At 71.7% G+C, this 56,475-nt stretch carries 50 protein-coding genes and 1 tRNA gene (1 of these 51 running past the window's edge); 29 read left to right on the top strand and 22 right to left on the bottom strand.

The features are described from left to right. Both DEJ25_RS05745 and DEJ25_RS05740 read left to right on the top strand, forming a co-directional pair. Window positions 1–711, top strand: the 3' portion of a protein-coding gene (locus DEJ25_RS05745; RefSeq protein WP_110904337.1) for a carbohydrate ABC transporter permease. The gene continues 255 nt to the left of window position 1, outside the view; 711 of the gene's 966 nt are visible here — the last part of the coding sequence; the start codon falls outside the window, past its left edge; the stop codon is at window positions 709–711. A 1-nt stretch (window position 712) separates the two neighbouring features. Further along, entirely contained in the window at window positions 713–1,627 is a 915-nt protein-coding gene (locus tag DEJ25_RS05740; protein ID WP_110904336.1) for a carbohydrate ABC transporter permease, read from the top strand. Between the two features lie 115 nt (window positions 1,628–1,742). On the opposite strand, the gene DEJ25_RS05735 is transcribed toward DEJ25_RS05740, so the two are convergent. Beyond that, complete coding sequence (locus tag DEJ25_RS05735) at window positions 1,743–2,126, bottom strand: VOC family protein (protein WP_110904335.1); 384 nt, start codon at window positions 2,124–2,126, stop codon at window positions 1,743–1,745. Window positions 2,127–2,158: 32 nt separating this feature from the next. Next, window positions 2,159–2,983 carry a siderophore-interacting protein gene (locus DEJ25_RS05730; RefSeq protein WP_111044047.1) on the bottom strand — a complete coding sequence of 275 codons (825 nt, stop codon included), beginning with the start codon at window positions 2,981–2,983 and terminating at the stop codon, window positions 2,159–2,161. A gap of 28 nt (window positions 2,984–3,011) precedes the next feature. Between DEJ25_RS05730 and DEJ25_RS05725 the strand changes: the two genes are divergently transcribed. From DEJ25_RS05725 to DEJ25_RS05710, 4 genes are all read left to right on the top strand, one after another. Continuing rightward, window positions 3,012–4,091 carry an iron ABC transporter permease gene (locus tag DEJ25_RS05725; protein ID WP_258366280.1) on the top strand — a complete coding sequence of 360 codons (1,080 nt, stop codon included), beginning with the start codon at window positions 3,012–3,014 and terminating at the stop codon, window positions 4,089–4,091. Continuing rightward, the gene (locus DEJ25_RS05720; protein WP_110904332.1) at window positions 4,088–5,221 is read left to right on the top strand and encodes an iron chelate uptake ABC transporter family permease subunit; all 1,134 of its coding nucleotides are present in this window, start codon (window positions 4,088–4,090) and stop codon (window positions 5,219–5,221) included. Before DEJ25_RS05725 ends, DEJ25_RS05720 begins: the two co-directional genes overlap by 4 nt. Next, window positions 5,218–6,069 carry an ABC transporter ATP-binding protein gene (locus DEJ25_RS05715; protein ID WP_110904331.1) on the top strand — a complete coding sequence of 284 codons (852 nt, stop codon included), beginning with the start codon at window positions 5,218–5,220 and terminating at the stop codon, window positions 6,067–6,069. The genes DEJ25_RS05720 and DEJ25_RS05715 overlap by 4 nt, the downstream gene beginning before the upstream one ends. 68 nt (window positions 6,070–6,137) lie before the next feature. Further along, entirely contained in the window at window positions 6,138–7,154 is a 1,017-nt protein-coding gene (locus tag DEJ25_RS05710; protein ID WP_111044046.1) for an ABC transporter substrate-binding protein, read from the top strand. Window positions 7,155–7,239: 85 nt separating this feature from the next. On the opposite strand, the gene bla is transcribed toward DEJ25_RS05710, so the two are convergent. The 4 genes from bla to DEJ25_RS05685 all read right to left on the bottom strand — a co-directional run bounded on the left by bla (window position 7,240) and on the right by DEJ25_RS05685 (window position 13,972). Then, on the bottom strand, window positions 7,240–8,181 hold the full coding sequence (gene bla / locus DEJ25_RS05705; protein ID WP_110904329.1) for a class A beta-lactamase: 942 nt from the start codon (window positions 8,179–8,181) through the stop codon (window positions 7,240–7,242). After that, a complete protein-coding gene (locus DEJ25_RS05700) occupies window positions 8,178–9,242 on the bottom strand; it encodes a LacI family DNA-binding transcriptional regulator (protein ID WP_220033172.1) in 1,065 nt (354 codons plus the stop codon). Before DEJ25_RS05700 ends, bla begins: the two co-directional genes overlap by 4 nt. Before the next feature lie 131 nt (window positions 9,243–9,373). Continuing rightward, window positions 9,374–13,387 carry a sugar-binding protein gene (locus tag DEJ25_RS05690; protein WP_181427355.1) on the bottom strand — a complete coding sequence of 1,338 codons (4,014 nt, stop codon included), beginning with the start codon at window positions 13,385–13,387 and terminating at the stop codon, window positions 9,374–9,376. Between the two features lie 276 nt (window positions 13,388–13,663). Next, window positions 13,664–13,972, bottom strand: a complete 309-nt coding sequence (locus DEJ25_RS05685; RefSeq protein ID WP_110904327.1) for a hypothetical protein — start codon at window positions 13,970–13,972, stop codon at window positions 13,664–13,666. A 143-nt stretch (window positions 13,973–14,115) separates the two neighbouring features. Between DEJ25_RS05685 and DEJ25_RS05680 the strand changes: the two genes are divergently transcribed. Then, a complete protein-coding gene (locus tag DEJ25_RS05680; RefSeq protein WP_110904326.1) occupies window positions 14,116–14,643 on the top strand; it encodes a MarR family winged helix-turn-helix transcriptional regulator in 528 nt (175 codons plus the stop codon). 14 nt (window positions 14,644–14,657) lie between these two features. Here DEJ25_RS05680 and DEJ25_RS16595 read toward each other — a convergent pair whose 3' ends face one another. Next, a complete protein-coding gene (locus tag DEJ25_RS16595) occupies window positions 14,658–14,825 on the bottom strand; it encodes a hypothetical protein (RefSeq protein ID WP_181421628.1) in 168 nt (55 codons plus the stop codon). Between the two features lie 439 nt (window positions 14,826–15,264). On the opposite strand from DEJ25_RS16595, the gene DEJ25_RS05670 reads away from it, so the two are divergent. The 5 genes from DEJ25_RS05670 (at window position 15,265) to DEJ25_RS05650 (ending at window position 20,722) form a co-directional block, all read left to right on the top strand. Then, window positions 15,265–15,897 (top strand): TetR/AcrR family transcriptional regulator, encoded by a 633-nt coding sequence (locus DEJ25_RS05670; protein WP_111044044.1) that lies wholly within the window; start codon window positions 15,265–15,267, stop codon window positions 15,895–15,897. A gap of 79 nt (window positions 15,898–15,976) precedes the next feature. Next, entirely contained in the window at window positions 15,977–18,676 is a 2,700-nt protein-coding gene (locus tag DEJ25_RS05665; protein WP_111044043.1) for an MMPL family transporter, read from the top strand. 189 nt (window positions 18,677–18,865) lie between these two features. Beyond that, window positions 18,866–19,309, top strand: coding sequence for a MarR family winged helix-turn-helix transcriptional regulator (locus DEJ25_RS05660; protein ID WP_111044042.1), 444 nt, complete (start codon window positions 18,866–18,868; stop codon window positions 19,307–19,309). A 50-nt stretch (window positions 19,310–19,359) separates the two neighbouring features. Beyond that, on the top strand, window positions 19,360–19,572 hold the full coding sequence (locus DEJ25_RS05655; protein WP_110904323.1) for a hypothetical protein: 213 nt from the start codon (window positions 19,360–19,362) through the stop codon (window positions 19,570–19,572). A gap of 55 nt (window positions 19,573–19,627) precedes the next feature. Further along, on the top strand, window positions 19,628–20,722 hold the full coding sequence (locus tag DEJ25_RS05650; protein WP_181427354.1) for an alkene reductase: 1,095 nt from the start codon (window positions 19,628–19,630) through the stop codon (window positions 20,720–20,722). Window positions 20,723–20,780: 58 nt separating this feature from the next. Here the strand turns inward: DEJ25_RS05650 and DEJ25_RS05645 are convergent, their stop codons facing one another. The 4 genes from DEJ25_RS05645 to uraD are packed head-to-tail and all read right to left on the bottom strand — an operon-like array spanning window position 20,781 to window position 23,278. Beyond that, the gene (locus DEJ25_RS05645) at window positions 20,781–21,407 is read right to left on the bottom strand and encodes an NTP transferase domain-containing protein (protein WP_258366428.1); all 627 of its coding nucleotides are present in this window, start codon (window positions 21,405–21,407) and stop codon (window positions 20,781–20,783) included. Between the two features lie 9 nt (window positions 21,408–21,416). Next, window positions 21,417–22,370, bottom strand: a complete 954-nt coding sequence (gene pucL / locus DEJ25_RS05640; RefSeq protein WP_111044040.1) for a factor-independent urate hydroxylase — start codon at window positions 22,368–22,370, stop codon at window positions 21,417–21,419. 6 nt (window positions 22,371–22,376) lie between these two features. Then, entirely contained in the window at window positions 22,377–22,730 is a 354-nt protein-coding gene (gene uraH, locus DEJ25_RS05635) for a hydroxyisourate hydrolase (protein ID WP_110904319.1), read from the bottom strand. Then, entirely contained in the window at window positions 22,727–23,278 is a 552-nt protein-coding gene (uraD, locus tag DEJ25_RS05630; RefSeq protein ID WP_111044106.1) for a 2-oxo-4-hydroxy-4-carboxy-5-ureidoimidazoline decarboxylase, read from the bottom strand. The genes uraH and uraD overlap by 4 nt, the downstream gene beginning before the upstream one ends. A gap of 215 nt (window positions 23,279–23,493) precedes the next feature. Between uraD and DEJ25_RS05625 the strand changes: the two genes are divergently transcribed. The 3 genes from DEJ25_RS05625 to DEJ25_RS05615 are packed head-to-tail and all read left to right on the top strand — an operon-like array spanning window position 23,494 to window position 28,141. Then, on the top strand, window positions 23,494–24,327 hold the full coding sequence (locus DEJ25_RS05625) for a xanthine dehydrogenase family protein subunit M (RefSeq protein WP_111044039.1): 834 nt from the start codon (window positions 23,494–23,496) through the stop codon (window positions 24,325–24,327). Then, complete coding sequence (locus DEJ25_RS05620) at window positions 24,324–27,152, top strand: molybdopterin cofactor-binding domain-containing protein (protein ID WP_111044038.1); 2,829 nt, start codon at window positions 24,324–24,326, stop codon at window positions 27,150–27,152. Before DEJ25_RS05625 ends, DEJ25_RS05620 begins: the two co-directional genes overlap by 4 nt. Beyond that, complete coding sequence (locus tag DEJ25_RS05615) at window positions 27,152–28,141, top strand: XdhC family protein (protein WP_111044105.1); 990 nt, start codon at window positions 27,152–27,154, stop codon at window positions 28,139–28,141. Before DEJ25_RS05620 ends, DEJ25_RS05615 begins: the two co-directional genes overlap by 1 nt. Window positions 28,142–28,147: 6 nt before the next feature. On the opposite strand, the gene DEJ25_RS05610 is transcribed toward DEJ25_RS05615, so the two are convergent. Together DEJ25_RS05610 and DEJ25_RS05605 are read right to left on the bottom strand one after the other, a co-directional pair. Beyond that, window positions 28,148–28,624: an NUDIX hydrolase gene (locus tag DEJ25_RS05610; protein WP_111044037.1), complete on the bottom strand. Its 477-nt coding sequence runs from the start codon at window positions 28,622–28,624 to the stop codon at window positions 28,148–28,150. Window positions 28,625–28,754: 130 nt separating this feature from the next. After that, window positions 28,755–29,324, bottom strand: a complete 570-nt coding sequence (locus DEJ25_RS05605) for a manganese efflux pump MntP family protein (protein WP_111044036.1) — start codon at window positions 29,322–29,324, stop codon at window positions 28,755–28,757. A 347-nt stretch (window positions 29,325–29,671) separates the two neighbouring features. Between DEJ25_RS05605 and DEJ25_RS05600 the strand changes: the two genes are divergently transcribed. Both DEJ25_RS05600 and DEJ25_RS05595 read left to right on the top strand, forming a co-directional pair. After that, on the top strand, window positions 29,672–30,355 hold the full coding sequence (locus DEJ25_RS05600) for a hypothetical protein (RefSeq protein WP_111044035.1): 684 nt from the start codon (window positions 29,672–29,674) through the stop codon (window positions 30,353–30,355). A gap of 302 nt (window positions 30,356–30,657) precedes the next feature. Next, window positions 30,658–30,882 carry a hypothetical protein gene (locus DEJ25_RS05595; protein WP_111044034.1) on the top strand — a complete coding sequence of 75 codons (225 nt, stop codon included), beginning with the start codon at window positions 30,658–30,660 and terminating at the stop codon, window positions 30,880–30,882. A 101-nt stretch (window positions 30,883–30,983) separates the two neighbouring features. On the opposite strand, the gene DEJ25_RS05590 is transcribed toward DEJ25_RS05595, so the two are convergent. Beyond that, the gene (locus tag DEJ25_RS05590) at window positions 30,984–32,270 is read right to left on the bottom strand and encodes an amidohydrolase family protein (RefSeq protein ID WP_111044033.1); all 1,287 of its coding nucleotides are present in this window, start codon (window positions 32,268–32,270) and stop codon (window positions 30,984–30,986) included. A gap of 124 nt (window positions 32,271–32,394) precedes the next feature. Between DEJ25_RS05590 and DEJ25_RS05585 the strand changes: the two genes are divergently transcribed. Further along, window positions 32,395–33,792, top strand: a complete 1,398-nt coding sequence (locus DEJ25_RS05585) for an amidohydrolase family protein (protein WP_111044032.1) — start codon at window positions 32,395–32,397, stop codon at window positions 33,790–33,792. A 65-nt stretch (window positions 33,793–33,857) separates the two neighbouring features. Here the strand turns inward: DEJ25_RS05585 and DEJ25_RS05580 are convergent, their stop codons facing one another. Continuing rightward, window positions 33,858–34,826, bottom strand: a complete 969-nt coding sequence (locus tag DEJ25_RS05580) for a PDR/VanB family oxidoreductase (protein WP_111044031.1) — start codon at window positions 34,824–34,826, stop codon at window positions 33,858–33,860. Beyond that, window positions 34,823–35,467 carry a helix-turn-helix domain-containing protein gene (locus DEJ25_RS05575; protein WP_111044030.1) on the bottom strand — a complete coding sequence of 215 codons (645 nt, stop codon included), beginning with the start codon at window positions 35,465–35,467 and terminating at the stop codon, window positions 34,823–34,825. Before DEJ25_RS05575 ends, DEJ25_RS05580 begins: the two co-directional genes overlap by 4 nt. Before the next feature lie 153 nt (window positions 35,468–35,620). On the opposite strand from DEJ25_RS05575, the gene DEJ25_RS05570 reads away from it, so the two are divergent. The 7 genes from DEJ25_RS05570 (at window position 35,621) to DEJ25_RS05540 (ending at window position 42,777) form a co-directional block, all read left to right on the top strand. After that, window positions 35,621–36,907, top strand: coding sequence for an amidohydrolase family protein (locus DEJ25_RS05570; RefSeq protein ID WP_111044029.1), 1,287 nt, complete (start codon window positions 35,621–35,623; stop codon window positions 36,905–36,907). Between the two features lie 55 nt (window positions 36,908–36,962). After that, window positions 36,963–37,730, top strand: a complete 768-nt coding sequence (locus tag DEJ25_RS05565) for an ABC transporter ATP-binding protein (protein ID WP_258366348.1) — start codon at window positions 36,963–36,965, stop codon at window positions 37,728–37,730. Beyond that, the gene (locus tag DEJ25_RS05560) at window positions 37,730–38,599 is read left to right on the top strand and encodes an ABC transporter permease (RefSeq protein WP_111044028.1); all 870 of its coding nucleotides are present in this window, start codon (window positions 37,730–37,732) and stop codon (window positions 38,597–38,599) included. The genes DEJ25_RS05565 and DEJ25_RS05560 overlap by 1 nt, the downstream gene beginning before the upstream one ends. Before the next feature lie 88 nt (window positions 38,600–38,687). Beyond that, window positions 38,688–39,878, top strand: coding sequence for an ABC transporter substrate-binding protein (locus tag DEJ25_RS05555; RefSeq protein ID WP_110904529.1), 1,191 nt, complete (start codon window positions 38,688–38,690; stop codon window positions 39,876–39,878). A gap of 111 nt (window positions 39,879–39,989) precedes the next feature. Then, entirely contained in the window at window positions 39,990–41,378 is a 1,389-nt protein-coding gene (locus tag DEJ25_RS05550; RefSeq protein ID WP_111044027.1) for an FAD-binding oxidoreductase, read from the top strand. Continuing rightward, window positions 41,375–42,163 carry a creatininase family protein gene (locus DEJ25_RS05545; RefSeq protein WP_111044026.1) on the top strand — a complete coding sequence of 263 codons (789 nt, stop codon included), beginning with the start codon at window positions 41,375–41,377 and terminating at the stop codon, window positions 42,161–42,163. Before DEJ25_RS05550 ends, DEJ25_RS05545 begins: the two co-directional genes overlap by 4 nt. Further along, the gene (locus tag DEJ25_RS05540; protein ID WP_111044025.1) at window positions 42,160–42,777 is read left to right on the top strand and encodes a pyridoxal 5'-phosphate synthase; all 618 of its coding nucleotides are present in this window, start codon (window positions 42,160–42,162) and stop codon (window positions 42,775–42,777) included. The genes DEJ25_RS05545 and DEJ25_RS05540 overlap by 4 nt, the downstream gene beginning before the upstream one ends. Window positions 42,778–42,825: 48 nt before the next feature. Here the strand turns inward: DEJ25_RS05540 and DEJ25_RS05535 are convergent, their stop codons facing one another. From DEJ25_RS05535 to DEJ25_RS05520, 4 genes are all read right to left on the bottom strand, one after another. Then, complete coding sequence (locus DEJ25_RS05535; RefSeq protein ID WP_258366349.1) at window positions 42,826–44,304, bottom strand: aminotransferase class I/II-fold pyridoxal phosphate-dependent enzyme; 1,479 nt, start codon at window positions 44,302–44,304, stop codon at window positions 42,826–42,828. Window positions 44,305–44,432: 128 nt separating this feature from the next. Further along, window positions 44,433–44,505 (bottom strand) — tRNA-Arg (locus tag DEJ25_RS05530). 94 nt (window positions 44,506–44,599) lie between these two features. Continuing rightward, window positions 44,600–45,385 carry a dienelactone hydrolase family protein gene (locus tag DEJ25_RS05525; protein WP_110904473.1) on the bottom strand — a complete coding sequence of 262 codons (786 nt, stop codon included), beginning with the start codon at window positions 45,383–45,385 and terminating at the stop codon, window positions 44,600–44,602. Between the two features lie 42 nt (window positions 45,386–45,427). After that, window positions 45,428–46,849, bottom strand: coding sequence for a glucose-6-phosphate dehydrogenase (locus tag DEJ25_RS05520; protein WP_110904472.1), 1,422 nt, complete (start codon window positions 46,847–46,849; stop codon window positions 45,428–45,430). Window positions 46,850–46,951: 102 nt separating this feature from the next. Between DEJ25_RS05520 and DEJ25_RS05515 the strand changes: the two genes are divergently transcribed. The 4 genes from DEJ25_RS05515 (at window position 46,952) to DEJ25_RS05500 (ending at window position 53,571) form a co-directional block, all read left to right on the top strand. After that, the gene (locus DEJ25_RS05515; protein WP_110904471.1) at window positions 46,952–48,169 is read left to right on the top strand and encodes a Gfo/Idh/MocA family protein; all 1,218 of its coding nucleotides are present in this window, start codon (window positions 46,952–46,954) and stop codon (window positions 48,167–48,169) included. Continuing rightward, window positions 48,166–49,089: a sugar phosphate isomerase/epimerase gene (locus tag DEJ25_RS05510; RefSeq protein WP_111044024.1), complete on the top strand. Its 924-nt coding sequence runs from the start codon at window positions 48,166–48,168 to the stop codon at window positions 49,087–49,089. The genes DEJ25_RS05515 and DEJ25_RS05510 overlap by 4 nt, the downstream gene beginning before the upstream one ends. Window positions 49,090–49,202: 113 nt before the next feature. Beyond that, a complete protein-coding gene (locus DEJ25_RS05505; RefSeq protein WP_111044023.1) occupies window positions 49,203–51,017 on the top strand; it encodes a thiamine pyrophosphate-requiring protein in 1,815 nt (604 codons plus the stop codon). Window positions 51,018–51,168: 151 nt separating this feature from the next. Continuing rightward, entirely contained in the window at window positions 51,169–53,571 is a 2,403-nt protein-coding gene (locus DEJ25_RS05500) for a bifunctional UDP-sugar hydrolase/5'-nucleotidase (RefSeq protein WP_111044022.1), read from the top strand. A 309-nt stretch (window positions 53,572–53,880) separates the two neighbouring features. Here the strand turns inward: DEJ25_RS05500 and DEJ25_RS05495 are convergent, their stop codons facing one another. Both DEJ25_RS05495 and efeO read right to left on the bottom strand, forming a co-directional pair. Beyond that, window positions 53,881–55,179 (bottom strand): Dyp-type peroxidase, encoded by a 1,299-nt coding sequence (locus DEJ25_RS05495; RefSeq protein ID WP_111044021.1) that lies wholly within the window; start codon window positions 55,177–55,179, stop codon window positions 53,881–53,883. After that, entirely contained in the window at window positions 55,176–56,423 is a 1,248-nt protein-coding gene (efeO, locus tag DEJ25_RS05490) for an iron uptake system protein EfeO (RefSeq protein ID WP_111044020.1), read from the bottom strand. Before efeO ends, DEJ25_RS05495 begins: the two co-directional genes overlap by 4 nt. Between the last annotated feature and the right edge of the window lie 52 nt (window positions 56,424–56,475).

Here is a 56,475-nt window from a genome sequence, read left to right as displayed (position 1 = left end):
GGACGCTCCGACTTCTGGTCCTCGCTCTGGCACACGCTGCAGTTCACGCTGTACACGACACCGCCGCTGGTGATCCTGGCGTTCGTCTTCGCGGTGCTGACGAACCGGATGAACAAGGGCCAGTGGTTCTTCCGCCTGGCGTTCTTCCTGCCGTTCATCCTGCCGTCCGCGACGATCTCGCTGATCTGGGTGTTCATCTTCACGCCGGCCACCGGCCTGTTCGCGACGATCCAGTCCGCGATCGGTCTGACCCCGGGTTCCGGCATGCTGTCCAGCCCGAACACGGCGATGATCGGCGTCGCCATCGCCACGGTCTGGTGGACGCTCGGCTTCAACTTCGTGCTGTACCTGGCCGGCCTGCAGGAGATCCCCCGCGAGCTGTACGAGGCCGCCGCCGTCGACGGTGCCTCGAACTGGCAGCAGATCAAGTCGATCACCCTGCCGCTGCTCGGTCGCACGACGACGCTCGTCATCCTGCTGCAGATCATCGCGAGCCTGAAGATCTTCGACCAGGTGTACCTGATGACGAACGGCGGCCCGGGCATCTCGACCCAGGTCTCGCTGCAGCTCATCACCGGTGTCGGGTTCACCGACAACCGGCTCGGCGCCGCTTCGGCTGCGTCGGTCCTGCTGTTCATCGTGATCGTCGCCATCGCGGTCATCCGGCAGCTCGTCGAGCGCGCTGCCGCCAAGCGTGAGATCGGAGCCTGACATGACCGCCACCGAGAGCATCACCACCGGACGCGCCAAGCTCCGCACCGGCGTCTCCTCGGCCGCTCCCACGAGCGCCGCGAAGATCGGTGTCAGCGGCCGCGGCTTCACGATCGCGTCGGCCGTCGTCCTGACGGTGTTCGCGATCATCTGGCTCATCCCGAGCCTGTTCGCGCTGAAGACCTCGCTGTCCGACAACGGCGTGGCAGCGCTCGGCGCGAAGTCGATCCTGTCGAACTGGAACCCGACGCTGCACTCCTACGCGTCACTGTTCCAGTCCGGCGACATCTGGAACTGGTACCTGGCCAGCGGCATCACGAGCGTCGTCACCGCGGTGCTCACGGTGATCTTCGCGTCGATGGCGGCGTTCGCTCTGTCCCGGCTCGTGTTCCGCGGTCGGAACATCGCGTTCCTGCTCATCATCCTGGGCATCATGATCCCGACGCAGGTCCTGATCATCCCGATCTTCCAGGAGCTCAACGCGGTCAACCTGCTCAACACCTACTGGTCGGTGATCTTCCCGCAGGTGCCCGCCGTGATCGCGGTGTTCATCTTCAAGCAGTTCTTCGACGGCATCCCGAAGGAGCTGGAAGAGGCAGCCCGCATCGACGGCGCCGGCATCTGGAAGATCTACTGGTCGGTCATCCTGCCGCTGTCGCGTCCGGTGATCGCCGCGGTGACGATCCTGACCTTCGTCGGGGTCTGGAACAACCTGCTGCTGCCGCTGTTCGTGCTGTCGAACCCGGACCTCATGACGATCCCGGTCGGGCTCGCCACGGTCCAGGGCAGCTTCGGTCAGCGCTACGCGGACATCCAGGCGGGTGCGATCCTGGCGGCGCTGCCGCTGATCATCCTGTACCTGATCTTCCAGCGGCAGATCGTCGAGGGTGTCACCGGCTCGGGTCTGAAGGGCTGAGGTCCGGCCCGGACGACGCGTCCGGACCACGTGACGGACGGGAGGCTCCCCACCAGCTGGTGGGGAGCCTCCCGTCCGTCGTGGGTGCGGTCCACGCCTGGTGGAACCGGTTCCGTCAGCCGGCGAGCGGCGCGAGCCGTGACCGCAGGAGGCAGAACTCGTTGCCCTCCGGGTCCTGCAGCACGTGCCACGACTCCTCGCCGGTCTGCCCGACGTCCGCCGGGCGGGCACCGAGCGCGAGCAGCCGTTCCAGCTCGGCGTCCTGGTCGCGGTCGACCGGGTTGACGTCGATGTGCAGGCGCAGGGGCTGTGTCTTCGCGTGCGGCACGCGGGACAGGATGATCGTCGGCGTCGCGCCGCCGAAGCCGGAGGCGGGGCCGATCTCGATGCCGTCCTCGTCCTTGCCGAGTTCGACGTAGTCGAGGACGGCGCACCAGAAGCGGGACAGGGCCTCGGGGTCGTCGCAGTTCAGGACCAGTTCGCTCAGGCGGCAGCTCATGGCGAGAGGATACGCGGGGCGGGGTCGGTCCGTCAGGCGAGGACGGGCTGGCGCGCCTCGTGCTTCCAGAACCCCGAGAAGGTGATGCGCGACTTCGGCAGCCCCGCTCGGTGCAGGTGGCGGCGGCCCTCGGTGGCGAGCCGGGACTCCCCCACGACGAACGCGTAGCCGAGGTCGTCGCAGGGCACGTGCCGCTGCAGTTCGGCGAGCGCCGCACGTCCGGGCACCGCGTGGGCGTCGCCGCGGACGAGCCAGGTGACGGTGACCCCGACGGGCGCGTCCAGGTCGCGGATGTCGAGCGCCGAGGGGACCTCCTGGATGATGCGGCCGATGGTGTCGCGCGGCAGGGACCGGGCGATGCCGACGACGGCGGGGAGGCCGGTCTCCTCGGCGGCGATGACGACCTCGCTGGCGTCGTCCGGGCAGTCGAAGATGCAGCCCTGGTCCAGGAGTGCGAGTTCGTCGCCGGGGCGGGCGGCGCAGGCCCAGATCGCGGCGCGGCCCTCGAGCTGGCCGTCTGCGGTGGTGTGCACCACGAAGTCGATGTCCATCTCGCCGAGTTCGGGCCGGTGCCCGGCGACGGTGTAGTTCGCGCAGTGCGGGCGCGAGGCCTCGGGGATGCGCAGGTACTGCGGCCACCACTTGGCGCCGTCGATCTCGGGCATCACGAAGGTGTCCTGCTCGGGGCGCTGCAGGAACAGGCGGAACCAGTGGTCGAAGCCCAGGAACGGGAAGGCGCGGATCTCGTCGCTCGCGATGGTGACGCGGTGGATCGACGGGGTGTGCCGTTCGGTGCGGACGACACTCGCCCGGAACAGCCGCGGGTTCTCGGGCATCAGCCGCGGGATCTTCGCCATGAGGGAAGGCTAACCTAATATGGCTTCCGTGCCACCCCCTCCCCTCGCTGTCCCGACCGCGCCGGCCGCCCTGCCCGGAGCGGTGATCGGCGCCTCCGGGGTGCACCGACGGACGGCCCGACGTCGTGTGGCGGTGCTGCTCGGGCTGGCCGTGCTGGTCCTCGCCGCGGCGGTCGCGAGCATGCTCCTCGGCAGCAACCACATCGGTGCCGACCGGGTGTTCGCCGGCCTGACCCGGACCGGATCGGGGACCGACGAGGCCATCGTCTGGGGCTCCCGTGTCCCGCGCACCCTGATCGGCGCGAGCGTCGGTGCCGCGCTCGGGATCGCGGGCCTGCTCATGCAGGGGCACACCCGGAACCCCCTCGCCGACCCCGGCCTGTTCGGCGTCTCCGCGGGCGCCGGCCTGGCGGTCGTCCTCGGCGCGTTCGTGTTCGGCGTGACGAGCACCAGCGCCTCGGTCTGGTTCGCCCTCGTCGGCGCGGTCGTCGCGAGCGTCGTGGTCTTCTCGGTGACCGTCGCCGGCAGCGGGACCGCCAGCCCGGTGCCGCTCGCCCTGGCGGGGGCCGCCGTGTCCGCCCTGCTCGGCGCGCTGACGTCCTTCATCGTGCTCACCGACCAGGATTCCCTCGACGCCTACCGCCTGTGGGTCGTCGGGTCCCTGTCCGGTCGGCAGCTCGACGTGCTCGCTGCGGCATGGCCGTTCATGGCCGTCGGCCTGGTGCTCGCGATCTGGAACACCCGCGCCCTCGACGCACTCGGCCTCGGGTCGGAGCTGGCGAAGGGCCTCGGCGAGGACCTGCTCACCGCGCGGCTCGTCGGCCTCGGCGGCATCACCCTGCTGGCCGCCGGCGCCACCGCCGCGGCCGGTCCGATCGCCTTCGTCGGCCTGACCGTGCCGCACGTCGCCCGCGCCGTGGTCGGGACCGGTCACCGGTGGACCCTGCCGGCGTCGGCACTGCTCGGGGCCGTGCTCGTCCTGGCCGCGGACGTCGTCGGGCGGCTGATCGGCGGGTTCGCCGAGGTCGAGGTCGGCATCGTCCTGGCCGTCATCGGCGGTCCGGTGTTCGTCGCCGTCGCCCGCCGCCGATCGCTGGTCTCACTGTGAGCGCCACCACGCGGGTCGACACCGGCACGCCCACGAACGCGCCCGCGCCGACGCCGGGTCCCACGCCGACCGCCACCGCCCCCCGTCGCGGCATACGGATCGGCCCGGTCGGCCTCGCCTGGCGCCCCCGCGTCCTCACCACCTCCGTCATCGCGGTCGTCGCGGCACTGCTGCTCGTCGTCCTCGGTGTCGCGATCGGCTCGACGTTCATCGCCCCGGGCACCGTCGTCCGCGCCCTGCTCGGCCTCGAGTCCGGGCCGGACCAGTTCATCGTGTCGACCCTGCGCCTCCCCCGCGTCCTGACCGGTGCACTCGTCGGCCTGACGCTCGCGGTCGCCGGAGCCCTGACGCAGACCTTCACCCGCAACCCGCTCGGGACGCCGGACATCATCGGCGTGACCTCCGGCGCGAGCGTCGGCGCAGTGGCGGCGGTCGTCCTCGGCGGCGGCAGTTCCTCGGTCAGCGCGCTGGTCCTCGGCGGCGGCATCCCCGTCGCCGCGACGATCGGTGCCCTGGTCGCGGCGACGATCGTCTACGGTCTCGGCTGGCGCGGCGGCGTGCAGAGCCACCGGCTGATCCTGGTCGGCATCGGGGTCAGTGCGACGCTCGACGCCGTGACGAGCTACCTGCTCGTCCGCGCGAAGATCACCCAGGCCACGGCCGCGTCACAGTGGTTGGTCGGCAGTCTGTCGAGCACCTCGTGGACGACGGTGTGGCCGCTGCTGGTGATCGCCGCGGTCGGGGTGCCGATCGCCCTGGCGACCTCGGCCGCACTCGGCATCGGGCAACTCGGCGACGAGGTCGCCACCGGCGTCGGCCTGGGCGTCCAGCGCCACCGGTTGCTCGTGATCGGGCTGGCGGTCGTGCTCACCGCCGCTGCGGTCGCGGCCGCCGGCCCGGTCGGCTTCGTCGCCTTCGTGGTCCCGCAGATCGCGCTGCGGATCGCGGGGACGAACCGGCCGCCACTGCTGCTGTCGGCAGCGCTCGGCGCGGTCCTGGTCCTCGGCGCGGACCTGCTCGCCCGCTCGGCCTTCCCCTGGCAGGTACCGGTGGGCATCGTCACGACCGTGATCGGCGCCCCCTACCTGATCTGGCTCCTCATCCGTCACCGCAAGGAGATGTCCCGATGACCACGACGACCCCCTCGGTCGCGCCCGCGACGCCAGCCGCTGCTCGCGAGCACGCCGCCCCCGTCCTGGAGGCCCGTGCTCTGTCCGTCGGCTACGACCGGACCGCGGTCATCCGGGACCTCGACCTGACGATCGAGCGTGGCACCGTGACCACGTTCCTCGGTGCGAACGGGTGCGGCAAGTCGACGCTCCTCAAGGCGCTCGGCCGCGTGCTCAAGCCGCAGGCCGGCGAGGTGCTCCTGGACGGCTCGCCGATCCGGAAGGAACCGAACCGGGCCGTCGCGCGGAAGCTCGCGATCCTGCCGCAGTCACCCCTCGCCCCGGCCGGGACGAGCGTGCTCGACCTGGTGATGCGCGGCCGGAACCCGCACCAGTCCTGGGCCCGCCCGTGGACCGCCGAGGACGCTGCCGTGGCCGAGGACGCCATCGCCGCCACCGGCCTGACCGACGTGGCGCACCGCGACGTCGCGAGCCTGTCCGGCGGACAGCGCCAGCGGGCCTGGATCGCCCTGGTGCTGGCGCAGCGGGCGGACACGCTCCTGCTCGACGAACCGACGACCTACCTGGACCTCGCGCACCAGCTCGACGTCCTCCGGCTCGTCCGACGGATCAACCGGGAGCAGGGCTCCACGGTCGTGATGGTCCTGCACGACCTGACGTTGGCCGCGCGCTACTCCGACCGGCTCGTCGTCCTCCACGACGGCGGTGTCGTGGCCGACGGCACACCCGCCGAGGTCCTCACCCCGGCCGTCCTCGAGCGGGCGTTCGGCCTGCACGCCCGCGTGGTCCCGGACCCGGTGACGGGGGCGCCCATGGTGGTCCCGGAGGCCGACGAACACGACGTGTGACGCGCCTCCCGGCCGGGAACCGTCCCGGAACTGGTGGATCCACTCAGGTTAGGTTAGGCTCACCTAACGTGAACACTCCCCGCCGCGGCACGGTCCGTGCCGCCCTCCTGACCGCCGTCACCGCGACGGCCCTCATCCTCACCGGCTGCTCGAGCACCGGTGGATCCGACGACGCCGGCGACCGCACGAGCGCGTCCTCCCGCGCCTGGTCGTACGAGGACGCCACCGGAGCGACCGTCAAGGTCGACCACACCCCGAAGCGCGTCGTGGTCCTCAACGACATCGCGATCTCGTTCATCGAGTACGGACTGCGCCCGGTCGGCACCTTCGGACAGCTGACCATGGCGAAGGACCAGCGCTTCGAGGGCCTGGCCACGAAGGGCATCACCCAGCTCGGCACCGGCTACGGCGACATCGACCTCGAGAAGCTCGCGGCCCTGAAGCCCGACCTCGTCGTCACCTCGGTCTACCCGACGGACGCGAAGGGCACGCTCGACACCACGCAGCCGGCCTACGGCTTCAAGGACAAGGAGCAGGAGGAGCAGGTCGCGTCCATCGCACCGATCGCCCAGGTGAAGTGGGGCGGCGAGGGCGAGGACGTCATCGAGCACATCGCCGACCTGGCCGAGTCGCTCGGGGCGAAGGAAGACACGGTCGAGGCCGCCGAGCAGGACTTCGACACCGCCAAGGGCGCCCTGCAGAAGGCAGTGCAGGAGAACGACCTCTCCATCGTCTCGATGTACGCGGACGGCGACGGCGCCTACGTCACCCGCCCGTCCGACGAGCCGACGCTGCAGATGTACACCGACTTCGGCGTCGACTTCGTCGTCCCGAAGCCGAAGGGCTGGTACTGGGGCATCTACAGCTGGGAGAACGCGGGCCAGATCTCGGGCGACATGATCCTGCTGTCGCAGCAGGGGTACCAGGTCTCGGACCTCGAGAAGCAGCCGACGTTCGCGGGCAACGCGGCCCTCGAGGCCGGCCAGGTTCACAGCTGGACCTTCCCCGCCCTCGACTACGCCTCGCAGGCCGACTACATGACGAAGCTCGCGGGCTGGATCGACGACAGCAAGCCGGTCTCCTGACGCAACCGGACGTCGGACGGGAGGCTCCCCACCAGCTGGTGGGGAGCCTCCCGTTGTGTCGTCCGCGCGCGCCCGCGCGTCGGCGTCAGCCGTGCAGCGCCGCGACGGCCGTCCGGGTGGCCGCGGCGACGAGCGCGTCGTCCGGCTCGGCGTCCGCCGTCGACCGGCTGGTCATCACGACGAGGACGATCGGGGCCCCGCCGGGTGGTGTGACGATCCCGACGTCGTTCCGCACCCCGTGGGAGCCGGTGCCGGTCTTGTCCGCGACGGTCCAGCCCGTCGGCACCCCGGCGCGGATCGTCGCGTCGCCGGTGGTGGTGCCCGCCATCGTGTCGACGAGCAGCTCCCGGTCGTCCGGCTGCAGGGCGTCGCCGAGCAGGACCGTCCGCAGGTCCGCGGCGAACTGGGCCGGCGTGGTCGTGTCACGGTCGTCGCCCGGGGTGGCCTCGTTGAGGTCCGGCTCGATCCGGACGACCTGTGTCACCTGGTCACCGATCCCGCGGAGCCACTGCTGCACGACCGACGGGCCGCCGACCCGCGCGACGAGCAGGTTCGCGGCCGTGTTGTCACTGGAGCGGAGCATCGCGTCGAGGAGCGCGCGGACGGTCATGCCCGAGCCGACGTGCTGCGAGGTCACCGGGGCGTACGAGAGCAGGTCGCGCTGCTCGATCGGCACGACGGCGTCGAGGTCGGCGGGTGACGCGTCGTCGAGCACGGTCGCGGCGATGAACACCTTCGCCGCCGATGCGAACGCGAAGCGCTCCCCGGCCCGGTGCGTGACCGTGGCCCCGCTGCCGGTGTCGATCGCGACGACACCGAGGCGGGCGTCGTGCGCGCCCTCGAGCCCGTCGAACGCCCGCCTGGTCGCGGCACTCATGGTGGCTGCCGGCGCCGGCGAGGCACTCGCGCTCGGCGTCCGGTCCGCGACACCCACCGGCGCCGTGGCTGTCGGCTGGCACCCGGCGACGCCGAACGGCAGACCGAGCGCGAGCCCCGTGACGACGGCGAGCGCGACGGAACGCCTCACGGTCGCTCCGGCCGGGTGGTGGTCCGCAGGGCCAGCGACCAGGGAGCAGTGGGCGCCTCGGTCACCTGTCCGAGCGCGAGCAGGGCGCACTGGGTGCCCTGCTCCTCGAGCGCCTGGTGCACGCTCGTCAGCCCGTGCTGCGCAGCCTCCGGGGAGTCGTCCCAGCCGCTCACCGCGACGTCCCCCGGTGTGCTCCGGCCGGTCTCGGTGAGGACGTCGAGCACCGCGAGGGCGAGTTGGTCGCTCATCGCGACGACGGCGTCCGGCGCGGACTCCTGGGCGTCGGCACCGCCGAGCAGTTCCTCGATGACGGGTCGGGCGTCCTGGCGGTGGTTCCGTCCGACGACCGCGACGGGGACGTCGGCCCAGCGGTGTCCCGCGGCCTCGACCGCGTCCCGGTAGCCGCGGAGCCGCTGACGGGCCCCGGGGAACCGGACGTCGTCGAGGGCGGGACCGTGGACCACCGTGGCCTCCTGCTCGTCCTCGAGGGCGAAGCTGACGACGGCCGGACGTGCGGCGCCGGCGAAGGTGGCGGTGGCGACCGCTGCCGCCGCTGACCGGTCGTCGATCGTGACGACGTGCACCCGACCCGCGACCTGGTCGACATCGGGCCGCGCTCGGAGCGAGTCCGGCTCGGCGCCCTGGATCGCGACCCGCCGCCCGGAGGCGACGACGGCGTCGAGCAGGGGTCCGTCGGACACGCCGGTCCAGAGGACGAAGGCGTCGGCGGCGGACTCACGGATCCGATCGGCGTCCCGGGCGTCACCGTTCACCGGCACCAGGGTCAGGCTCTGCTGGAACTCGACGCACACCGACGCGACGCCGGCCAGGAACCGGCTCGACTCCGGGTCGTCGAAGGCGTAGGTCAGCCCCTCGCCGACGACGACGGCGATGCTGTTGCTCCGACCCTGGCGCAGGGAGCGGGCGGCCGGGTTCGGTCCGGCGTACCCGAGGGCCGTCGCGGAGGTCTCGACGCGGGCCCGGGTCCCCGGGGAGACCCGGTGCGGGGCGCTGTAGGCGTAGGAGACCGTCATCACGGACACGCCCGCAGCACGTGCCACGTCGGCCATCGTCACCCTCGTCCGGTCCGGCACCTTCCCACGATAGTGCGGGCCGCCTGCCGGTCCCCCGTGGGCTGTACCGCGTGCCGGAGCGGCACCTGCCGCCGGACCGTCGGTCCGGCGGCCGGTCGTCACTCGTCCCCGCTGCCCGGGGTGGCGCCCTCACCGCTCATCCGGCGCCGTCGGACCACGGCCGCCGTCAGACCGGCGGCCAGCAGGACGGCTGCGAGCACCGACAGGGGCACCAGGAGGTCGCTCCCCGTGAAGGCCAGTGATCCGGGCCTCCCGTCGGGGACCGTGCCGCCACCCGTGCCGGCACCCGGGCCGGTCCCGTTGCCCGCGCCCGGGTCGGTACCGCCGCCGGCGCCGCCGCCGGCGCCACCACCACCGGCACCGGCGCCACCACCACCGGCACCGGCGCCGTCCGTCGCTCGGGTGATCGTGACCGACCGCGAGGTCGCGGTGCCGTCCTCGGAGCCGGGACGCGACGCGGTGACCCGGACCGCGATCCGGTGACCGGCGTCGGCCGCGGCGACCAGGTAGGTCGCCGGCGACGACGCCGCCCGCGCCCGCGCCGCGGCGACCGGCTCGCCGTCACGGAGCCACTGGTACCGGAACGTCAGCCCGTCGGTCGACCACGTACCGGGGTGCGCGGTGAGGGTGCTGCCCACGGTCGGCTGACCCGAGATGGTCGGCAGCTCGGTCGCCGTGGGGGCCGGTGTCACGGTGGCTTCTCCGAGACCGATCGTGACGGACTCCGTGCCCTTCGGCAGCGTGACCGTGCCGGCTGCCCGGTCGACCGTCGCGCCCGGGACGTCGACGCTGGCGATGTTCCCCTCGAGGGCGAGGAGTTGCACGCTGATGCTCGGGACACGGTCCAGGTCGCCCGAGAACGTCAGGTGCACGGAGTCGTCGTCGGCGGTCATGGCGTACCCGACACGACCGCCGTCCTGCACCGGGAAGCGGTCGAGCGCGACCTGCTTGCCCGTGGAGACCCAGTCGGCCGGGACTCCGCGGCCGACGATGAGCGAGCCGTCGGACTTCAGCGAGAGGAGCGAGTCGAACAGGACCTTCGTGCCCATCGCCTGGCCCCACATGTGCTGGTCGGACCCGCCGCCGCCGGACGCGTGGTCGATGTCCCACGGGGAGTCGGCCTTCGGTTGGTCCACGCCCTCCCACCAGCCGAACGGGCCGCTCTGGGAGTGCTCGATCATGAACTGGTAGGCCTTGATCCCGATGTCGCGGTGGTCCTCGCCGCGCAGTGCCGCCCCGCCGTACCCGGCGTTGTACGCGCTGGAGTAGTAGCCGTGCGGGTACCCGCCGAAGTTCGCCGGGGAGTCCGACACGTCCTTCCGTCGGTCGATGCCGTAGGCGTAGGTCTCGTCGATGCTGTCGAGCATCGTGCCGGACTGCGGCATGTCGTAGAGGTAGCTGTCCCACGCCCAACCGCCGAACAGGAACATCGACGCCCAGTTCGCGTCCCGCGGGTCGCTCCGGGGGCCGGTCTCGTTCGGCTCGTCCATCGCCATCGGCATGTAGTCGATGCCGAACTCGCTGCGGGTCGCGTCGAGTCGTGCGTTCGCCGCCGCCATCAGGCTGTCGTACTCGGACTGCGCCCAGCTCGCCTCGGCGTCGTCGCCCAGCCGCTCCGCGAGGTAGCGGTAGGTCGACAGGCCGTAGAGCGCCGACCAGTTGTCGACCGTCCAGTGGCCGTCGGAGTCGATGGCGTTGGTGATCTTGATGATCCCGGTGCCGTCGTCCTCACGGTCGCTGGCGATCGTGTGGGTGTTCTCCCGGATCGTGGCGAAGTGGTCGCGGACGAAGGTGTCGTCCCCGGTCCGCTCGAGGTACATCGCGTACGGCGCGCTGTACTTCCACTTGGCGTCCTGGTACTGCAGCTCGGCGGGCAGCGTCGCGAGGTAGTCCTTCGCGTACGCGAAGTCACCCATGTTGAGCAGGTTCGAGACGATGCCGATCGTGTCGTGGTCGAACATCTCGTCGTACCCGTTCTCGCCCACGTGCAGCTGCTTCTGCCCGTCGACGTCGTCCCGGATGATCAGCGTGTAGATGTAGCCGGCCTTGTAGGCGTCGATGAGGCCCGGGTCCGGCAGCGCCGTGATGTCGGCGACGGTGGCGAGCCGGTCGTTCCAGTAGGTCCGCATGTGGGCGTAGTGGTCGTCGTAGCTGCCGAGCCCGGCGATCTGCGCGTCGGTGGGCCAGGCGTACGTGCCGCCGAACCGGTCTGCTCCGACGGCGTAGTCGCGGACGACGGTGGCACCCGGGTCGACGGTCGTGGCGCGGCTGGAGCCGTCGAGCGGCACCAGCGCGGACGAGACCCGGGGCAGCGTGGCGGCGGTGTCCGTCGTGTTCGTCACGGTCATCCGCGAGTACGCGACCTCGTACCGGTTGCCGCCCACGGTGACCTCGTCCGCGAAGCTCTGCACCGAGATGTCGAGCCCGGCCTTGGCGTAGCGGCTGACGAACGCCGGCAGGTAGCCCTCCGCGTTCTCCCAGCTGATCTTGCCCGGGATGTCCGGCACGCCGAAGGTGATCATCGTGTCGCCGTGGTCACGGAGGCGGTAGCTGCCGTCGATGAACGCGATCGGAGCGTCCACGTCCCCCTCCCACCCGAACGAGCTCGTGAGCCCGGGGTGGCTCTGCCAGGTGTACCGGGCACCACTCGCACTCGCGGTGACGGCGGCCAACGCCGCGCGGAGCAGGTGCGTCGCACTCTGGACGTCGGCGTCGCTCGAGCCGGCGTCGTCGAGCAGCGCCGAGGCCGTCGCGGTCTCCGCCTCGAGCTGCGCGACGCTCGGCTCGTCGGCGGTGGCCAGGTCGACCGCGCGCGCCTGCTGCACCAGTCCGGTCAGTTCCGCCCGGTGGTCCTGCGGCGCGAGGGCGACCCCGGCCAGGGTGACGTTCCCGTTCCCGCCGGACTCCGTCGTCGCGGTGAGCTGCGCGCTGACGCGTGCCGCGGCCCCCGCCGGGATCGTCAGCGTGTACAGGTGGCTCACCGCGGAGCCGCCCGCCGTCAGTCCGGTGTCGGTGAGGACGGGCTCGGCCGTGTCATCGAGGGTGACGCTCAGCCTGGCGCTGGCCTGCCAGACACCGGCGACGAACTGCAGGGTCCGCGGTGCCCGGTCAGCCCGCACGGTGAGGTCCCAGCCGGACGGCTTCGTGGCGTCGTCGCCCGGAGCGAGGAAGACGCCACCGGTCCGGGTACCGTCCTGCGTCGCCGTCGGGACGCCGTTCGTCCAGCTGTACGTCGTCGGGTTGTCGCCCTGCTGCTTGATCGTGCCCGCCGGGTCACGGTTCACCACGCCCAGGGAGCCGTCGCCGTCCCGAGCCCGGTCCACGGTGGCACCGTCGAGGTGCAGCCAGTCGCTGGTGCCGGCAGCCGTGAGGTCGAGCCGCTGCGGTGTCGGTCCCGCCGTCAGCTGCGGCCCGTCGTCCAGCGAGCGCAAGGCCGCGCCCATGAACGAGACGTTGCCGTCCCGCCCGGTGATCGTCCGCAGGGTCGCGGTGACGACCGCGCCCTCCCCCGGCCGCATGGTCACGGTGGTGCGCTGGACCGCGGCGGACCCACCGGCCGACAACCGGCTGGTCTGGACGGTGGCGCCGTCGGTGGTCGCGACGGTCAGGTCGGCGTCGGCCTGCCAGATCCCGCCGACCAGGGTCAGCTGGCGGGTACCCTGGCCGCTCGGCACGGTGAGGCGGAAGCCCGCGTCGTGCTGCGTGGCGTCGCCGACCGTGGTCAGGTCGTAGCGGTACACGGCTCCGGTGGTCACCCCCGTCGCGGTCTCCTGCCGCGCTCCGTCGGACCACGCGAAGGCGACCGGGCTGTCGGAGAGCGCGACCGTCGGTGTCTCGGGACGGAGGCTCGCCAGCGTCATCGCGTCGATGCGGTCCCGCTTCGTCTCGGTCGCACCCCCGTCGGCGTGCACCCAGTCGAGCCCACCCTGCGCGGTCAGGTCCGTCGTGCCGGCGGCGCCGGCTCCGCCGGGAAGTCGTTCCGCGCCGACGACGAGGGGCTGTGGCGGCTGCGCTGCCGCCGTCGCGGTGAGGGCGGGCGACGCGATCGCCGCCACCACCGCTGCCGCCGTCGTGATGGCCGCGAACGCGCGTCCACGTCTGGTCGTTCTCATCGTCATCTGCTCCAACACCGTCGTCGGGGACTGGCGAGGCAGACGTCGTCGTCCACCCTCCCGGCCCCTCGACGGGGGTCGGCACCGTCACGCTAAGCGGGTCGGAGGCCGGAAGGCAAGCGATTTGTGTATCGATACATGGCGGGCATGAGAACGGGCCGTTCCGGATGGGATCGGAACGGCCCGTTGCCCGGAGCACCAGATCCGGGTTCACGAGCATCAGCTCGCCGGTGCGCCCCTCCCGGCCGAGGACCGGGAACGGCGGGCGACGTCAGGTCAGTTGGAGCGCCCGTTGCCGTCGCGACGGTCGTCGTCGTCCTCGGGCTTGCGCACGCCGGCCTTGGCGATGCCGCGGCTGAGGATGTAGGCCATCGTCACGAGCGCGACGTAGAACCAGGCCTGGTCGGCACCGAAACCGGTGTGGCCCTCGTCGGCGTTGTCGACGACCGCCGACGCGATGAGGATGGCGAGCGACACCACGATCCACGCGTAGAACTCCGTGGTCTTCAGTGCGGACTTCGTCTCGTTCCAAGTGCGACGGACGACGTTGTCGTGTCGTGCGGGGTTTCCTGCCGTGTTCGACATGGGTGTCTCCTTCACATTCTGTGCCACCGGACCCCGGCGGCATCGTTGCGGTCCACACTTGTCTCGCGTCGCTGATTACCAACCCAGTTCCACTTCCCAGGGACCGGTGGGAGCATCGACGGAACGACGAGGGCGGTGTGCCGATGGGTACCGACGACAGGACCAGCAGTTCGCAGCACCTCTACGCCGCGCAGCCGCGGACCGCTGCCGGTGCGGCAGCGCTCGCGAGTCTGCAGTCGCTGAGCGACAGCGTCCACGACGCCGACGAAGGCGCCCTCCGCGCGCTGCAGATGCGCCCGATCGACGCCTTGGCACTGATGCACCTCGTCGACGCAGGCCGGATCGAACGGTTCCTCAGCCCGACCGACCTCGCGCTCAGACTCCGCTTGTCCACGGCGGGAGTCACGAAACTCGTGGACCGCCTCTTCCGGGACGGCCGCGTCGAGCGCCGTCCCCATGTGCACGACCGCCGGCGCGTGGTGCTCGTCCCGACCGCCACGGCGAGTGCCGACCTCGCGAGGGCCTACGGTCACATCCACACGCCCGTCACGGCCGTGATCGACGAACTCAGCGACGACGAAGCCGCCGTCGTCGGGCGCTTCGCCGCACGTCTCGCCGATGCACTCCGTCGCGAGAACACGCCGTCCACGGCGACGCTCCCGCCCGTCTGAGCCGGAGCACGCGGTCAGTCCAGCCCGTTGGTCGTCTCGAACCCGATCCCCAGGACCTCGGCGAGTCGTCGACCCGACTCCTCGGCTTCCGCACGGGTGTCCACCCGGATCAACGGCGTCTTCCCGACCGACAGCAACCACTGCGTCCCGGTCGACCGCGCGCTGATCGAGTTCCGTCCCACGGCTACGCCACCCCTCGGAGTGCCGTCGGGTGGTACCCGCCCACTCCGCGGAAGCAGGACTCGCCCAGGTCCTGTGCCAACGGCGAGGAGCGGAGGCGCCGGACGCGGAGGCCCGCGGACCACTCCGGGAGACCGAGCGAGCGGTCGGAGACGGGAGCAGGGGCGAGATGGGAACTGTCGACTTGGAACACGGGTGCCTTCCTGAGGCTGTGTCGTGCGCATCGAACCGGAGTCAACAGTGCTCGATGTGGCTGACGGGGGCTGGGCCAGCTGTTCCAGGGTACGGATCCACACGCCCCCGACCAGGGGGTGGACGGATCCGCGATCATGTGTTTTCATCCACACCTCGGCGAGCCTCGTGCTCGGCCATCGAGGGTCGAACCTGTGGATCACCCCGGTCTGGATGCACCCAGTGCATCGTTGCACCTAGTGTCTTCTCGTGACCCTCTTACCCGACCGCCGTGCTGCCCTCAAGGCGCGACACCGGGAAGCGATCCTGCAGGCTGCCCGCGATCTGATCGAGGAGCGCGGGGAGTTCAGCGTCGACGAGCTCGCGGCCCGCGCCGACGTCGCCCGCCGCACGGTCTTCAACCACTTCGCCTCGCTCGACGAGATCCGCCTGTCCGTGTGCGAGGAAGCCCTGTCGGTGATCATCGACCGGTTCCTCGCGGAGATCGCGAACACCCCGATGGGGGACGGCTCACGCGCAGCGATGTTCGACGAACTCGAGTCCGCCGCCCGCGGTACCGACCTCGCCGGCGCCATCGTCCGGCTGCACCGGATCCTCGGCGAGCCGGAGGAGGACGACCCGAAGGCGGCTGCCCTCACACAGACCGCGTTCGCCCGGGTCACCGGGCGCCTCCGGAGCGAGGTGGCCCGACGGCACCCCGCAGCTGATGCCCTGGACACCGCACTCCTGGTGGACTCGCTGATGAGCGGCATCGTCGTCATCGCCGAGCACTGGTTGGTGACCACCGGCCCCCGCCTGGACGAACAGGCCCGGGACGACTGGGACGCCCTGCTCGGACGGCTCGTGCACAGCGTCCGCAGCGGGTACCTGCCCGACCACTGACCACATCGACGTCCTCCCTGGGGTCCACCGGCGCACCCCGTTCGACAGCACACCCACGACGAAAGGAACGGGGCCCAGCATGGCCGGTCTCCTCTACCGCCTCGGTCGCTTCGCGGCCCGCCGACACTGGACGGTGATCATCGCCTGGATCGTCCTCATGGCGATCGCCGGTGTCACCTTCAGCCTGTTCTCGGGCACCATCTCGTCCTCGATCACGATCCCCGGCACGAAGACCAGCCAGGTACAGGACGAGCTGGCCGACAAGTTCCCGAGCGCGAACGGCGGCAACGGCACGCTGGTCTTCCAGACGACCGACGGCAAGGCCTTCACCGACAGCCAGCAGGACGAGGTCAAGTCGTTCCTCACCGACCTCGAGGACCTGCCCGGCGTCAAGGGCACCACCGACGGGTTCGCCACCCAGCAGCGGCTCGACGACCAGCGGCAGAAGATCGTCGACGGTCGCAAGGAGATCGCGGACGGCCGTCAGGAGCTGGAGGACGGACAGAAGGAGCTCGACGCCCAGAAGGCCCAGCTCGCGTCCGGCCAGCAGCAGATCGCGGACGCCCAGGCCCAGCTCGACGCACAGAAGGCGCAGGCACAGGTCCAGGCACAGGCCGCGGGAGCCGCCGCGGCCGCCAGCGCCGCAGCACAGGCACAGGCGCAGGCCGGCCAGCAGCAGCTCACGCAGGCGCAGGCGCAGATCGACGCCCAGAAGCAGCAGCTGACCGCGGGTGAGCAGCAGATCGCCGACGCCCAGAAGACCATCGACCAGAACACGCAGAAGCTCGAGGACAGCGAACGCGACCTCGAACAGGGCTCCGACCTGCTCGACCTGTCGAAGGACATCCGGTTCGTCTCGTCGAACGACTCCGCGGCCATCGGCACGGTGCAGTTCACCAAGTCGACCTACGAGGTGCCGCAGACCACGAAGCAGGAGATCTCGGACCGTGCCGATGCCGCGAAGATCAGCGGCGTCGACGTCTTCGTGTCGAACGACATCGCGCAGGGCGTGCCCTCGATCCTCGGACCGGGCGAGATCATCGGCGTCATCATCGCCGCCCTCGTGCTGTTCCTCATGCTCCGAACGGTCATCGGCGCCGCGATCCCGCTGCTCAGCGCCGTGCTCGGTGTCGGCGTCGCGACCCTCGCCTCACTGTCCTTCTCCGACCTGGTCGAGTTCATCTCGGTCACGCCGGTGCTCGGGGTGATGCTCGGCTTGGCGGTCGGGATCGACTACTCGCTGTTCATCCTCAACCGCCACCGGACCCAGCTGAAGCAGGGCATGGGCGTGCACGAGTCGATCGGGCTCGCGAACGGTACCTCCGGCAACGCCGTGGTCTTCGCCGGCACGACGGTCATCGTCGCGCTGCTCGCGCTGAACATCACCGGCATCCCGTTCCTCGGCCTGATGGGCACGGTCGGTGCGGTGGCGGTCCTGTTCGCCATCCTCATCGCGACCTCGTTCACGCCGGCACTGCTGTCGCTGCTCGGCTTCCGGATCCTCCGGAAGAAGGAGCGTCAGCAGATCGGGCACACCGGCTCGGTCCAGGTGCCGAACAAGCCGATGTCGACCTGGCGTGCCGTGATCACCCTGGTCGCGGGCGTCGCCGTCCTCGGCACGATCGCACTGCCCGCGACGCAGATGCGCCTCGGCCTGCCGTCGGGTTCGTCCGAGGCCGTCGAGTCCAGCCAGTACAAGGCGTACAAGACACTCGAGAAGGAGTTCGGCGCCGGCCAGAACGGCCCGCTGCTCGTCGTCGCCACCCTGCCGAAGGCCATCAGCGAGGACGACGTCACCGGCACCGAGGTGACCATCGGCCAAGCGCTCGCGAAGAACGGCGACGTCGACGCGGTCCTGCCCATCGGCGCGTCGAAGGACCGCACGATCATCGCCTTCCAGGTGAAGCCGGACGGCGGTCCGGACAGCGTCTCCACCGAGGAGCTCGTCAAGGACCTCCGCACCCAGAGCGTCTCGACCGACGACGGACGGGTGGAGCTCGGCGTCGCCGGCAACGCCAGCGCCAACATCGACGTGTCCGAGAAGCTCGCGAACGTGCTGCCGCTCTACCTGGCGGTCGTGGTCGGACTGTCGCTGATCATCCTGATCATCGTGTTCCGGTCGTTCCTGGTCCCGATCACGGCGACCGCGGGGTTCATCCTGTCGGTGCTCGCCTCGTTCGGTGGTCTGACCGCGATCTACCAGTTCGGCTGGCTCGGCAGCGTGTTCGGCGTGCACGACCCGGCACCGATCCTGAGCTTCCTGCCCATCATCGAGATCGGCATCCTGTTCGGTCTCGCGATGGACTACCAGCTGTTCCTGGTCTCCGGCATGCGTGAGGCGTACGCGCACGGCGCCAGCGCGAAGGTCGCGGTCCAGCGCGGTCTGCACGCCGGCCGGGCGGTGGTCACGGCGGCCGCGATCATCATGATCTCGGTCTTCGCCGGTTTCATCTTCTCGGAGTCGTCGACCATCAAGCCGATCGGCTTCGGCCTGGCGTTCGGTGTCCTGCTCGACGCGTTCGTGGTCCGCATGCTGCTCATCCCGGCCGTGATGCACCTGCTCGGCAAGAGCGCCTGGTGGATCCCGAAGTGGCTCGACCGGATCCTGCCGGACGTCGACGTCGAGGGCGCCAAGCTCGAGCGCATGCAGCCGGCCGCGCAGCACGGGTCGTCGGCCCCGACGGACGACCGCGGCGCCCACCACGGGTCGCATGCGGCTCCGGCCGAGCCGGACGCGCCGACCCACGACTCGGGTCATTCGCCCGCGCACCGCGCGTAGGCACCAGCGTCACCGACGCACGGCCGGTGCCGGTCCACGAGACCGGCACCGGCCCTCCCGTCCGTCGTCCACCCCGGCAAGACACCGGTGTTCGTCGGTCACATCGCGCAGATGCGCGGCGCAACAGACGAACACCGGTGTTCCGCAGCCCGTCCGCGACGCTTCGTGCACGAAGGGTACGGTGGACGCATGCGCTCCACCGAGACCGATCCGCTCTCGCTCGACCGGCAGCTCTGCTTCGCCCTCGCGGCCACGAGTCGCAGCGTCGTCGGGCTCTACCGGGAGTTCCTCGAGCCGTTGGGTCTCACCCATCCGCAGTACCTCGTGATGCTCGCCCTGTGGGAGCGCGACCCGCGGTCGGTCCGTGAGATCGCCGGCGAACTCCGGCTCGAGTCGGCGACCCTCAGCCCACTGCTCAAGCGACTGGAGGCCTCCGGCTACGTCCGCCGCAGCCGGAGCACCGAGGACGAGCGCCAGCTCGCGGTGTCCCTGACGACCGCCGGACGGTCGCTGCGTGACCGTGCCGAGGCCGTCCCGGTCGCGGTGGCCGCACGGCTCGGCTGGCCGGTGTCCCGGCTCGAGGCGCTGAAGGACGAGCTGACGGCACTGCTCGAGGTCGTCGACCACTCCTGACCACGGATGACGAGTACACTAACGATGAGGGCACGAACGGAAGGGTCGTCATGGGACGTTTCGCAGACTGGTACGGGCGCTGGAACACGACGCTCATCGACAAGATGGGCCCGTCGCAGATCGGTGCGGGCCACCCCGAGGGCCTCGACGACCGCACGATCGACCGCGGCTGCCCGATCTGCCACCAGCCGCTGTCCCTGCACACCGTGATCCGCCCCGAGGGTCAGGTCCGCTCCTCCACGCTGGTGTGCCCGCGCCCCTGACCGTCCTTCCGCCGAAGTCGGAATGTGCAACACGCACTCGACGTTCCCGCCCGACGTGAAGCTCTTCGAACCCACCGCGCTCGGCGCCCTCCGACTCAGCAACCGCATCGTCATGGCCCCGCTCACCCGCACCCGCGCCGGTGAGCACGGGGTCCCGAACGATCTGCTCGTCGAGCACTACGCGCAGCGTGCGACGCTCGGCATGATCATCACCGAGGGCACCTGGCCCGTGCAGGAGGGCCGCTCCTACCCTGGACAGCCCGGCATCGAGACCGACGAGCAGATCGCCGGCTGGCGCCGCGTCGCCGACGCCGTCCACGAGCGCGGCGGCACGATCGTCATGCAGCTCATGCACGGTGGTCGTGTCTCGCACCCCTCGATCTCCCAGACCCCGCGGATCGTCGGCCCGAGCGCCGTCGCCGCCCCCGGTCAGACGCACCTGGCCGACGGTTCGAAGGCCGAGATGCCGGTCCCCCACGCGCTGACCACCGACGAGGTCGCCGAGGCCGTCCAGGCCCACGTGCAGGCTGCTCGCAACGCCATCGCAGCCGGGCTCGACGGCGTCGAGGTGCACGGTGCGAACGGCTACCTGGTGCACCAGTTCATGTCGCGCCACTCGAACACCCGCACCGACCAGTACGGCGGCTCGCCGGAGAACCGTGCCCGCTTCGCCGTCGAGGTCGTCACCGCCGTCGCCGCGGCCGTCGGCGCGGACCGCATCGGCATCCGCCTGTCGCCCGAGCACGGCATCCAGGGCGTCATCGAGGACGACGCCGCCGATGTGCGTGCCGTCTACACGGCGATCGCCGAGGGCCTGGCACCGCTCGGCCTGGCCTTCATCGACGTCCTGCACGCCGAGCCGGCCGGTGAGCTCGTGCAGGGCATCCGCCGCACCGCGGGAGCGCCGTTCGTCGTCAACTCGGGCTTCAGCGTCATGACCGACCGCGACGAGGCCATCGCCGTCATCGAGGGCGACGTGGCCGATGCGATCGCCGTCGGCCGTCCCGCCATCGCCAACCCGGACCTCGCGGAGCGCTGGGAGCAGGACGCCGAGCTCAACCAGCCGCGGCCGGAGCTGTTCTACGGCCAGACCGGCGAGGGCTACACCGACTACCCGACCCTCACCGAGGTGCGCGCGTCGGTCGCGTAGTCCACACATGACGGGAGGCCCGTGGCGAGTCCGCCACGGGCCTCCCGTCGTGTCCGGGTCAGGTGACGCCCACCCCCGCGCGGTCCTGGTCGGCTCCGTCCCAGAGGTCGCTGCACTCCACCGGCCGCGTGCCGGCCGACCGGAGCCAGTGCCCGGCTCCTCGGTCTTCCCCGGCTGCCGAGCCGAGGGACTCCCCGAGCGCGTCCCAGTGGTCGCGCCCGATGAGCACCGGGTGCCCGGGCCGGCCGCCGTGCACCGCCCGTCGGAGTGACGCGCGGTCCGCAGCCGCGCGACCGCGGTCGTCGAGCACCCGACGCACCGCCCCCGCCGGCAGCCCCGGCAGGTCCACGAGCGTGACGAGCACGGCGGTGACGTCCGGGTCCTCCGCCGCGGCCACCAGGCCGGTCAGCAGCGAGGCGGACGGCCCGCGTTCCCAGTCGGCGGCGACCACGGTGCGGACCGCCGGCCGCCCGGGGACCAGGCCACGGGCCTCCCGGCTGGCGGCACCGAGGACGACGACCACCGCGTCGCAGCCGCCGTCGAGCAGGGCCGCGACCGCCACGTCGACCCATGGTCGACCGTCCGGTCGACGCACCAGTGCCTTCGGACGGCCCATCCGGGTGCCGGCGCCGGCCGCGAGGACGACGCCGACCACCCGGCCCGGTCGCGTGTCGGCGGTCGTCACGTCGGATCGTCAGACGAAGCCGGGCACCGCGAGCCAGGCTGCGGGAGCCTCCTCGACGCCGTCCCGGACGACCGTGCCCGAGATGAGGCCGTAGGGGCGGTCCGCGGCGAAGAAGACCTCGCCCGGGTTGTCGAGGCCGAATGGTGCCAGGTCGACCAGGAAGTGGTGCTTGTTCGGCATCGAGAAGCGCACCTCGGCGATCTCGGGGAACGCCTCGATCGCGGTGCGCCCCATCGCGAACAGGGTCTGCTGCAGCGCGAGCGAGTGCAGGTCGGCGAAGGTCTCGAGCATCCGCGCGAGGACCCCCGCGTGCACGGCGCCGTAGTCGATGCCGGCGGCGACCGCGTCCGGTAGGTACCGCCAGCGGGCCGTCACGGAGGTGGCGAGGATCCGGTCGTCGGTCTCGGCGAGGGTCGTGTACCCGTCGCGGGGGAAGCCGTGGAACTCGCTGCCGGTCGACTTCAGCACGGTCAGGTCCGTGACGCCCGCGATCACGTGGACGTCCTCGCCGTCGACCTGCACGACGGCGGTGCGCGTGCCGGCGCCGGCCCGGACGAAGGCGTGGTCGTGCTCGCGGCCGGCGACCGCGATGCGCTCCCAGGTGTGCTGCTCGGCGGACAGCGTCGCCCCGTCGTACCAGTCGAACGCGGTCGTGAAGTGCCGGCCGAGGCGGAGCAGGAACTCCTCGGGGCTGTGCACGCCGTGCTCGCGCGCGAAGGCGTAGACCGTGTTCTTCTGGCTGTCGGTCGCCAGGACCTTCGCGTTGTCGCCGTCCGTGTACGAGTCGACGAGCGCCGTGCCGCGCAGCTGGGTCGTGACGGTGAGGTCCTCGATCTCGTGGCGGTCGGTGTCGCGGGTGATGCGGACCAGGCGGACCTCGGCCTTGCCGTACTGGTTGGCGCCGAGGTGGACGGTGGTGGGCACGGCGGTGCTGGTGTCGGGTGCGGTGCTGGTGTCGGTCATGGTGGGTCAGCTCCCTCGGTAGGTGGAGTAGGCGAACGGACTGAGAAGAAGGGGGACGTGCAGGTGCGGGGCGGGATCGTCCGGTGTCAGCCCGTCCGGCTGCTCGGGCACGGTGATGGTCACGGTGACGCGGGGGTGGAACGTCCCGGTGTCGAGCGCCGCCCAGTACGCGCCGGTGGCGAAGGACAGCGTCCACTCCCCCGGCGTGAGCAGATCCGGCCCGAGGCTGCTGATCCGACCGTCGCCGTCGGTGCGCCCGGAGGCGACGAGCGCCCCGTCGGCGTCGGTCAACGAGACGGCGACCCCGGCGGCCGGCCAGCCGTTCGTCGTGTCGAGCACATGGGTGCTGAGGTGGCTCATCGGATGCTCCTGTCGAGTCGGAGGAGGGCGATCTCCCGCAGTTGGTCGGCGACCTCGGCACGCTCGGTGGTGTCGTCGGCGTCCAGACGGCGGTGCAGTTCGGCGAGCACCTCGTCGGCACTCCGGCCGGCTGCCCGGATGAGGAACACCCGGTCGAAGCGCGCCTCGTAGGCGGCGTTGCCCGCCCGGAGCGCGGCCGCGGTGTCCGCGTCCGGGTCCGCCGAGGCGGCCTGCTCCAGCCGGGAGGCTGCTGCCGCGGCCCCGTCGCCCACCGGCCGGTCCCCGATCCGTGGATGTTCGGCGAGGGCGGCCTCCACCTCGTCGTCGGTCCAGGTCCGCGCGAGCCGGTCGGCCTCGGCCGTGAGGGCGTCCGCTGACCTGTACGGACGGCCGGCGAGGACGGCGTCGATCCACCGGGGCACGGCGGCCCACGACGTGACGAGTGCCCGGGCAGCGTCGTCGTCGAGCCGGTCGAACGCGAGCACGCTGCCGGGGTCGCCGGCGGGTCCGGGCGACGCGGCGCCGGTGTCGGGCGGTGGAACGGTCATGTCCCGGAGGATGGCACCCGCGTGTTTCGGGGAGAGGTCGAGCAGGTCACGGGTCCGGTGCACCGCCCGACACCGGCTGTTGCTTCCCCGTAACGACGCTGAAACACCGGTTCCCTAGCGTGGCGACATGGCATGGAACCGGGGCATGATCGCGCACGGCCGACGAGTCGGTGCGCTCGTCGTCCCCTGCCGCCCTGCCCCGATCGGACCCGTCCATGGACCTCGTCTCCGTCCGCACCGTGCGGACACCGTCGCACCGCGACGACCTCGCCTTCGCACCCGGTGACCGCCCACTCGGCGGCGGCACCTGGCTCTTCTCCGAGGAACAGCCCGGCCTGACCGGGCTCGTCGACCTGACGACCCTCGGCTGGCCGGACGTCGAACGGACGCCCGGCACCCTGACGATCGCGGCGACGTGCACGATCGCCGCGCTGCTCCGCGTGCAGGCGGACGCCGCTTGGACCGCCTGGCCGCTGGTGGACCGGTGCGCCAACGCGCTGCTCGCCTCGTTCAAGGTGTGGAACGCGGCGACCGTGGGCGGGAACGTGGCGGTCGGACTGCCGGCGGGCGCGATGACGGCGCTGCTCGTGACACTCGACGCGACCGCGGTGGTGTGGACGCCCGACGGCGGGGAGCGCCGGATCCCCGTCGAGCGGCTCGTGCTCGGGGTGCGGACGCTCGACCTCCGGCACGGCGAGGTGATCCGGGCGTTCGACCTGCCCGAGCGGGCACTCCGGGCGACGACCGGGTTCCGCCGGGTGTCGCTCAGTCCGCACGGTCGGTCGGGCTCGCTCGTCACCGCTCGGTGGTCGGCCGCGGGCTTCGTGCTCGTCGTCACGGCGGCGACCCGGCACCCGGTGGTGTTCCGCTGGCCCGTGGTCCCACCGGCCGACGAGGTGGACGCGGCGCTCGACACCGTGCTGGGGTCCGACGCGGACTGGTACGACGACCCGCACGGATCTCCCCGGTGGCGACGGGCGGTGAGCAGCGTCTTCGCCCACGAGCTCCGGGCCGAAGCAGCCGGAGCAGCCGGAGCGGGTACACGATGAGGCTCGAGGTGGACGGCGCCCCGCTGGACGTCACCCCGCAGCCCGGCCAGGTCCTCCGCACGCTCCTCCGCGAGCACGGCGTGACCTCGGTGAAGAAGGGCTGCGACGCCGGCGACTGCGGTGCCTGCACGGTCCTCGTCGACCAGGTGCCGGTGCACTCCTGCATCACGCCCGCGCACCGGCTCGACGGCAGCACGGTGACCACGGCCGCCGGTCTCGGCACCCCGGAGCACCCGCACCCCGTCCAGCGGGCGTTCGCCGAGGCACCCGGGTTCCAGTGCGGCTTCTGCACGGCGGGCTTCGTCGTCACCGCCTCGACGCTGACCGAGGACGACCTGGCCGACCGGCACCGGAAGCTGAAGGGCAACCTCTGCCGCTGCACCGGGTACCGGGCGATCGAGGACGCGCTCGACGGCGTCGTCAACACCACCTGTGCAGCACCGGGTGCGGCGATCGGCACCTCGGTCGCGGCACCGGCAGCCCGGCGCATCGTCTCCGGCAGCGAGGAGTACACGCTCGACGTGCCCGACGGCCTGCTCTCCGGCTCGGACGACGGGCTCCGGCGGACCCAGGCGCTCCTGCACCTCGCCGTCCTCGGCAGCCCGCACCCGCACGCCCGCATCAGGTCGATCGACACCGTCGCGGCCGAGGCCCTCCCCGGCGTCCATGCCGTGTTGACGTACCGGGACGACCCCGGCGTGCTGTTCTCCACCGGCCGCCACGAGTCCCGGCTCGACGACCCGGACGACACCCGCGTGCTCGACCGGGTCCTGCGGTTCCGCGGCCAGCGCGTCGCAGCCGTCGTCGCCGACAGCGTGCGGATCGCCGAGCAGGCGTGCGCCCTGGTCCACGTCGACTACGAGGTCCTCGACAGCGTGCACGACCCGGACGCCGCACGCCGACCGGGCGCCCCGCTCCTGCACGGCGACAAGACGACGGCCGAGCACCGGATCGGCGAGCCCGCCCGGAACGTCGTGGCGAGCCTCCACGGCGGCACCGGCGACGTCGAGACCGCACTGTCCGCGTCGGCCGCGACCGTCGACGGCGTCTGGACCACCGGCCGCGTCTCGCACGCGGCCCTCGAGACGCACGCCACCCGCGGGTGGGTGGACCCGGACGGGAGGCTCGTGCTCCGGACCGCCACACAGGTCCCGTTCCTCGTGCGGGACGAGATCGCCCGCGTGTTCTCGCTGGACCCGGCCGGGGTACGCGTCGTCGCCAAGCGGGTGGGCGGCGGGTTCGGCGGCAAGCAGGAGCTGCTCACCGAGGACCTCGTCACCCTCGCGGTACTGCGGACCGGCCGCACCGTGCAGTTCGAGTTCAGCCGACGTGACGAGTTCACGGTCGCCCCCACCCGGCATCCGATGCGCGTCCGGGTCCGGCTCGGCGCCGACGCGGACGGCACGCTCACCGCCCTGCACGTCGACCAGACGATGGACACCGGGGCGTACGGCAACCACGGCATCGGCGTCATGTTCCACTCCGTCAGTGAGTCCGTCGCGGTGTACCGGTGCCCGGTGAAGCGCGTCGACGCGGAGTCGGTGTACACGAACAACCTGCCTTCGGGGGCGTTCCGCGGGTACGGGCTCGGACAGGTGGTGTTCGCGATCGAGTCGGCCATGGACGACCTCGCCCGTGAACTGGGCATCGACCCGGTCGAACTGCGACGGCGGAACGTCGTGGTGCCCGGCGACCCGCTCGTCGTCACCGACCCGCACGAGCAGAGCGACCTGCGGTGGGAGGGCAGCTACGGGCTCGACCAGTGCCTCGACCTCGTCGAGGACGCCCTGGCCGGACCGCTCCCCGAGGTCCCCCGGATGGACGGCCCGGAACTGAGCGGCCCCGGCCTGGACCATGCCGCGGACTGGGCGTTCGGGACCGGGATGGCCCTCGCGGCGATCGCGACCATGCCGCCCCGCGGACACCACGCGCACACGTCCGTCGAGCTGCTGCCCGGCGGACGGTACCGAATCGGCGTCGGCACGGCGGAGTTCGGCAACGGCACCACCACCGTGCACACGCAGCTCGTCGCCACCGCGCTCGGCACGACGCCAGACCGGGTCGACGTGCACCAGTCCGACACCGACGCCGCCCGACACGACACCGGGGCGTTCGGGTCCGCCGGGGTCGTCGTCGCCGGTCGTGCGCTGTACGCCGCCGCACAGGCACTCCGGGACGACCTGACCGCCCGCGCGCTCGCGCTCGTCGCGGCCCGGACGCCGAGGACCGCGTCGGGCGTGCTCGGTCCGGCGGTGGTCGTCGAACCCGAGGGGGTGCGGGTCGGCGCCGAACTCGTGGGCCACGCGGAACTCCTCGCCGAGGGCCCGCTGATCGCCCACGCCAGCCACGACGGCACCCCGCGCTCGCTCGCGTTCACCGTTCACGGGGCCCGGGTCGCCGTGCACCGGCCCACCGGCGAGGTCCGCGTCCTGCAGAGCGTGCAGGCCGTCGACGCGGGCACCGTCCTGAACCCGGAACAGCTCCGCGGCCAGGTGGAGGGCGGCGCTGCCCAGGCGATCGGGTCGACGCTGTACGAGGAGGTCGTGCTCGACGACGCCGGCCGGGTCACCACCGACGCCTTCCGTTCCTACCGGGTGCCGAAGATCTCCGACGTGCCGCGGACCCAGGTGCTGTTCGCGGACACCCACGACCCGCTCGGACCCCTCGGCGCGAAGTCGATGAGCGAGGCCCCGTACAACCCGGTCGCCCCGGCGGTCGCGAACGCCGTGCGGGACGCGATCGGCATCCGGCCGTACCGGCTGCCGATGACCCGCGACCGGGTGTGGGCGCTGCTGGCGGACGCGACCGACGCCGGGCGTGCCTGATGTTCGAACTGGCACCGCGCCTCCTGGCCGTGCTCGAGGCCGGCGACCCCGTCGTCGTCGCGACCGCCGTCGACGTCCAGGGCAGTGCACCGAGCGGGACCGGTACCTCGATGGTGGTGCTGCCCGGCGGCGAGGTCGTCGGGACGATCTCCGGTGGATGCGTCGAGGGGTCGCTGTACGGCACCGCCGAGGAGGTCTTGGCGACCGGCGTCCCGGTCCTGGAACGCTTCGGGTTCGAGGACCCGTCCGGACCGACTGCGGACTGGGCACCCGGCCTGCGGTGCGGGGGCCGGGTCGAGGTCCTCGTCCACCGGGTCCTGCCGGCCGACACCGTCGTGCTCGACGCGCTCCGCACCGCCGCCGCCGGGACGCCGACGTCGCTCGGTCTGTCGCTCGACGCCGCCTCGCTCGGCACGGTCGTGCCCTCGTCGGACGGCTGCCGCACCCGCGTCTTCACCGAGTACGCGGGCGGCCGGGCGCGGTGCATCGTCGTCGGCGCGGTCGAGTTCGCCGTCGCCGTGACGAACACCGCGGCGATGCTCGGCTACGCGGTGACCGTCGTCGACCCGAGGCCGGTGTTCCTCACCGACCAGCGATTCCCGGCGGCGCAGGAACGTGTCGTCGGGTGGCCGCCGCGGGTCCTCGCCGACACCGCGATCGGACCGGACACCGTCGTCGTCGTGCTCACGCATGACGACCGGTTCGACGCCGAGGTGCTCGACCTCGCGCTCCGTCGGGGCGCCGGGTACGTCGGGGCGATGGGCTCCCGGGCGACGCACGAGCGGCGGATGGCAGTACTGCGCGAGCTCGGGACGCCGGACACCGAGCGGCTGCGGTCCCCGATCGGTCTGGACATCGGGGCGGAGACCCCTGCCGAGATGGCGCTGTCGATCATGGCCGAGGTGGTGGCGGTCCGCCGGGGCGCTCCGGGCGGGGCGCTCGTCGACGGGAGCGGGCCGGTGCACCGGCGGGCGGTGCCGGTGCGTTGACCTGCGTCAGCTGCCGGTGACGAGACGTGCGAGGAGCGGGTACCAGTGCCGCTCCCGCAACACCGACCCGGTGCCGCCGTCGAGCCACTCGCCGGGGACGACCGGTCTCGCGTCGGTCGTCCACACCCCGAACGCCGTGACCGGTGTCGGCCACTCGTACCCCGGTGTCCCTTGCGGAACGGTGTTGCGGACGGCTCCGGCGTAACGGATCGGCTGTGATCCGCCGACCACGCGTCGGGCGAGTTCCACGATCGCGACCGCACCGTCGAGGTCATCCGGATCGACGCGTGCGGTCGGCAGGTCGGCCTTGCCGGACCCGTCGCGGGGCGTACAGAACACGCGTTCCCCGTCGGTCAGGAGCAGGCGGACCAGCCCCGTCGGCCGGAGCACGGGACCGCCGAGGACGACGTCGGCGACCCCGCCGGGCGGTAGCCAGGGGGCATCCGGCGTCGTCGCGATGACCTCGGGGAGCCTGTCCTGCATCGGATGAGGGTACCGATGACGCTGCCGGCGCGTGCGGTGCTGCCACACGATCGCGGATCCGACCCGCCCGCTGACACACGGTGGGTTCCGGACGGGCCCCCGTCTCATGTCGTGAAGACCTTGCTCGTCGTCAGCCGAGGACGCCGGTGTGCTCCAGCACGATCTGCACGCCGATGAGGATGAGCACCACACCACCGGCGATCTCGGCCGGCTTGCCGAAGCGGGCACCGACGCGGCGTCCGACGGCTACCCCGACGAAGCTCAACACCGCCGTCGTGATGCCGATGAGCAGGACCGCCCACCCGATCGACACCGGCAGGAACGCCAGCGTGATGCCGACCGCGAGCGCGTCGATGCTCGTCGCGATGGCCAGCACCAGCAGTTCGCGGATCCGCAGCCGGTCGGTGTCCTCCGCCGTGTCCTCGTGCCGACTGAAGGCCTCCCAGAGCATCTTGCCGCCGACGAGCGCGAGCAGCCCGAACGCGACCCAGTGGTCGTAATCGGCGATCGCTCCGGCGAAGGTCGTTCCGAGGAGCCACCCGAGCAATGGCATCACCGCCTGGAACAGGCCGAACACGAGAGCGATCACCACGGCCTGGCGGACGGCGAACCGCCGCATGTGCAGGCCCTTGCCGAGTGCGACGGCGAAGGCGTCAGCGGAGACGCCGAGCGCGATCAGGAACAGGGCCCAGAACGACATGGGGGTGGTGCCTCTCGAGGTGACGGAGGAGACACCGGCGTCTCGGAACTCGACGATCCTGCCATGCCCCAGCGGACCTCCCGACCGGAAAAGACCTGATCAGAGGGATTCGGGACGACGAATTCGCGCGTTCGCTCCGCCACCACTCGGAGGCCGGTTGTCACAGAACGGTAACGAGGACAAACCGACCCAAACCAGTTCGCGGATGGCCCCGAACCACTGTCACAAGCCGGGAAACACCCGCAGCGCTCACCAGCAGCTCACCGCTGGTTCTCCACCCCTTCGCGGGGTGTGTTCGGCGCGCTGTCACCCACCGCGCCGAGCGCGACAAGCAAAGGAATGAAGACATGCGCAAGTCCCTGAAGACCTCGATCACCCTCGCCACGACCGGAGCCCTCGTCCTCGGCGGCGCCGCGTTCGGTGTGTCCGCCGCGAACGCGTCGACCCCGACCGTGCACACCGTCTCCTCCAGCTCCGCCGCGAAGATCCCCGCACCGGTCGCCTCGGTCCCCGAGGTCCTCGGCGGCGACACCTCCGTCGCCCTCGACAAGGGCTTCACCGACGCCCTCACCTCCCTGAAGCTGACCCCGGGCGTCTCCGGCAACGCCAAGCTCGCCGACGGCGCCGTGTCCTTCCCGATCACCTCCGGCTCGGTCACCTACTGGAGCCCGGACGGCAAGTACCGCCCCTACGTCCAGGGCCTGCTGAACCACGACGACTCCGGCCTGACCCTCACGGCCGGCGACACCGTCGTCACGCTCGAGAACTTCGTCGTCAACCCCGGCTCCTCCAAGCTCTACGGCGACGTCCTGGTCAACGGCAAGGTCGCAGCACCGAACGCGTACCTGTTCTCCCTGCACGGCGGCTCGCTCAAGCCCCTCCAGCTCGAGGGTGACAACGCGATCCTGACCGGCACCACCGTGCACGTCTCCGACGACGCCGCGAAGCTGCTCAACGACACCTTCAAGACCGACGCCGTCAAGGGCGGCCTGCTCGTCGGCACCGCCACCATCACCGCCCAGATCAAGTAACACCCGATCCGGACAGACACCACCAGCACCACGACGAGAACGCCGCCCCGGACACACCGGGGCGGCGTTCTCGCGTTGCGCTGCGCGCTCCGACGCCCCGTCACCGCACGGCGCCGCCAAGTCCGCACGACGCCGCCGAGTCTCCGAGGCGCCGCCCTCTTCGGCGGCGTCTCGAGAGCTCCACGGCGTCTCGAGCGCTGGCCCCCCACCAGCAGCCCCTGGCTCTGGAGGCCCGTCCCGGCCGTGCCGTCGCGCTACACTCCCGATCGGGTGCGACCACGCACCCCAGGGGAGGTACGGGCATGTTCGGGAACCTGGCGACCGGTCCACACCTCGCAGTGCTGGTCGTGATCATGCTGCTCGAGATCGGAGCGCTGGTGCTCCTCTGGCGCGACGGAACCCGGAGCCGGCTGGCGAAGGTGGTCTGGACCGTCGTGGTCATCGTGATCCCGGTCGTCGGCGCACTCGGCTTCCTGGTCAACTGGGCACTGGGTCGACTCGCAGCGCGTCTCAACCGCGCGCACTGACCCAGACCGCCCCACGTCGAAACACCGCCGAGTCCCCGAGACGCCGCAGACTTCGGCGGCGTCTCACGAAGCAGGCGGCGTCTCGCGGAGACGCCGACGTCTCAGCGACGCTCCAGACGCTCCAGCAGCCGGGCCGCCAGCTCGCCCTCGTCGGCCGTGACGAGCCTCCCGTCCCGCACCACCACGCGCCCACCGACGACGACGTGCTTCGGCCGCCGTCCCGGTGACGCCCACAGGAGGCCCGCGACCGGGTCCGCCACACCGGCGTCGGCGACCCCGGACACGTCCCACACGCAGAGGTCGCCCGCCGATCCGGTGCCGAGGTGACCGAGCTCCGGCCTGCCGAGACCGACGGCGGAGCCCTCGGTCGCCATCCCGAGCACCTGGCGTGCCGGTAGCTGCGGCCCGACCAGCGCGGACACCTGCATCGCGAGCCGAGCGTCGGCGAGCAGGTGTCCGGCGTCGTTGCTGCCACCGCCGCTCGTGCCGAGGCCGACCGGCACACCCGCGGCGGCGAGCCGGGCGACCGGCGCGATCCCCCACCCCATCGGCACGTCGCACCCCGGCGCGTGCGTCGCGGTGACACCGGCGGTCGCGAGGCGCTCGATCTCGTCGTCGGTGACGTCGCAGAGGTGCGCGATCGTGACGTCCGGCGCGAGCCACCCCCACTCCTCGAGCAGGTCGAGCGGCCGTCGGCCGTACCGTTCGAGCGCGATCGCCGTGTCGACCTGTTCGTTCGCCTGCGTCCGTCGACGGAGGCCGTGCTCCGCGGCGACCTCGCCGAGCGCCCGGAACGTGCCCTCTCCGTCGGAGTGCACGCCGGCCGGCCCGACTGCGACCTGCAGTCGGCCGTCCGGGTCCGTCCCGTCGACGGCGTCCTCGTGCAGCAGCGCACGGACGATCGCGTCCGCCGAGCCCGCCGCTCGTGACGGGTCGTCCCGCGCGCTCCCCCGGACGAAGACGAGCCGGCCGCCGAGACCGCGGACCGCGTCCACGGTCGCTGCGGCGAGCGCGACGGTCCCGTCGGGGCTCGCGTCGGTCGGCCAGTTCAGGTGGTGGTCTGCGATGGTCGTGACGCCGGACAGGAGGCCCTCCGCGGCTCCGACCGACGCCGCGACCCCGTAGAGCTCGGGGTCGTGGCCCGCGGCGGTGTACGCCTGCGCCATGGTGGGGAGCCAGGCCGCCATCGGCACACCACGGGTCCCGGGGAGCGTCCGGAAGGCGGTCTGCAGCAGGTGGTGGTGCGCGTTGACGAGTCCGGCGGTGACGACGCAGCCGGAGGCGTCGAGGGTGGTCGCGACGCTGCTGCCGTCGTCGACGACCACGTCACCGTCGTGTTCGGTGCGGGGATCGACGAGGACGCGGAGGGCACCGGTGACGGTCAGCATGCAAGCGTTTGTAGCAGGGCGCTGTTTCGTGCTCGTGACGCCCGTCGTTCCGGCGGAGGCACGCTGCGAGCGGGGGAAACCGGACGGTGACACCGGCGAAACACGCGGTCCCTAGGGTCCCCCCATGACCCAGACCCTGATCCGCGGCGGGTGGGTGCTGACCGCCGCCCCCGACCACTCCGAGACCCCGTCCGCGATCCGGGACGGCGCGGTGCTCCTCGACGGGGACCGGGTCGCCGCGGTCGGTGTGTTCGCCGAGCTGTCGGCAGCACACCCCGGTGCGACGATCCGCGGCGGGGCGCACGATCTGGTCACGCCGGGCTTCGTGAACACGCACGGGCACTTCAGCGAGGGGCTCATCACGGGCATCGGCTCGCAGTACACGCTGTGGGAGTGGCTGAACGCCCTCATCTCCCACGTCAACCCGGTGATGACGCGGGACAAGGCGTACGCGGGCACGATGCTGCAGGGCATCCAGATGCTCCGGAGCGGCGTGACGACGGCGAACGACATGTTCTGCTCGGACCCGATCGCCGGAGAACCGGCGACCCCGGGGGTCGTGCAGGCGCTCGAGGAGCTGGGCCTGCGCGGAGTGGTGTCGTTCGGCTCCGGGGACGTCGACCGCGGCTTCGGTCCGGCACCGATCCTCGAGGAGTTCGATGCCCTGCGCGAGGCCGCCGATGCCAGCCGGTACAGCACGTTCCGTGTGGGGATGTCCTCGATCGGCCGGTACTCGGACCAGGCCTGGCAGGAGCACATCGAGTACGCGGTCGACGGCGGGCACGGCATCCACGTGCACGTGCACGAGGTCCGCGAAGAGGTCACCGCAGCCCGCCAGCGCACCGGCAAGACGGTCGTCGGGCACGCCGAGGCGACGGGGATGTTCCGGGTGCCGGTGATCGCCGCGCACAGCGTCTGGATGGACCGGGAGGACCGCGAGACCTACGCCGCGAACGGGGTCGGCGTCGCGCACAACCCGGTCGCCAACGGCATCCTGGCGAGCGGCATCGCGCCGGTGGCGGAGCTCCGGGCGCTCGGGATCCCGGTCGGCATCGGTGTCGACGGGCCGGCGTCGAACGACTCGCAGGACTTCCTGCAGGCGATGAAGACGGCGGCGTTGCTCGCCCGGATCCGGGACCTGCAGGCGACCGCGATGACCGCCCGGGAGGCGTTCGAGATGGGGACGATCGGCGGTGCGACGGCACTGCGGATGGACGCCGAGATCGGGTCGCTGGAGCCGGGCAAGCGTGCGGACCTGGTCGTGTTCGACGGGGAGAGCCCGACGCTCGCGAACGTGCACGACCCGTTCCAGGCGGTCGTGTTCGTCGCCGGCAGCCGCGAGGTGAAGGACGTCTGGGTCGACGGCGAGCTCAGCCTGGCGGACTTCGAGGTGACGCGCGTCGACGTCCGGGAGGCCGTGGCCCGCGCCCGTCCGCTGGCTCGCCAGCTCGTCGAGCAGGCCGGGCTCGAGCGTCTCTCGGCGCTCACCGGTGCACCGGTGGAGCACACCGAGCGACCCTGACTGAGCCGACCCGCGGCGGACGGGAGGCCCTGCTCGCGTCAGTACCCGAGCCTCCCGTCCGGTGGTCAGAGTTCGAGCACCAGCCGCGGGCAGCCTCGCCTGGCGCGGGAGACGCAGACCATCATGGTGCGGTCGTCAGCCTGCTCCGCCGGGCTGAGCACGGTGTCGCGGTGGTCGACCGCGCCGTCGAGGACGGGGGTCTCGCACGTGCCGCAGGTGCCCTCGCGGCAGGACGACAGGACGAACGCGCCGGCGTCCTCCGCGACCTCGAGCAGGGTGCGGTCGGCCGGGACCGTGACCGTGACCCCGGTGAGGGTGAGCTCCACCTCGAACGACTCCCTCGGGGCGTCGACGTCAGCGGCGGGCTCGAACCGCTCGACCCGGACGCTGCCCGCGGGCCAGTGCGCGGCGGCGGCCTCGACCGCGTCCATCAGGCGGCGGGGGCCGCAGCAGTAGACGACGGCGTCCCGGGGCACCGCGAGGAGCGAGGCCACGTCGATCCGGGTGCCGTCGTCCGCGACGGCGAGCGCCACACGGTCCGGGTGGGCCACGACGAGTTCGTCGGCGAAGGCCATCCGGTCCCGGGTGCGGCCGGCGTAGTGGAGCTCCCACGGGGTGCCGCCAGCCTCGGCGGCGGCGATCATCGCGCGGATCGGGGTGATGCCGATGCCGCCAGCGACGAAGACCGCGGGCCGGTCGGGGTCGAAGCCGAAGTGGTTGCGCGGGCCGCCGACCAGGACCTCGTCGTCGACACGGAGCGTGTCGTGCACGGCGACGGACCCACCTCGCCCGGAGGCTTCGCGGAGGACGGCCACCCGCCAGTGCCCGTCGGGGGTGGTGGTGACGAGCGAGTACTGCCGTTCGATGCCGGGCGCCACCTCGAGGTCCACGTGGGCCCCGGGTTCCCACTCGGGCAGGGCGACGCCGTCGACCGACGCGAGGTCGAGGACGACGACGTCCTCAGCCACCCGCTGCCGGTCGGCGATCCGCATCCGGAGCCGGTCGTCCGGGGAGTCGACCAGACCGGCGCTCATGACGCGGCTCCGGCCCGCGGGGTCTCCTTGACGACGATCATGTGGAACGCACTGCCGTCGGCGCTGCACCAGCGGTGTCCGGTGCCACCCCGGTAGTAGGCCGAGTCGCCGGGGCCCAGGCGCAGCACGTCCTGGCCACGGAGGTCGAGCAGGACGTCGCCTTCGAGCACCGTGAGGAACTCGTCCTCACGGTGCTCGAAGTACTCGCCGAGGTCGGTGTCGTCGCCCTTCCACTCGAGCGGCTCGAAGGCGTGCGGGCCGGCGTGCACGAGGAGCCGCGCCTCGCCGCTGGAGAACGGCCCGCGGGCACCCTCGTCGGCGCGGAGCACCTCGGGTCCTCGGTCGTCCGGCTCGTTCCGGGCCGGGGCGCCGGCGGCGAGGAGTGCGACCTGGGTGGTGTCGAGCGCGGTGGCGATCTTCTCGAGCGACACCATGCTGGCGCGGGAGTGGCCGCGTTCGACCTGGCTGAGGAACGGGTGCGAGAGCCCGGTGCGCTCGGCGAGCTGGACGAGGGTCAGTCGTGCCGAACGCCGGAGTGCCCGGATGTGCTCGCCCACGAGACGGGCCTGTTCGTCGACCACCCGATCGGCCTCGGGAGCGTCCGGTGGCAGGTCGGCGTGGGGCAGGAGGTCGGTGGGCATCGCGCTCCGATCGTGGTCCGGACCAGCGGGCCGTTCCGTGCATCCCATCTCGTCACAGTCGGCAACCGGAGCGAAACGGGTGAGAAACACGACCCACCTAGCATCGTGGATGTTGATGCGATCAACATTGTCACACACGATCGAGAGGGCCCCTTGGACGAGTCACTGCCACGCCCGATCACCCTCCTGCGGTCCGCGCTGCTGTCCGACGGCGGACTCGTGGACGTCGCGATCACCGGCGACATGGTCACCGAGGTGGCACCGGCCGGCAGCCTCGCCGCGTCCGCGGAGGGCACGCTCGACCTCGAGGGTCGCCTGCTCCTCACCGCCCCGGCCGAACCGCACGCCCACCTCGACAAGGCCCTCAGCGCCGACCGGATCAACCCGCCGCTCGGTGACCTGGGCTCTGCGATCGCCGCCTGGGCCGCCTACGCCACGACGATGTCCGTCGACGAGATCGCCGACCGGGCACGGACCGCGGCCCTCGCGCTGCTGGCGGCCGGCACCACCGCGGTCCGCACCCACGTGGACGTCCTCAGCCACGGTGGGACCGGAACGGTCGCCGACGCCGTCCGTGGCGCCCGTGCCCTGGTGCAGGTCCGGGACGAGCTCGCCGACCTGATGGACATCGAACTCGTCGCACTGGCCGGGCCGCTCGCGCCGGACGAGCACGTCGAAGCGGTGCTCGACCTCGGCGTCGACCTGGTCGGTGGCGCCCCGCACCTCGCCGAGGACCCGCTCGCCGACGTCGACCGACTCCTGGCGATCGCACACCGCCGCGGTCTCGGCGTCGACCTGCACGCCGACGAGAGTCTCGACGGACCCGTCACCCTCGACCACTACGCCCGCGCCGTCCGCGACTGGCCGCGCGACCGGCAGTACTCCGCCGGGCACTGCGTGCGACTCGGCACCCTCGGACCGGAGCGCCTCGCCGAGGTCGTCGCCGACGTCGCCGCCGCGGACCTCGGCGTCATCACGCTGCCGATCACGAACCTGTACCTGCAGGGATGGCAGCACCCGGTGTCGACCCCCCGCGGGTTGACCGCGATCCGGGCGCTCCTCGCCGCCGGGGTCCGCGTGGCCGCCGGCGCCGACAACGTCCGCGACCCGTTCAACCCGGTCGGCCGGAGCGACGCCCTCGAGACCGCGTCCCTGCTCGTGACCGCCGGGCACCTGACGCCGGACGAGGCGTACGCGATGGTGAGCGACGCCGCCCGGAGCGTGATGGGCCTCCCGGCCGCCGGCCCCGTCGTCGGAGCGCGCGCCGACCTGCTCGCCGTCGCCGCGACCAGCGTCACCGACGCGGTGGCGAACGCCCCCGCCGACCGGATCGTCCTGTCCCGCGGACGACTCGTCGCCCGCACCGAGGTGCGGCGCACCGTCGCCCGAACACGAACCGTCAGCACGGAACGCACGTCCGTCGCCCAGCTCGTCCCCTGACCCCCGTCCCCGTTCCCTGACCGCGCACGACCATGCACGAGAACACGAGGTAGCCGTGACCACCACCGCACCAGCCCCCGTCACCACGACGGACACGCTGCTCGACTTCCGGAACGTCGAGATGACGTTCCCGAACGGCACCGTCGCCCTGCAGGGCGTCGACCTGACCGTGGACCGCGGCCAGTTCGTCTCGGTCGTCGGCCCCTCCGGGTGCGGCAAGTCGACGCTGCTCCGGATCGCGTCCGGGCTCGAGACGGCGTCCGACGGCACCGCGGGGGTCGCCGCCGACCGGATCGGCTACGTCTTCCAGGACGCCACGTTGCTGCCCTGGCGGAACGTGCAGGGGAACGTCGAACTGCTCGCCGAACTCGGTCACGTCCCGAAGGCCGAGCGGGCCGCGAAGGCGAAGCACGCCATCGACCTGGTCGGCCTGAACGGCTTCGAGACGAACCTGCCGAAGCAGCTCTCCGGCGGCATGCGGATGCGCGTCTCGCTCGCGCGGTCGCTGACCCTCGACCCGGAGCTGTTCCTGTTCGACGAACCGTTCGGCGCCCTCGACGAGATCACGCGCGAGCGCCTCAACGACGAACTCCTGCGGCTGTTCGTGGAGCAGCAGTTCGCCGGGCTGTTCATCACGCACTCGGTGTCCGAGGCCGTGTACCTGTCCACCGAGGTGATCGTGATGTCCGGCCGTCCGGGCAGCATCGTCGGCCGCTTCGACGTGCCGTTCCCGATGCCGCGCGACCCCGACATCCGCTTCACCCCGGAGTTCGCCGAGCTCGTCGGCGAGGTCTCGCACGCTCTCCGGGAAGGACACCGCTGATGGTCACGCTCCAGGAGGTCGCCGAGGCCCGCACCACGCGCGCCGCCGCCCGCCGCTCCACCCCCCGCAGTCGGCGGTCGGTCACCTGGTGGCAGCCCGTCGTCGTCCTCGGTGTGCTCGTCGCCGTCTGGTACGCGGTCGCCGCCTACTACGACCACGTGCGGGGCCTGGCGTTCCTCGTGCCGTACCCGCACCTGGTGCTCAAGGCGATCGTCGCGCCGACCGGGATGAACGGGGCGCCGTCGACCTTCGGCCACGACCTCTGGACGGCACTCGGCCGGACGACGGTCGTCTCGCTCACCGGGCTGGCCTTCGCGATCGTGATCGGCGTCCTCTGGGCGATGGCGATGGCGCAGGCGAAGTGGCTCGAGAACTCGCTCTACCCGTACGCCGTGGTACTGCAGTGCGTGCCGATCCTGGCGCTCGTACCGCTCATCGGCGCCCTGTTCGGCTACGAGTTCACCAGCCGCGTCATCGTCACGGTGATGATCGCCCTGTTCCCGATGGTGTCGAACACCCTGTTCGGGCTGCAGTCCGCCGACCGGGCGCAGCACGAGCTCTTCCGGCTGCAGCGCGCCGGCCGGTTCGCCCGACTCGTGAAGCTGCAGGTCCCCGCCGCCCTGCCGTCGATCTTCGTCGGCCTGCGCACCTCGGCCGGCCTCAGCGTCATCGGCGCGATCGTCGGCGACCAGTTCTTCCAGCGCGGCAACCCCGGCCTCGGCGTCCTCATCCAGGTGACCGCGTCACGGCTGATGGGGCCGGAGCTCTACGCGACCATCATCATCGCCTCGCTCTACGGCGTCGCGGTGTTCCTGGTCTTCGGCCTGCTCGGCCGCCTGGCCGTCGGCCGCTGGCACGACTTCGGCTGACGGTCCCACCGTCGCCCGACCCCTGACCCCTCCCTCCCACAGCACCCGCCCCCAGCACCACGAGACCCGCACCACGATCGGAGCCTCCATGCGCACCACCACCCGAATCGGCGCTGTCACCGCCGCCCTCACCGTCACGGCCATCGCCCTCACCGGCTGTGCGAGCGGTTCGGCCAGCAGCGCCACGACGACTGCCGCGACGACCGCGGCCACCGGCCCCGCCGTCGACCTCTCCGGCGTCTGCCCGGCGACCGTCGTCGTCCAGACCGACTGGAACCCCGAGGGCGACCACGGGCACCTCTACCAGATGCTCGGCGCGAACCCGACGATCGACGCCTCCGGTAAGAAGGTGACCGGCGACCTCGTCGCGAACGGCAAACCGACCGGCGTCAAGCTCGAGGTGCGCGCCGGCGGCCCGGCCATCGGGTACTCGAAGGTCAGCTCGCAGATGTACCAGGACAAGTCGATCACCCTCGGCTACGTCTCCACCGACGAGGCCGTCTCGTTCTCCGACAAGCTGCCCACGACGGCCGTCTTCGCCGAGAACGACCAGTCCCCGATGGTCATCATGTGGGACCCGAAGACCTACCCCGAGGTCGACAGCATCAAGAGCCTCGGCAAGGCCCTCGAGAAGAAGGACGGCGTCGTCCGCTACTTCAACGACGCCGCGTACATGTCCTACCTGCAGGACTCCGGCAACCTGCCGAAGAGCGTCCTCGACGGCAGCTACGACGGCACCCCGTCGAAGTTCGTCTCCGCCGGCGGCAAGGACGCCCAGCAGGGCTTCGCGACCGCCGAGCCGTACGTGTACCAGCACCAGGTCCCGGCCTGGGGCAAGAAGATCTCGTCCGCTCTCATCTCGACCACCGGCTGGAACCCGTACCCCGAGACCATGTCGATCCGCTCGGGTGACAAGACGAAGCTGGCCCCCTGCCTGAAGGCACTCGTCCCGGTCATGCAGCAGGCCGACGTCGACTACCTGACGTCCCCGGGCGCGACGAACGACCTCATCACGCAGCTCGTGCAGCAGTACAACAACGGCTGGACGTACGACTCGAAGGTCGGTGCCTTCGCGGCCGAGCAGATGCGGAAGCGCGGCATCGCGACCGACGGTGACAACGGCTACGTCGGCGACATGGACGAGAAGCGCATGTCCGACTTCATCGCGAAGGCCACGCCGGTGTTCTCCGGATCCGACGGCGGCATGAAGGAGGGCCTCGCGCCGTCCGACCTCTACACGAACGAGTTCCTGGACAAGTCGATCTCCCTCGGCTTCTAGGTCGTCCCGTCACCGGTCGGCTCGCCGACCACCCACCGGACGGGAGGCGCGAGGCACGTCCGCCGCCTCCCGTCCGGAACCCGAAACGCGCAGCAGCCATCAGGAGCAAGCATGACCACCGTCACCCCGGCCACCGTCGGCACCGCCTCCCCAGCCACGCTCGAGGCGCTCCGCGCCGACCTCGTCACCCTGCTCGGTGAGCGCGGCGTGAGCGCGGACCAACGCACCCGTGAACGCGCCTCGGTCGACGAGGCCACGATGAGCCCGATCCTCAGCGAGCAGCTGCCGCTCGGCCTCGCGGACCTCGTCGCCTCCCCCGCGAGCGCCGACGAGATCGCCGCCACGCTGGAGGCCGCGATCCGCCACGGGGTGCCCGTCACCACCCGCGGCAAGGGCACCGGCAACTACGGACAGGGCATCCCGCTGCACGGCGGCCTGGTGCTCGACACCTCTCGGGCGCGCGCCGTCGTCGAGGTCGGCGACGGCTGGATCACCGCCGAGGCCGGCACCACGATGGTCGCCCTCGAGCAGGCGGCAGCGGCGGCCGGGCAGCAGCTCTGGATGTACCCGTCGACGGCGCAGTCCACGATCGGCGGTTTCCTCTCCGGCGGCTCCGGTGGCACCGGCTCGATCGCGCACGGGTCGAACTGGCAGGGGTTCGTGACCGCGCTCGACATCGCGCTGCCCGGCGAGCCGGGTCTGCTGCACGTCGAGGGCGACGCGGCCCAGCCCTTCGTGCACACCTACGGCACGGCCGGCGTCATCGCCCGAGCCACGGTCCGGCTCGAACCGCTGCAGGACTGGCGGGCCGTGTACGCGTCCTTCCCGACCTTCGAGCAGGCGCTCGTCGCGGTCCGGACGCTCCGCGGGCTGACACCCGTGCCGCGCCTGGTCAGTGCCGACCGGGCCGTGATCGCCGCGACCCTGCCGAAGGACGCTGCGATCCCCACCGACCGGGCCAGCCTGCGCGGCATCATCGACGCGACGGCACTCGACGAGGCGCACGACCTGATCACCTTCGCCGGCGGCACCGTCGAGGACGTCCGGGAGGGCCTGCAGCAGACCACGAAGGTGTCCATGCTGTCCTACAACCACCCGATCTGGTGGCTGAAGCGGAACAGCCCCGACACCGAGTACTTCCACGTCGAGGTCGGTGGCGAGGCGCTGATCGACCGGATCGCCGAGGTCGAGGCAGTCTACCCGGGCGGGATGCTGCACATCGAGGCGGCACACGTCGGCCCGATCGGCATGCTCACCGCGCCCTACACCGGGGCGGAGGACGTCTACGCCGGCTACCCCGTCCTGCGGGATCTCGGAGTCCGTGTCCACAGCCCGCACCAGTACTACGTCGACCACGGGGTGGAGGAGCTGCTCGCCCTCAAGCAGCGCACCGACCCGCACGGGCTGCTCAACCCCGGTCACGTCATCGACCCCGCGCTCGTGCAGTCCGGCGGGTCCACCGCCTCGGCCCAGCCCGCCGTTCCCGGGTTCGGCAAGTGAGCGGCACGCGCAAGCTCGCCGAGCTGTCCGGGCCGGCCGTCGCCGCCGGCTTCACGGCGGACACCATCGTCGTCCAGCCCACCGGAGCGGTCGAACACCACGGCCCGCACCTGCCGCTCCTGACGGACTTCCTGCTCGCCGACCACATCGGCGGCGCGGCCGTCGAACAGGCCGCGGCCGAGGGGCTCGACGTCTGGCAACTGCCCACCCTGGCGTTCACGAAGTCCGACGAGCACAGCTGGGCGCCCGGCACCGTGTGGCTCGACGCGGACACGATGTTCGACACCGTGGTGCAGGTCGGCCGCGCCGTCGCCCTGACCGGCGCGGGCACGCTGGTGTTCGCCAACGGGCACGGCGGGAACGTGGCGCTGCTGCAGGTCGCACTCCGCGAGATCCGCAAGCGGTACGGACTGAAGACGTTCCTGATGCCGACCCTCGCCCGGATGCCCGGCCCCGACGGCGAGGACGCGGACGAACGCGGACTCGGCATCCACGGCGGTGCGGCGGAGACGTCGATGATCCTGCACCTGCGGCCGGACCTGGTCGACATGACGCTCGCCGAACGCTGGGTGCCGGACCACCTGGCGGACTTCGAGAAGATCGCGTTCAACGGTGGTCCGGTGTCCTTCGGCTGGCTCTCGGACGACTTCGGGACACCCGGCGTCGTCGGGGACGCGAGCCGCGCCTCCGCCTCGTACGGCGCAGCCCTGTGGGAGCACTCCCTCGCCGAGGCGGTGGCCTCGCTGCACGAGATCGCCCGCTTCGACCCCGCAGGCCCGCGATGACCACGCTGCCCGGGCAGGCCGCGGCAGCCGACACCGGTCCGCCGCCCGCGGACCCGCTCGTGCTCGCCGCGGCCTGGCTCCCGCCGGCCGGATCGGGCGTCACGCCGACGATGAACCTGTCCACGATCGGCCTGGACGGGTACCCGTCGGCGCGGACGGTCCTGCTGTCGCAGTTCGACGGGCAGCGCCTGCACTTCCACAGCGACACCCGGAGCCGCAAGGCGGCCGAGCTGGCGGCCGTGCCACGGGCCTCCGTGACGATCGTCTGGCCGGAGGCGGCCCGGCAACTCGTCGTCACCGGTGACGTCGCTCGGGTGACGGACCGGGAGGCGCGGATCGCCTACGCAGCGCGCACCCACTACCTGCAGGTGCTCGCATGGGTGAACGACGCCGACCTGGCGGCCGTGCCGGCCGACGAGCGGCGGACCCGGTGGGCGTCCTTCGAGGCGACCGGGGGCGGAGCGCCGCTCGACCCGCCCGCGACGTGGGGCGGGTACGCGCTGACGCCGGTGCGGATGCTCTTCTGGACGGGCGCGACGGACGGGCCGAGCAACCGGCTCGCCTACGAGCGACGCGCGGACGGGTCGTGGGGGTCAGAGGCCTGGCCGGGCTGACCTGACCGGGCGAGTGGCCTGCCGGACGGGCCTCGGGCCTCCCGGCCGCTACCGCACGTCGCGCATGACGCGGATGGTCCCGAGGCTGCCGTCGGTCGGGTCCGGCAGGACCATGCCCGCCTGGAGACCGCTCCGCAGGTAGTCGATGACCTCGGCGGTGAGCCGCTCCCCCGGCACGTACGCAGGGATGCCGGGTGGGTATGGGGTCGCCTGCTCGGCCGCGATCCTGCCCACCGCCTGCTCCGCCGGTACGGACTCCGCCGGGGCGAAGAACGCCTCGCGCGGGGTGACGACCGACTCGAGCAGGATGCCCGAGCGGTCCGGCAGCTGCACCGGGGGGTCCTGGTCGAGCCCGGGTGCCGCAGCTGCCAGGTCCTCGAGCGCCTGCACCAGCCGGTCGGTCGTGAACTCGTCGTCGGCGATCGAGATGTCGACCCCGAGGTGCCGGTGGTCCGAGAGCCCGAGGTCGATCTGGTGGTGCTGACGGATCCAGTCGAGTGCGTGGTACCCGTTGATGCCGAGCGCCTGGATGTCGAGCAGCATGCGCATCGGGTCGAGCTCGTGCGACGCCTCGGCGTGCAGGAGCTCTTCGTGCAGCACGGAGATCCCGTCGATGGCGTTGATCCGCTCCCGGGTGCGGTCGGCCAGCTCGATGGCCTGCGCGATGCGGTCCGCGCCGTCCTGCACCATGTGTCGACGCCACCCGTCCATGGCGGCGTAGACGAGCACGTTCGGGCTGGTCGTCATGAGCATGTCGGCGCAGGCCCACAGGTGGTCGTGGTCCACGAGGTCGCCGCGGAGGTGCAGGACGGACCCCTGCTCGAAGCCGAGGCCCATCTTGTGCACGCTCGTGACGCACACGTCGGCACCGGCGCTCATCGCCCACGAGGGCAGCTGCTCGGAGAACGGCAGGTGCGCGCCCCACGCCTCGTCCACGATGAGGGGCTTGCCGCGCTCGTGGCAGACCGCCGCGATCCCCTCGATGTCGGCACAGGTGCCGTACGGGGTGGGGCTGACCACCAGCGCAGCGGCGGCGTCCGGGTGGGCGTCCCAGACCGCGGCGTAGTCCTCGGGCGACGGCGGGTGCGAGATCCCCTGGTCAGCGTCGAGCCGCGGTTCGACCCAGTACGGCTGGAGTCCGGAGAACACGAGCCCTGCCGTCACGGACTTGTGGGCATCGCGACCGATCACGATGCCACCGTCGACGCCGGCCACGGAGAGCATCGCCGCCTTGACTGACAGTGAACTGCCGCAGGTCGAGAAGAAGACCTTGTCCGCGCCCACGGCATCCGCCATCAGGGCCTCCGCGGTCGCGAGGTAGGCGTTCGACGACGTCCGGTCGTCGAGACCGCCGCTGGCGAGGACGTCGTTGCGGAACGGGTCCATCCCGAGCACCGACAGTGTCTCGGTGTCGACCCCACGGCCCTGCCGGTGCCCAGGCGGCGAGAAGCTGTACCGGTTCATCGCGTGGTGGTCCCGCAGGGCGTCGAGGAACGGGGCGTCCGTCTGGTCCAGGTCGTCAGGCATGGACCCGGTCTATCCCTGCGCCCGTCAGGAGCAGCCCAGGATCGACTGAAGCCAGGGAAGGACCGACGTGCGGGAACGACGAAGGCCCCGGAGATGATCTCCGGGGCCTTCGTGGTGTTGCAGTACTGTGCGCTCGAAGGGACTCGAACCCCCAACCTTCTGATCCGTAGTCAGATGCTCTATCCATTGAGCTACGAGCGCGTGGCCCTTGCGAGCCGTGGAAGACTCTACAACAGCTCCGGTCGCAGCGCCAATCGAACGGCCCCGGCCGGCGCACCCGGCGTGTCGCCGAGGGTCAGGAGACGGTCGGCTCCTCGTCGAAGACCTCGGCGAGGAACACCTGCAGCGCCTGCCACGACCGGCGGTCCGCACGCTCCTGGTACTGCGCGCCGTGGTCGGGTGCGTCGGTGCCGGGGACCGCGAAGGCGTGCATGGCGTCGGCGTAGGTGACGACCTGCCAGTCGACGTGCGGAGCGCCTCGCATCTCGTCCTGCCAGGCGTGCACGGACTCGTCCGGCACGACCGGGTCCGAGCCGCCGGTCAGGACCAGGAGCTTGGCGCGGATCTGGTCCGCGTCCGAGGGGTCGTGGGCGATGAGTCCGCCGTGGAACGACACGGCCCCGACCAGGTCGGCACCGGACCGGGCGAGTTCGAGCGCACCCGAGCCGCCGAAGCAGTACCCCATCACGACGACCTTCGACGCGTCGACGTCCGGGTCAGCGAGCAGACGGTCGAGTCCGGCGCGCAGGCGGGCACGGAACAGGGCGTTGTCGCCGTAGAAGCGACCGGCGACCTCGGCAGCGCTGTCGTCACCGGGGCGGATGCCGGCGCCGTAGACGTCGGCTCCGAAGGCGACGTACCCCAGGCGCGCCAGCATCGTCACCCGCGCTTCGACGTGCTCGTTCACCCCGTGCCAGTCGTGGATGACGAGCACGGCCGGACGGGGACCGGCGACGGCCGCGTCCTTCGCGAGCACGCCCTGCAGCGGTGCGTCGTCGTGGGCGTAGTCGACGGTCTCGACACGGATGTCGGAGCCGGCGGGTGCGGGGACGGTTGAGAGGACGTCGTCAGTGGTGGTCACGTCGACGCACGCTACGCCTGCCCGGTGTCGGGAGGTCTGTGCCTACGCGTCGACGTTGTCCCAGTCGTCCGGCCCGCCGGACCCCGCCACGTACTCGTCGAGCGGCACGTCGCCCGCCCGCCATGCGGTGAGGAACGGTTCGACGACCTTCCACCCCTGCACGGCACTGTCCCCGCGGACCGACAGCGTCGCGTCGCCCTCGAGCACCCCGGCGAGCACCTCGCCGTAGGCACTGAGCCGTCCGGGGTTGAAGGTGACCTCCATGGCGGTGTGGTCGATCGTGTACGGGTCGCCGGGGCCGTTGACGTTGAGTTCGAGCTGCATCTCGTCCGGCGCGATCCAGATGCACAGGCGGTCCGGCTTGTGCGCTCCGGTCAGACCGTCGGGCACGTGCGGGGAGTCCTTGAACGTGATGAGGATCTCGCGGCGCTGTCTGCCGAGCGCCTTGCCGGAGCGCAGCGTGAACGGCACGCCCGCCCACCGCCAGTTCGCGACCTCGAGCTTCAGCTGCGCCAGGGTCTCGGTGCCGAGCGACGGGTCGACACCCTCCTCGTCCGCGTAGGACGGCATCGAGCGGTCCCCCACGGTGCCGGCCGTGTAGCGCGCCCGCTTGCCGGCGGTCAGCGGGTCTCCGCCCCAGGGCCGGACGGCGCGGAGCACGAGCTCCTTCTGGGTGCGGAGGTCCTCGGCGTCGATCGAGGCCGGTGCCTCCATCGCGACGACCGCCATCACCTGGAGCAGGTGGCTCTGGATCATGTCCACGAGCGCGCCGGCCTTGTCGTAGTAGCGGGCACGACCCTCCAGTCCGAGGGTCTCGTCGTAGACGATGTCGACGCGCGCGACGTGCTGGGACGACAGCAGGGGTTCGATGATGCGGTTGGCGAACCGCAGACCGAGCAGGTTGAGCACCGTCGAGCGGCCGAGGAAGTGGTCCACGCGGTGGATCCGCGACTCCGGCAGGAACGAGTGCAGCAGGTCGTTGAGGTGCTCGGCGCTGTCGGCGTCGGTGCCGAACGGCTTCTCGAGCGCGAGCCGGGTGTGCGCGGGCAGGTCCAGGTGCGCGAGCTGCTCGCAGCTCTTCTCGGTGACCGCCGGGGGCAGCGCGAAGTAGATGGCGGGGTCGTACCGGCAGTCCGCGAGCAACGCCTTCAGGTCGTCCGGGTCGGTGACGTCGGACTTCCGGTACGAGGACGCGTCGACAACGGCCTGGAGGCGCGGGGACAGTGCCGTCTCACCGGTCGCGCCCTCGTCCTCCTCGTTCTTGGACGCCTGAGCGTTCTCGAACGCCTCGTGCACGAGGTGCTTCCAGTCGGCGTCGGAGATGTCCTCGACGCCGGCGCCGACGAGCTGGATCTCCCAGTCCTCCTTGACGTCGAGGAGGGTCGCGAGGCCGGGCAACAGCAGGCGCTTGGACAGGTCGCCGCTGGCTCCGAGGATGAGCAGTGTGGTCTGGAGGCTCGCCATGCCCCAGAACGTACTCACCCGTTCCCGAGCAGGACCGGGTCTGCCGGTACGGTGGTCGCGGTGCCGACGCGCGGGAGCGTCGACACGGCGCGAGGGAGCACCATGACGACAGAGGGCAACGTCCACGCACCCGGTGTGGGTCAGCAGCTGGCCGGTCCACCACGGGCGGAACCAGCGCGGGGCGGGCGGCTGCGGGTCGCCGTCGTCGGCACCGGCATGATCGCCGCCGTGCACGTGCGCGCCGCGCGGGCGGCCGGAGCGGACGTCATCGGTGTGCTCGGGCGGAACCGGGAGCGTTCGGAGCAGGTGGCGCAGCAGCTCGGCCTGGAGCGCGGGTACGCCGACCTGGACGCGGTGATCGCCGACCGCCCCGACGTCGTGCACATCTGCACCCCGAACGACCAGCACCACCCGCAGGCGCTCGCGGTGATCCGCGCGGGCATCAACGTGGTCTGCGAGAAACCCCTCGCGGTGTCCGCCGAGCAGGCCGACGAACTCGAGCGGGCCGCGGCCGAGGCCGGGGTCGTCGCGACGGTGCCGTTCGTGTACCGCTACCACCCCATCGTGCGGGAGATCCGCTCCCGGATCGTCGGCGGACAGCTCGGTCGGGTGCTCGCCGTGCACGGCCACTACCTGCAGGACTGGATGCTCGACTCGGACGCGTCGTCGTGGCGGGTCGACTCCGGTGCCGGTGGGCAGTCCCGGGCCTTCGCCGACATCGGGTCGCACTGGTGCGACCTCGTCGAGTTCGTCATGGCCGAGCAGTTCGCCGCGGTGAGCGCGGTGACCGACATCGTCTACCCGACCCGGCCGGCGGCATCCGGTCCGTCGTTCTCCGGTACCCCGGACCCCGATCCGATCGGGGACGCGGCCGAGCGCGCCGAGGTGACGACCGAGGACACCGCGGTCGCGACCTTCCGGACCGGCAGCGGCCGGATCGGCAACGTCGTCATCTCGCAGGTCTCGGCGGGCCGGAAGAACCGGCTGTGGTTCGAGGTCGACGGGACCCTCGGGTCGGCGGCCTTCGACCAGGAGCAGCCGGAGTCGGCCTGGTTCGGGAACGAGACCGGCGCCCAGATCGTGGTCCGCGACCCGTCCCAGGGCTCGCCCGACCAGCGCCGGCTGGCGGTCGTGCCGTCCGGGCACCCGCAGGGCTACGTCGACGCGTTCGCGGCCTTCGTCGCCGACACCTACACCGCCGTCACGACCGGCACCGCTCCGGAGGGTCTGCCGACCTTCGCGGACGGCGCCCGGTCGGCACGCATCATCGACACCGTGGTCGCCAGTGCCGGCGACCACGCCTGGAGGGAGATCCGATGAAGCTGGGGATGCTGACCGCCTGCCTGCCCGGATGGGACCTCGGCCGGATCGCGGAGTTCGCGAGCGGTCAGGGCTACGAGCGACTCGAGGTCGCCGTCTGGCCGGGCACCGGCGGCCGCGACTTCGAGGCGGCGCACCTCCCCGTGGCGACCTTCACCGACGAGGACGTCCAGGCGACGCGGGAGCTGCTCGACCGCACTGGACTCGAGATCTCCGCCCTGGCCTACTACGAGAACAACCTGCACCAGGACCCGGCCCGGCGGGAGGAGGTCCGCACCCACCTCAAGCACGCGGTCGACGCTGCCCAGCGCCTCGGGGTCCCCTACGTCGGCACGTTCATCGGCCGTGACAACACCAAGAGCGTCCGCGAGAACATGGCCGAGGGCGACCGGGTCCTGCCGGAACTGCTCGACTACGCCGGTGAGCGCGGCGTCCGCCTGGTCATCGAGAACTGCGTGATGGAGGGTTGGCACCCGGACGGCTACCCCGGCAACATCGCGTACTCCCCCGAACTCTGGGACTGGGTCACCGGGCTCGGCTTCGGGCTGAACTGGGACCCGTCGCACCTGACGTGGATCGGCATCGACCCGGTCGAGACGATCCTGCCCTTCGCCGAGCACATCGTGCACGCGCAGGCGAAGGACGTCGAGCTGTTCCCCGAGCGGCGGAACCGGTACGGCTTCTTCGGCAAGGTCGACAAGGGCGACGACCCCTGGGAGATGGGCTGGTGGCGCTTCCGCGTGCCCGGCCGCGGCGTGGTCGACTGGCCGCGAGTCGTCGACCGGCTCTACGAGGCCGGCTTCGACGGCACGCTGAGCGTCGAGCACGAGGACCCGCTCTGGGGCGGAGACGACGTGAAGGTCCTCGAAGGTCTCCGCATCGCCCACCGCACGCTGCGGCCCCTGATCGCGGCCGAGTGAGGGGTTGACGGGAGGTCCGGATCACGCGGGCGGACCGGCTCACGTGGTGCGGGCCTCCCGGCTGGCGACCGTGCGCTGAGAGCGCGCGGACCCTGCGCGAGCACCTTGGGCGCATGAGCCAGAACGTGAGCGAATTCGTCCTCGACCGCATCCAGGCGTGGGGCGTGACCCGCGTCTACGGCTACCCCGGTGACGGCATCGGCGAGTTCGACGGCGCCCTGGGCAAAGCCGACCGTGCCGGTGAGGGCGTCGAGTACATCCGCCCCACGCACGAGGAGATCGCCGCCCTGATGGCGACCGCCCACGCGAAGTTCACCGGCGAGGTCGGGGTCTGCGTCGCCACGTCCAGCCCCGGCGCGTTCCACCTGCTCAACGGGCTGTACGACGCCCAGATGGACAACCAGCCCGTCGTCGCGATCGTCGGGCAGCAGGGCCTGGCGGCCGTCGGGACGTTCACGCAACAGGAGTCGAACCTCGAGCGGGTGTTCGCCGACGTCGCCTGCTACGTCCAGACGATCACCACGCCCGACTCCGCCGGGGTCATCGTGGACACCGCGTTCCGGACCGCGATGCTCCGGAAGCAGCCGGCCGTCGTCGTCCTCCCCCACGACGTGCAGGCGATGAAGTGGTCGACGCCGGGTTCCGAGCACTGGGTGTCCCGCTCGAGCGACGTGCCGGCCTCGACCCGGATCACCCCGCCGGCCGAGGACGTCCGGAAGATGGCCGAGATCATCAACGCCGGCGAGCGCGTCACCTTCCTCGTCGGTGCCGGCGCCCGTGGTGCCACCGACCAGGTGATCGCCGCGGCCGAGAAGGCCGGGGCCGGCATCATCACCGCACTGCGGGGCAAGGACGTCGTGCCCTCGGACGTGCCGTTCCACACGCAGCAGGTCGGACTCCTGGGCTCACGGCCGAGCCTGACGCAGATCAAGGAGTGCGACACGATCGTCCTCCTCGGCACGAACTACCCGTACGGCGAGTTCCTGCCGAAGGCCGGGCAGGCGCGCGGTATCCAGGTCGACATCAAGCCGGAGCAGCTCGGCGTGCGCTACCCGAACGAGCTGAACATGTGGGGCGACGTCGGCGCGACACTCGACGCGGTGCTGCCGCTGCTCGAGCAGAAGAGCGACCTGGGCTGGCAGGAGCAGCTGGCCGAGGAGATGCGCGAGTGGGAGGCCGAGATGGGCCGCCAGGCCGAGGTGTCCTACAGCGACGGTGTCAACCCGCGACGGGTGATCCACGCAGTGGACGAACGACTGCCGGAGGGCGTGACGGTCACCTGCGACGCCGGCACCACCGCCGACTGGTACGGGCACCACATCCGCCTGCGCCGCGGGATGCACGGCGACATGTCCGGCCGGCTCGCGACCATGCTCGCCGCGATGCCGTACGCCGTGGCGGCGAAGTTCGCGTTCCCGGACCGACCGGCGGTGTGCACCATCGGCGACGGCGCCTTCCAGATGCTCGGGATGAACGAGCTGATCACGGTGAAGAAGTACATGCACCGCTGGCAGGACAAGCAACTCGTCATCGTGGTCATGCACAACGACGACCTCGGCCAGGTCTCGTGGGAGATGCGGACCGAGGACGGCAACCCGATGTGGCGCGGGTCGCAGGACGTCGAGACGATGGACTACGCCGGGTACGCCGAGCTCCTGGGGTTCCAGGGCATCGCGGTGCACAGCGACGACGAGGTCGAGGCCGCCGTCGAGCGGGCCTTCGCCCACCAGGGCGTCACGCTCATCGACGCGTACGTCAGCCGGAGCGTCCCGCCGCTGCCGCCGCACATCACCAAGGAGTACGCGATGAACACGGCGAAGAGCCTGCTCAAGGGCGACCCCGTCGAGTTGGACGTCGTGAAGGACTCCGCGAAGGCGATGGCTGCCGACGTCGTCGAGCGTGCCAAGGGCGCACTCGGCCGCGACTGACCAGGACCACGGGTCGGCGGTGTTCCGGGGAGTTGAACAACACGTGACGCCGCGGACCCGGGTCTGGCGTGTCGCCTGTGGATCCTCGTAGGTTCGGCAGGTCGCGTCCCCCGTCCGGGGGCGGAACCACCACACCAGGAGTCCTCACACGATGAGCCCGTCCCACATCCCCGAGACCACCAGGCGGAGGCGCGGCATCGTCGCCGGCACCGCTCTCGCCACCGCCGGGGTCCTCGTCGCCCTCGGCGCCCCGACCACGGCGTCGGCAGCCGAGGCACCGACCATCGCCGTGCCGCCCGCGGCCGCGGCCGCCGGCGACACGACGATCGACATCGTCGACGTCAACGACTTCCACGGTCGCATCGAGTCCGAGGGGACCACGGCTGACAAGGCCGCCGGTGCCGCGAAGCTCGCCGCCGTCGTCCAGGCGCAGCGCGAGGCGAACCCGAACACCATCTTCACGAGCGCGGGTGACAACGTCGGCGCCTCGACGTTCACCTCGTTCGTGCAGGACGACGACCCGACGATCGACGTGCTCAACCAGATGCACCTCGACGTCAGCGCGATCGGCAACCACGAGCTCGACAAGGGCCAGGACGACCTCACCGGGCGCATCGAGGACCGGGCCACCTGGCCCTACATCTCGGCGAACATCGTCAAGGCCGGCACCACCGATCCGGCGTTCACCCCGTGGTCGATCGTCGAGAAGGGCGGCGTCAAGGTCGGCTTCATCGGTGCGACCACCGAGGCGCTCATCCCCGGGCTCGTCAGCCCGGGTGGCGTCGAGGGCCTCGCGATGGCCCCGATCGTCAGCTCGGTCAACCGCTACGCGACCGAGCTCACCGACGGCGACGCGACCAACGGCGAGGCCGACGTCCTCGTCCTGCTCGTGCACGAGGGCGCCACCACGAGCGCACTCAGCGACGCCACCGGCAGCGGTGCCTTCGGCCAGATCACCGGCAAGGTGTCGTCGAAGGTCGCCGCGATCGTGTCGGCGCACACCCACGCCGTGTACGACCACGAGATCGCCGGCCCGGACGGCACCGTCCGCCCGGTGATCCAGACCGGCTCGTACGGCATGAACTACGGCCACCTGCAGCTGACCGTCGGCGCGGACCACACGCTCACCGGCGTCAGCGCCGAGGTGCTGCCGCTCAACACCGCGACCGCGGCTCCGAAGGACACCACCTCGGTCGACGCGGTGACGAAGACCGTCGCCGACGCGAAGGCCGTCGCCGACGTGAAGGGCAAGGAGCCACTCGGCACGATCACGGGCGACCTCCGCCGCGCACTGCAGTCCGACGGCAAGACCGAGAACCGCGGCGGCGAGTCGACCCTCGGGAACAACATCGCCGAGGTGCAGCGCTGGGCCACTGAACGCCAGGGGTCACAGATCGCCTTCATGAACCCGGGCGGCCTGCGCACCGACCTCGTGTACGCCTCCAGCGGTGCCGGCGACCCGGACGGCAGCGTCTCCTACAAGGAGGCCGCACTCGTCCAGCCGTTCGCGAACACCCTGGTCACCGAGGACCTCACCGGCCAGCAGATCAAGGACGCCCTCGAGCAGCAGTGGCAGCCGGACGGCCTCGAACGTCCGTTCCTGAAGCTCGGTGTCTCGAACGGCTTCGCGTACACGTACGACCCGTCCGCCGACCGCGGCGAGCGCATCACGGGCATGACCCTCGACGGTGAGCCGATCGTGCTCGATGCGACGATCAAGGTGACCGTCAACTCGTTCCTGTCGACCGGTGGCGACAACTTCGCGGCGTTCGCGGCGGGGACGAACAAGGCGGACTCGGGTCAGGTCGACCTGCAGGCGCAGGCGGACTACTTCGCGGCACACGACGCCGTCGAACCACCGATGGACCAGCGGTCGATCGGCGTCCGCACGACGCCGGTCCCCGAGGGCGGCTTCCAGCCCGGTGACGCCGTGACGGTCGACCTGTCCTCGCTGGTGTTCAGCAACGCCGGTGACCAGAGCGGTGACGTCTCGGTCTCCGCCGGGGACCAGGTGCTCGCCACGAGCCCGATCGACACCACCGTCGTCGACAAGACCGACGAGCAGGGTCGCGCCTCGCTGACCTTCACGGTCCCCGAGCCGGGCGTCGCCCAGCCCGCGGAGCCGGCAGCGCCGTCGGCTGCGTCGCGCCTGGCCGCCACGGCCGTCGAGACCTCGGACGAGCCGCTCGTCGTGGAGCTGCCGAACGGGCAGCAGATCACGCTGGCCGTGACGGTCCCGATCGCGGTCGTCCCCGATCCCGGCACCGGTCCGGGTGAGCCCGTCGACGGCTCCGACCCGACGCCGACTCCCGTCCCCGGAAGTGGTGACGGGGGCTCCGGCGACACCGGCCTCGGCGGCACCGGCCCCGGTGTCGTCCCGATCGCCGGTGGCGGGATCGGCGCGGCCGACGGTGGTGCCCTGGCCTACACGGGTGCCGAGCTCACGGCACCGGCCATCGCGGCCGGGCTGCTGCTCCTCGCCGGGCTCACCGCACTGCTGGTGGTCCGCCGGAAGCGTGCCGTGCACGACGTGGGCGAGCCTTCGGAGGGCTGACGCGCCTCCCGGCCTCGCGGTTCACCGACGGGCCCGTCCACCGACCGGTGGGCGGGCCCGTCCTGCGTCCTCCGGCAGCCGACCGGAGGGCGGCGCCTTCCTGCGTGGTCCGGCAGCCGCTCTCGGACAGCACGGGCAGTTTCCGCATGTCATCGCGGTACGCTGCACCGGTCGCCACGCGCGATGCGCCGCGCCGGGTCGCCGGACGGTGGTTCCGCCCGATCGGACCCCGCGTCGCGGGTGTCCTCCGCCTCCAGGGAAACGGCGGAGGACACCCCTCTCACCTCCTGGCGGTCACCGGCGCCGTGCTCAGCGGAAGAGCTGCTCGCCGATGTACGAGCCCTTGCGGGGTGCCGGCGGGACCGCGAAGACCGCCGACCCGATGTGTGCGATGTACTCGTTGAGCCGGTCGGAGGCGCCGAGCTTCCGCTGCAGCCGGGTGAAGTGGTCCGGGTCGTTCATGTACGCCACGAACAGCAGTCCGGCGTCGAGCTGCCCGTACTGGTTGAGGCCGTCGGTGTAGTTGTACCCACGGCGCAGGATCTTCACGCCGCCGTTCGCCTCGTGCGCGGCGAGGGCGACGTGCGAGCGGGGGTCGATCGCCGGCTCGCCGTGCGCGGTCGCCTGGAAGTCCGGGGTGGTGTGCTCCTGACCGCCGGAGAGCGGTGCCCCGGTGACCTTCGTCCGGCCGAAGACCCGCTGCTGGTCGCTGACGACGTCGGCGTCCCAGATCTCCAGGTTCATCCGGATCTTCCGGACCACCTGGTACGTGCCGCCGACCATCCAGTCGGCGTCCTCGTCGAGCCACACGAAGCGGTCGTGGTCGGCGTCGGTGGTGATGTTGCGGGTGCCGTCCTTGAAGCCCATCAGGTTCCGTGGGGTGGCCTGGGTGGGTCCGGCGGACGCCCGACCGAAGCCGAGGACGGTCCACTTCACCGTCGCGCTCCCCCGGGCCATCCGGGCCAGGTCACGGACCGCGTGGTACGCCACCTGCGGGTCGTCGGCGCACGCCTGCAGGGACAGGTCGCCGCCGGTCAGCCCGGACTCGAAGCGGTCGCTCGGCAGGGACGGCAGTTCGGCCAGGTCAGCCGGACGTTTGCCGGCCAGCCCGAAGCGCTCGTCGAAGACCCCGGGGCCGAGGCCGACCGTGACCGTCAGGGACGCGGGCCCGAGGTCGAGCGCCTCGCCGGTGTCCGCCCCGACGCCGTCCCCGTGCGTGGGTTCGACACTGCCGATCGTCTGCCCGGCCTGCAGCTGTGCGATCGCGGCCGACCAGCGGGCGAGCAGCACCTGCAGCTCGGTCGCGGTGCCGAGGGTCAGGTCGAAGGTCATGAACACGCAGTGGCGCTGCGGGTCGGTCCGGATGCCGCCCTGCGGCGATCCGGCCGCCGTCGCGTAGAAGGGGTGGCTGCGGGACATGTCGACGGACTCGTCGCCGTTCGCCGCCGCCACGAACGGGTCGACGCCGCTCGCCACCGCTGAACCGGCGATGCCGGCGGCCGCGCCGACACCGGCGCCGGCGACGGCCAGTCCCGCGCCGAGCAGTCCTCGCCGCGAGACTCCACGGGTCTCGTCCTCCCCCGTGCTGCGGTCGTCGCTGTCGCTCACGCGGTGGCGACCTTCTCGGCCAGCCGGGACAGCGGGTCCTGCAGCGCCTGGACCTGCTGCGAGATCGCGTTCGCGTGTGCGGCTCGGGTGGCGGCGTCCCAGCTGTCGAACCCGCCGAGGTCGTCGGCGTTCCGGAACCCGTCCATGAGCGTGTTCGTGGCGTCGAACTGCTGGGCGATCTGCTTCGTCAGCGCCGGGTCGACCTTGGTCAGCCCGGGCTTGAGGTACGCGAAGGCCTGGCGGGAGCCCTCGACGTTCGCGGCCAGGTCGACGAGGTCGATGTGGCTGTAGGCCTCTTCCTCGCCGGTGATCTTGTTCGACTGGACCTCCTCGAGCAGGCCCGCGGCCCCGTTCGCCAGGTCCTCGGGCTTGTAGTCGAGCGTCGGCACGAGCTTCGCGAGCAGGTGCACGTTCGTGGCGAGGTCGTCGGCGTACCGCTTGGTGTCCGCGGTGATCGCACCGTTCGCGAACAGGTCGCGCTCGACGGCGTGGAAGCCGCTCCAGCCGACGGCCGGATCGGCGTTCGACGCGCGCATGTCGATGAGGTAGTCCAGGTTGCCGGCGTTGTCCGTCGCATCGTGGCCCTGCTTCACGAACCCGTCGACGTCGCTCTCGACGTGCTCGTAGTACGGGCGGGCGTTCGCGTAGGCGGTCTTCGCGGCCGCCAGGTCCCCGGCGTCGACGTCCCTCTTGAGCTCGTCGACCGCGGTCACCATGCCGGTGACCTGGCCGTCGACGTACTCGGCGTACCCCTTCGTGCCGTCGCGGAGCAGGCTCGCGGCGCTGCTGTTCGCGGTCGACTTCACGGAGCCGGTGACGGTCAGGTCGGTGAGCTCGTGCTCCGCGCCCGGGCAGTACACCTGGTACTTCCCGCCGATGAGGGTCGCGGTGAACGAGACGGGGTCGAGTCCCGGCGCCAGGTTCTCCTTCTCGCCGAGGATCCGCTGGTCCTGCAGCAGCTCGACCTCGGTGATCGCGGTGGACGACTGGTTCTCCACCGTGAAGGTCACGGGGCCGGCGGCGACCTTGCTCCTGCTCACGGCGCAGCGGTCGGATCCGTCGTTCGTCAGCGTGACGGTGACGCGGGCCACCTTGCCGGAGGTCTCGGTGGCGTCGCCCGCGGCGGTCCCGTTGCTCGCGCAGCCGGTGAGGGCCAGTGCCGCGACGGCACCCAGCGCGCCGAGGGTGACGAGGCGCCCCCGCGTGGTCAGGGGTCGGACGGTGGTCGCTCTACCGAACGGCATCGGTGCTCCTTGCGGTCGCCGTGACGGGTGGGCCACGGGCTGTCTCTTATAC

Source organism: Curtobacterium sp. MCPF17_011 (assembly GCF_003234145.1).
Classification (GTDB): domain Bacteria; phylum Actinomycetota; class Actinomycetes; order Actinomycetales; family Microbacteriaceae; genus Curtobacterium.
This window is presented reverse-complemented; position numbering and strand designations above follow the sequence as displayed.

What these genes read in the sequence shown, in the direction of transcription:
- DEJ25_RS05680 (WP_110904326.1), top strand. Translation starts at nt 14,116, where the DNA reads ATGGGTACCGACGACAGGACCAGCAGTTCGCAGCACCTCTACGCCGCG.
- DEJ25_RS05515 (WP_110904471.1), top strand. Translation starts at nt 46,952, where the DNA reads ATGACGACAGAGGGCAACGTCCACGCACCCGGTGTGGGTCAGCAGCTG.
- DEJ25_RS05615 (WP_111044105.1), top strand. Translation starts at nt 27,152, where the DNA reads ATGTTCGAACTGGCACCGCGCCTCCTGGCCGTGCTCGAGGCCGGCGAC.
- DEJ25_RS05655 (WP_110904323.1), top strand. Translation starts at nt 19,360, where the DNA reads ATGGGACGTTTCGCAGACTGGTACGGGCGCTGGAACACGACGCTCATC.
- DEJ25_RS05590 (WP_111044033.1), bottom strand. Translation starts at nt 32,270, where the DNA reads ATGCTGACCGTCACCGGTGCCCTCCGCGTCCTCGTCGATCCCCGCACC.
- DEJ25_RS05685 (WP_110904327.1), bottom strand. Translation starts at nt 13,972, where the DNA reads ATGTCGAACACGGCAGGAAACCCCGCACGACACGACAACGTCGTCCGT.
- DEJ25_RS05560 (WP_111044028.1), top strand. Translation starts at nt 37,730, where the DNA reads ATGGTCACGCTCCAGGAGGTCGCCGAGGCCCGCACCACGCGCGCCGCC.
- DEJ25_RS05610 (WP_111044037.1), bottom strand. Translation starts at nt 28,624, where the DNA reads ATGCAGGACAGGCTCCCCGAGGTCATCGCGACGACGCCGGATGCCCCC.
- DEJ25_RS05690 (WP_181427355.1), bottom strand. Translation starts at nt 13,387, where the DNA reads ATGAGAACGACCAGACGTGGACGCGCGTTCGCGGCCATCACGACGGCG.
- pucL (WP_111044040.1), bottom strand. Translation starts at nt 22,370, where the DNA reads ATGACCGACACCAGCACCGCACCCGACACCAGCACCGCCGTGCCCACC.
- DEJ25_RS05620 (WP_111044038.1), top strand. Translation starts at nt 24,324, where the DNA reads ATGAGGCTCGAGGTGGACGGCGCCCCGCTGGACGTCACCCCGCAGCCC.
- DEJ25_RS05550 (WP_111044027.1), top strand. Translation starts at nt 39,990, where the DNA reads ATGACCACCGTCACCCCGGCCACCGTCGGCACCGCCTCCCCAGCCACG.
- uraH (WP_110904319.1), bottom strand. Translation starts at nt 22,730, where the DNA reads ATGAGCCACCTCAGCACCCATGTGCTCGACACGACGAACGGCTGGCCG.
- DEJ25_RS05580 (WP_111044031.1), bottom strand. Translation starts at nt 34,826, where the DNA reads ATGAGCGCCGGTCTGGTCGACTCCCCGGACGACCGGCTCCGGATGCGG.
- DEJ25_RS05540 (WP_111044025.1), top strand. Translation starts at nt 42,160, where the DNA reads ATGACCACGCTGCCCGGGCAGGCCGCGGCAGCCGACACCGGTCCGCCG.
- DEJ25_RS05660 (WP_111044042.1), top strand. Translation starts at nt 18,866, where the DNA reads ATGCGCTCCACCGAGACCGATCCGCTCTCGCTCGACCGGCAGCTCTGC.
- DEJ25_RS05715 (WP_110904331.1), top strand. Translation starts at nt 5,218, where the DNA reads ATGACCACGACGACCCCCTCGGTCGCGCCCGCGACGCCAGCCGCTGCT.
- DEJ25_RS05665 (WP_111044043.1), top strand. Translation starts at nt 15,977, where the DNA reads ATGGCCGGTCTCCTCTACCGCCTCGGTCGCTTCGCGGCCCGCCGACAC.
- DEJ25_RS05585 (WP_111044032.1), top strand. Translation starts at nt 32,395, where the DNA reads ATGACCCAGACCCTGATCCGCGGCGGGTGGGTGCTGACCGCCGCCCCC.
- DEJ25_RS05505 (WP_111044023.1), top strand. Translation starts at nt 49,203, where the DNA reads ATGAGCCAGAACGTGAGCGAATTCGTCCTCGACCGCATCCAGGCGTGG.
- DEJ25_RS05500 (WP_111044022.1), top strand. Translation starts at nt 51,169, where the DNA reads ATGAGCCCGTCCCACATCCCCGAGACCACCAGGCGGAGGCGCGGCATC.
- DEJ25_RS05735 (WP_110904335.1), bottom strand. Translation starts at nt 2,126, where the DNA reads ATGAGCTGCCGCCTGAGCGAACTGGTCCTGAACTGCGACGACCCCGAG.
- DEJ25_RS05575 (WP_111044030.1), bottom strand. Translation starts at nt 35,467, where the DNA reads ATGCCCACCGACCTCCTGCCCCACGCCGACCTGCCACCGGACGCTCCC.
- uraD (WP_111044106.1), bottom strand. Translation starts at nt 23,278, where the DNA reads ATGACCGTTCCACCGCCCGACACCGGCGCCGCGTCGCCCGGACCCGCC.
- DEJ25_RS05605 (WP_111044036.1), bottom strand. Translation starts at nt 29,324, where the DNA reads ATGTCGTTCTGGGCCCTGTTCCTGATCGCGCTCGGCGTCTCCGCTGAC.
- DEJ25_RS05740 (WP_110904336.1), top strand. Translation starts at nt 713, where the DNA reads ATGACCGCCACCGAGAGCATCACCACCGGACGCGCCAAGCTCCGCACC.
- DEJ25_RS05600 (WP_111044035.1), top strand. Translation starts at nt 29,672, where the DNA reads ATGCGCAAGTCCCTGAAGACCTCGATCACCCTCGCCACGACCGGAGCC.
- DEJ25_RS05625 (WP_111044039.1), top strand. Translation starts at nt 23,494, where the DNA reads ATGGACCTCGTCTCCGTCCGCACCGTGCGGACACCGTCGCACCGCGAC.
- efeO (WP_111044020.1), bottom strand. Translation starts at nt 56,423, where the DNA reads ATGCCGTTCGGTAGAGCGACCACCGTCCGACCCCTGACCACGCGGGGG.
- DEJ25_RS05510 (WP_111044024.1), top strand. Translation starts at nt 48,166, where the DNA reads ATGAAGCTGGGGATGCTGACCGCCTGCCTGCCCGGATGGGACCTCGGC.
- DEJ25_RS05520 (WP_110904472.1), bottom strand. Translation starts at nt 46,849, where the DNA reads ATGGCGAGCCTCCAGACCACACTGCTCATCCTCGGAGCCAGCGGCGAC.
- DEJ25_RS05595 (WP_111044034.1), top strand. Translation starts at nt 30,658, where the DNA reads ATGTTCGGGAACCTGGCGACCGGTCCACACCTCGCAGTGCTGGTCGTG.
- DEJ25_RS05730 (WP_111044047.1), bottom strand. Translation starts at nt 2,983, where the DNA reads ATGGCGAAGATCCCGCGGCTGATGCCCGAGAACCCGCGGCTGTTCCGG.
- DEJ25_RS05535 (WP_258366349.1), bottom strand. Translation starts at nt 44,304, where the DNA reads ATGCCTGACGACCTGGACCAGACGGACGCCCCGTTCCTCGACGCCCTG.
- DEJ25_RS05555 (WP_110904529.1), top strand. Translation starts at nt 38,688, where the DNA reads ATGCGCACCACCACCCGAATCGGCGCTGTCACCGCCGCCCTCACCGTC.